The organism is Stenotrophomonas sp. BR163 (genome assembly GCF_047520985.2).
GTDB classification, from domain to species: domain Bacteria; phylum Pseudomonadota; class Gammaproteobacteria; order Xanthomonadales; family Xanthomonadaceae; genus Stenotrophomonas; species Stenotrophomonas sepilia.
The window spans coordinates 113371-169086 of record NZ_JAXBRE020000006.1; the positions used below are offsets into that span (position 1 = coordinate 113371).

Annotated in this window: 54 protein-coding genes, 2 tRNA genes and 1 pseudogene (2 of these 57 cut by a window edge); 40 read left to right on the forward strand and 17 right to left on the reverse strand. The window is 66.7% G+C overall.

The window, feature by feature from the left end; genetic code table 11:
- A protein-coding gene (locus ACM0PY_RS07255) for a glutamine synthetase family protein (RefSeq protein ID WP_005415923.1) crosses the window boundary here: on the forward strand, positions 1–110 show its final stretch. Its footprint begins 1288 nt before the window's first position; 110 of the gene's 1398 nt are visible here — the last part of the coding sequence; the start codon falls outside the window, past its left edge; it ends in the stop codon at positions 108–110.
- A gap of 91 nt (positions 111–201) precedes the next feature.
- Positions 202–1311 (forward strand): polyamine ABC transporter substrate-binding protein, encoded by a 1110-nt coding sequence (locus ACM0PY_RS07260; protein WP_005415924.1) that lies wholly within the window; start codon positions 202–204, stop codon positions 1309–1311.
- On the opposite strand, the gene ACM0PY_RS07265 is transcribed toward ACM0PY_RS07260, so the two are convergent.
- Entirely contained in the window at positions 1308–2735 is a 1428-nt protein-coding gene (locus tag ACM0PY_RS07265) for a flavin-containing monooxygenase (protein ID WP_180885221.1), read from the reverse strand. The genes ACM0PY_RS07260 and ACM0PY_RS07265 overlap by 4 nt on opposite strands.
- A 291-nt stretch (positions 2736–3026) precedes the next feature.
- On the opposite strand from ACM0PY_RS07265, the gene ACM0PY_RS07270 reads away from it, so the two are divergent.
- The 4 genes from ACM0PY_RS07270 to ACM0PY_RS07285 all read left to right on the forward strand — a co-directional run bounded on the left by ACM0PY_RS07270 (position 3027) and on the right by ACM0PY_RS07285 (position 7379).
- Complete coding sequence (locus ACM0PY_RS07270) at positions 3027–4163, forward strand: ABC transporter ATP-binding protein (RefSeq protein WP_005415926.1); 1137 nt, start codon at positions 3027–3029, stop codon at positions 4161–4163.
- Positions 4160–5092 (forward strand): ABC transporter permease subunit, encoded by a 933-nt coding sequence (locus ACM0PY_RS07275; protein ID WP_069137955.1) that lies wholly within the window; start codon positions 4160–4162, stop codon positions 5090–5092. The genes ACM0PY_RS07270 and ACM0PY_RS07275 overlap by 4 nt, the downstream gene beginning before the upstream one ends.
- Positions 5089–5931, forward strand: a complete 843-nt coding sequence (locus ACM0PY_RS07280) for an ABC transporter permease subunit (protein WP_111202172.1) — start codon at positions 5089–5091, stop codon at positions 5929–5931. Before ACM0PY_RS07275 ends, ACM0PY_RS07280 begins: the two co-directional genes overlap by 4 nt.
- 83 nt (positions 5932–6014) lie before the next feature.
- The gene (locus ACM0PY_RS07285) at positions 6015–7379 is read left to right on the forward strand and encodes an NAD-dependent succinate-semialdehyde dehydrogenase (RefSeq protein WP_111202171.1); all 1365 of its coding nucleotides are present in this window, start codon (positions 6015–6017) and stop codon (positions 7377–7379) included.
- A 75-nt stretch (positions 7380–7454) separates the two neighbouring features.
- On the opposite strand, the gene ACM0PY_RS07290 is transcribed toward ACM0PY_RS07285, so the two are convergent.
- The 6 genes from ACM0PY_RS07290 to ACM0PY_RS07315 all read right to left on the reverse strand — a co-directional run bounded on the left by ACM0PY_RS07290 (position 7455) and on the right by ACM0PY_RS07315 (position 12831).
- Positions 7455–8477 carry a magnesium and cobalt transport protein CorA gene (locus ACM0PY_RS07290; protein ID WP_180885223.1) on the reverse strand — a complete coding sequence of 341 codons (1023 nt, stop codon included), beginning with the start codon at positions 8475–8477 and terminating at the stop codon, positions 7455–7457.
- A gap of 6 nt (positions 8478–8483) precedes the next feature.
- Positions 8484–9746 (reverse strand): lipoprotein N-acyltransferase Lnb domain-containing protein, encoded by a 1263-nt coding sequence (locus tag ACM0PY_RS07295; RefSeq protein ID WP_180885225.1) that lies wholly within the window; start codon positions 9744–9746, stop codon positions 8484–8486.
- Positions 9743–10624: a CorC family transporter gene (locus tag ACM0PY_RS07300; RefSeq protein WP_100471821.1), complete on the reverse strand. Its 882-nt coding sequence runs from the start codon at positions 10622–10624 to the stop codon at positions 9743–9745. The genes ACM0PY_RS07295 and ACM0PY_RS07300 overlap by 4 nt, the downstream gene beginning before the upstream one ends.
- 64 nt (positions 10625–10688) lie before the next feature.
- Positions 10689–11255 (reverse strand): hypothetical protein, encoded by a 567-nt coding sequence (locus ACM0PY_RS07305; protein WP_219633332.1) that lies wholly within the window; start codon positions 11253–11255, stop codon positions 10689–10691.
- A 107-nt stretch (positions 11256–11362) separates the two neighbouring features.
- A complete protein-coding gene (ybeY, locus tag ACM0PY_RS07310; RefSeq protein WP_049412052.1) occupies positions 11363–11848 on the reverse strand; it encodes an rRNA maturation RNase YbeY in 486 nt (161 codons plus the stop codon).
- On the reverse strand, positions 11845–12831 hold the full coding sequence (locus tag ACM0PY_RS07315; protein WP_005415936.1) for a PhoH family protein: 987 nt from the start codon (positions 12829–12831) through the stop codon (positions 11845–11847). Before ACM0PY_RS07315 ends, ybeY begins: the two co-directional genes overlap by 4 nt.
- A gap of 441 nt (positions 12832–13272) precedes the next feature.
- Between ACM0PY_RS07315 and ACM0PY_RS07320 the strand changes: the two genes are divergently transcribed.
- Genes ACM0PY_RS07320 through ACM0PY_RS07330 form a run of 3 tightly spaced genes read left to right on the forward strand, consistent with a single transcriptional unit; the run spans position 13273 to position 16282 of the window.
- Positions 13273–14229 (forward strand): HlyD family secretion protein, encoded by a 957-nt coding sequence (locus ACM0PY_RS07320; RefSeq protein WP_180885227.1) that lies wholly within the window; start codon positions 13273–13275, stop codon positions 14227–14229.
- A 20-nt stretch (positions 14230–14249) separates the two neighbouring features.
- Positions 14250–15173, forward strand: coding sequence for an ABC transporter ATP-binding protein (locus ACM0PY_RS07325; RefSeq protein ID WP_134972726.1), 924 nt, complete (start codon positions 14250–14252; stop codon positions 15171–15173).
- Positions 15170–16282: an ABC transporter permease gene (locus ACM0PY_RS07330; protein ID WP_134972725.1), complete on the forward strand. Its 1113-nt coding sequence runs from the start codon at positions 15170–15172 to the stop codon at positions 16280–16282. The genes ACM0PY_RS07325 and ACM0PY_RS07330 overlap by 4 nt, the downstream gene beginning before the upstream one ends.
- 79 nt (positions 16283–16361) lie before the next feature.
- Here the strand turns inward: ACM0PY_RS07330 and miaB are convergent, their stop codons facing one another.
- Positions 16362–17780, reverse strand: coding sequence for a tRNA (N6-isopentenyl adenosine(37)-C2)-methylthiotransferase MiaB (gene miaB / locus ACM0PY_RS07335; protein WP_134972724.1), 1419 nt, complete (start codon positions 17778–17780; stop codon positions 16362–16364).
- Positions 17781–17990: 210 nt separating this feature from the next.
- Complete coding sequence (locus ACM0PY_RS07340; RefSeq protein ID WP_061478505.1) at positions 17991–18611, reverse strand: glutathione S-transferase family protein; 621 nt, start codon at positions 18609–18611, stop codon at positions 17991–17993.
- An 80-nt stretch (positions 18612–18691) separates the two neighbouring features.
- Between ACM0PY_RS07340 and ACM0PY_RS07345 the strand changes: the two genes are divergently transcribed.
- From ACM0PY_RS07345 to ACM0PY_RS07375, 7 genes are all read left to right on the forward strand, one after another.
- Positions 18692–19660 (forward strand): helix-turn-helix transcriptional regulator, encoded by a 969-nt coding sequence (locus ACM0PY_RS07345; protein WP_180885229.1) that lies wholly within the window; start codon positions 18692–18694, stop codon positions 19658–19660.
- A gap of 45 nt (positions 19661–19705) precedes the next feature.
- Complete coding sequence (locus ACM0PY_RS07350) at positions 19706–20626, forward strand: lytic transglycosylase domain-containing protein (RefSeq protein ID WP_180885231.1); 921 nt, start codon at positions 19706–19708, stop codon at positions 20624–20626.
- 200 nt (positions 20627–20826) lie between these two features.
- Positions 20827–21447 carry a ubiquinol-cytochrome c reductase iron-sulfur subunit gene (gene petA, locus ACM0PY_RS07355; protein ID WP_004151998.1) on the forward strand — a complete coding sequence of 207 codons (621 nt, stop codon included), beginning with the start codon at positions 20827–20829 and terminating at the stop codon, positions 21445–21447.
- Entirely contained in the window at positions 21447–22706 is a 1260-nt protein-coding gene (locus tag ACM0PY_RS07360; protein ID WP_005408840.1) for a cytochrome b, read from the forward strand. Before petA ends, ACM0PY_RS07360 begins: the two co-directional genes overlap by 1 nt.
- Positions 22699–23448: a cytochrome c1 gene (locus ACM0PY_RS07365; protein ID WP_134971312.1), complete on the forward strand. Its 750-nt coding sequence runs from the start codon at positions 22699–22701 to the stop codon at positions 23446–23448. The genes ACM0PY_RS07360 and ACM0PY_RS07365 overlap by 8 nt, the downstream gene beginning before the upstream one ends.
- Positions 23449–23582: 134 nt before the next feature.
- Positions 23583–24218, forward strand: a complete 636-nt coding sequence (locus tag ACM0PY_RS07370) for a glutathione S-transferase N-terminal domain-containing protein (protein WP_005415948.1) — start codon at positions 23583–23585, stop codon at positions 24216–24218.
- A gap of 84 nt (positions 24219–24302) precedes the next feature.
- On the forward strand, positions 24303–24755 hold the full coding sequence (locus tag ACM0PY_RS07375) for a ClpXP protease specificity-enhancing factor (RefSeq protein ID WP_019659028.1): 453 nt from the start codon (positions 24303–24305) through the stop codon (positions 24753–24755).
- A gap of 85 nt (positions 24756–24840) precedes the next feature.
- Here ACM0PY_RS07375 and ACM0PY_RS07380 read toward each other — a convergent pair whose 3' ends face one another.
- The 4 genes from ACM0PY_RS07380 to ACM0PY_RS07395 all read right to left on the reverse strand — a co-directional run bounded on the left by ACM0PY_RS07380 (position 24841) and on the right by ACM0PY_RS07395 (position 27558).
- Complete coding sequence (locus ACM0PY_RS07380) at positions 24841–25191, reverse strand: DUF3301 domain-containing protein (protein WP_072166752.1); 351 nt, start codon at positions 25189–25191, stop codon at positions 24841–24843.
- A 67-nt stretch (positions 25192–25258) separates the two neighbouring features.
- On the reverse strand, positions 25259–26260 hold the full coding sequence (locus ACM0PY_RS07385) for a DUF2272 domain-containing protein (protein WP_134971314.1): 1002 nt from the start codon (positions 26258–26260) through the stop codon (positions 25259–25261).
- Between the two features lie 180 nt (positions 26261–26440).
- Positions 26441–27292 carry a carboxylating nicotinate-nucleotide diphosphorylase gene (nadC, locus tag ACM0PY_RS07390; protein WP_005415952.1) on the reverse strand — a complete coding sequence of 284 codons (852 nt, stop codon included), beginning with the start codon at positions 27290–27292 and terminating at the stop codon, positions 26441–26443.
- Positions 27289–27558, reverse strand: coding sequence for a Trm112 family protein (locus tag ACM0PY_RS07395; RefSeq protein ID WP_134971316.1), 270 nt, complete (start codon positions 27556–27558; stop codon positions 27289–27291). Before ACM0PY_RS07395 ends, nadC begins: the two co-directional genes overlap by 4 nt.
- 58 nt (positions 27559–27616) lie before the next feature.
- Between ACM0PY_RS07395 and purE the strand changes: the two genes are divergently transcribed.
- The 3 genes from purE (at position 27617) to ACM0PY_RS07410 (ending at position 29732) form a co-directional block, all read left to right on the forward strand.
- Entirely contained in the window at positions 27617–28120 is a 504-nt protein-coding gene (purE, locus tag ACM0PY_RS07400; protein ID WP_005412808.1) for a 5-(carboxyamino)imidazole ribonucleotide mutase, read from the forward strand.
- The gene (locus tag ACM0PY_RS07405; RefSeq protein WP_180885235.1) at positions 28117–29265 is read left to right on the forward strand and encodes a 5-(carboxyamino)imidazole ribonucleotide synthase; all 1149 of its coding nucleotides are present in this window, start codon (positions 28117–28119) and stop codon (positions 29263–29265) included. The genes purE and ACM0PY_RS07405 overlap by 4 nt, the downstream gene beginning before the upstream one ends.
- Positions 29266–29390: 125 nt before the next feature.
- A complete protein-coding gene (locus ACM0PY_RS07410; protein ID WP_019659022.1) occupies positions 29391–29732 on the forward strand; it encodes a carboxymuconolactone decarboxylase family protein in 342 nt (113 codons plus the stop codon).
- Positions 29733–29807: 75 nt separating this feature from the next.
- Here ACM0PY_RS07410 and ACM0PY_RS07415 read toward each other — a convergent pair whose 3' ends face one another.
- Positions 29808–30386, reverse strand: coding sequence for a superoxide dismutase (locus ACM0PY_RS07415; protein WP_032954072.1), 579 nt, complete (start codon positions 30384–30386; stop codon positions 29808–29810).
- 120 nt (positions 30387–30506) lie between these two features.
- Here ACM0PY_RS07415 and grxD point away from each other — a divergent pair, with 120 nt between their 5' ends.
- The 11 genes from grxD to ACM0PY_RS07470 all read left to right on the forward strand — a co-directional run bounded on the left by grxD (position 30507) and on the right by ACM0PY_RS07470 (position 43864).
- The gene (gene grxD, locus ACM0PY_RS07420; protein ID WP_005415957.1) at positions 30507–30827 is read left to right on the forward strand and encodes a Grx4 family monothiol glutaredoxin; all 321 of its coding nucleotides are present in this window, start codon (positions 30507–30509) and stop codon (positions 30825–30827) included.
- Positions 30824–31600, forward strand: coding sequence for an SDR family NAD(P)-dependent oxidoreductase (locus tag ACM0PY_RS07425; protein WP_111202164.1), 777 nt, complete (start codon positions 30824–30826; stop codon positions 31598–31600). Before grxD ends, ACM0PY_RS07425 begins: the two co-directional genes overlap by 4 nt.
- Before the next feature lie 231 nt (positions 31601–31831).
- Positions 31832–35035 (forward strand): TonB-dependent receptor, encoded by a 3204-nt coding sequence (locus ACM0PY_RS07430; RefSeq protein WP_111202163.1) that lies wholly within the window; start codon positions 31832–31834, stop codon positions 35033–35035.
- A gap of 252 nt (positions 35036–35287) precedes the next feature.
- On the forward strand, positions 35288–36676 hold the full coding sequence (gene ppnN / locus ACM0PY_RS07435; RefSeq protein WP_180885237.1) for a nucleotide 5'-monophosphate nucleosidase PpnN: 1389 nt from the start codon (positions 35288–35290) through the stop codon (positions 36674–36676).
- Positions 36677–36837: 161 nt separating this feature from the next.
- Positions 36838–37353, forward strand: a complete 516-nt coding sequence (locus ACM0PY_RS07440; protein ID WP_005415961.1) for a pilus assembly FimT family protein — start codon at positions 36838–36840, stop codon at positions 37351–37353.
- Entirely contained in the window at positions 37350–37847 is a 498-nt protein-coding gene (pilV, locus tag ACM0PY_RS07445; RefSeq protein ID WP_005415962.1) for a type IV pilus modification protein PilV, read from the forward strand. Before ACM0PY_RS07440 ends, pilV begins: the two co-directional genes overlap by 4 nt.
- A gap of 8 nt (positions 37848–37855) precedes the next feature.
- The gene (locus tag ACM0PY_RS07450; protein WP_065177472.1) at positions 37856–39013 is read left to right on the forward strand and encodes a PilW family protein; all 1158 of its coding nucleotides are present in this window, start codon (positions 37856–37858) and stop codon (positions 39011–39013) included.
- 5 nt (positions 39014–39018) lie between these two features.
- Positions 39019–39540, forward strand: a complete 522-nt coding sequence (locus tag ACM0PY_RS07455) for a pilus assembly PilX family protein (protein ID WP_032954069.1) — start codon at positions 39019–39021, stop codon at positions 39538–39540.
- 13 nt (positions 39541–39553) lie between these two features.
- Positions 39554–43309: a pilus assembly protein gene (locus tag ACM0PY_RS07460; protein WP_180885239.1), complete on the forward strand. Its 3756-nt coding sequence runs from the start codon at positions 39554–39556 to the stop codon at positions 43307–43309.
- A 23-nt stretch (positions 43310–43332) separates the two neighbouring features.
- A complete protein-coding gene (locus ACM0PY_RS07465) occupies positions 43333–43740 on the forward strand; it encodes a type IV pilin protein (RefSeq protein ID WP_005415966.1) in 408 nt (135 codons plus the stop codon).
- A gap of 47 nt (positions 43741–43787) precedes the next feature.
- Positions 43788–43864: transfer RNA gene (locus ACM0PY_RS07470), tRNA-Asn, on the forward strand.
- Between the two features lie 59 nt (positions 43865–43923).
- Here ACM0PY_RS07470 and ACM0PY_RS07475 read toward each other — a convergent pair.
- Positions 43924–44463: pseudogene (locus ACM0PY_RS07475) on the reverse strand (GspH/FimT family protein); the annotation flags it as partial.
- A 128-nt stretch (positions 44464–44591) separates the two neighbouring features.
- Here ACM0PY_RS07475 and uvrB point away from each other — a divergent pair.
- Positions 44592–46616, forward strand: a complete 2025-nt coding sequence (gene uvrB, locus ACM0PY_RS07480; protein ID WP_134971322.1) for an excinuclease ABC subunit UvrB — start codon at positions 44592–44594, stop codon at positions 46614–46616.
- Positions 46617–46722: 106 nt separating this feature from the next.
- A tRNA-Val gene (locus tag ACM0PY_RS07485) sits at positions 46723–46797 on the forward strand.
- 126 nt (positions 46798–46923) lie between these two features.
- Here the strand turns inward: ACM0PY_RS07485 and ACM0PY_RS07490 are convergent.
- The gene (locus ACM0PY_RS07490) at positions 46924–47226 is read right to left on the reverse strand and encodes a nuclear transport factor 2 family protein (protein ID WP_134971325.1); all 303 of its coding nucleotides are present in this window, start codon (positions 47224–47226) and stop codon (positions 46924–46926) included.
- Between the two features lie 182 nt (positions 47227–47408).
- On the opposite strand from ACM0PY_RS07490, the gene ACM0PY_RS07495 reads away from it, so the two are divergent.
- Positions 47409–47549: a hypothetical protein gene (locus ACM0PY_RS07495; protein ID WP_180886216.1), complete on the forward strand. Its 141-nt coding sequence runs from the start codon at positions 47409–47411 to the stop codon at positions 47547–47549.
- 96 nt (positions 47550–47645) lie between these two features.
- On the opposite strand, the gene ACM0PY_RS07500 is transcribed toward ACM0PY_RS07495, so the two are convergent.
- Positions 47646–47930, reverse strand: coding sequence for a hypothetical protein (locus ACM0PY_RS07500; RefSeq protein ID WP_111007592.1), 285 nt, complete (start codon positions 47928–47930; stop codon positions 47646–47648).
- Between the two features lie 176 nt (positions 47931–48106).
- Between ACM0PY_RS07500 and ACM0PY_RS07505 the strand changes: the two genes are divergently transcribed.
- The 7 genes in view from ACM0PY_RS07505 to lpxK are tightly spaced (at most 59 nt apart) and all read left to right on the forward strand, a layout consistent with a single transcriptional unit that may run on beyond the window.
- On the forward strand, positions 48107–48778 hold the full coding sequence (locus ACM0PY_RS07505; protein WP_049415866.1) for a response regulator transcription factor: 672 nt from the start codon (positions 48107–48109) through the stop codon (positions 48776–48778).
- Position 48779: 1 nt separating this feature from the next.
- A complete protein-coding gene (locus ACM0PY_RS07510) occupies positions 48780–50123 on the forward strand; it encodes a sensor histidine kinase (RefSeq protein ID WP_134971327.1) in 1344 nt (447 codons plus the stop codon).
- A 59-nt stretch (positions 50124–50182) separates the two neighbouring features.
- Entirely contained in the window at positions 50183–52582 is a 2400-nt protein-coding gene (locus ACM0PY_RS07515; protein WP_180886220.1) for a DNA internalization-related competence protein ComEC/Rec2, read from the forward strand.
- Positions 52583–52585: 3 nt separating this feature from the next.
- Entirely contained in the window at positions 52586–53248 is a 663-nt protein-coding gene (locus ACM0PY_RS07520; protein WP_061478482.1) for a MotA/TolQ/ExbB proton channel family protein, read from the forward strand.
- Between the two features lie 3 nt (positions 53249–53251).
- The gene (locus tag ACM0PY_RS07525; RefSeq protein WP_005415977.1) at positions 53252–53674 is read left to right on the forward strand and encodes an ExbD/TolR family protein; all 423 of its coding nucleotides are present in this window, start codon (positions 53252–53254) and stop codon (positions 53672–53674) included.
- Positions 53671–55419, forward strand: a complete 1749-nt coding sequence (gene msbA / locus ACM0PY_RS07530) for a lipid A export permease/ATP-binding protein MsbA (protein ID WP_061478481.1) — start codon at positions 53671–53673, stop codon at positions 55417–55419. The genes ACM0PY_RS07525 and msbA overlap by 4 nt, the downstream gene beginning before the upstream one ends.
- Positions 55419–55716 carry the beginning of a tetraacyldisaccharide 4'-kinase gene (lpxK, locus tag ACM0PY_RS07535; RefSeq protein WP_134972638.1) on the forward strand. The gene runs 722 nt beyond the window's last position, so 298 of the gene's 1020 nt are visible here — the first part of the coding sequence; the start codon lies at positions 55419–55421; the stop codon falls past the right edge of the window. Before msbA ends, lpxK begins: the two co-directional genes overlap by 1 nt.

A 55716-nucleotide genomic window follows, 5' to 3' on the forward strand; every position in this document is an offset into this window, starting at 1 on the left:
TGGGCGAGCGTTTCTGCCGCGCCTACATCTCGGTCAAGCGCAAGGAATACGAGACCTTTTTCCGCGTCATCAGCTCGTGGGAGCGCGAGTTCCTGCTGCTGAACGTCTGAGCATCTGGAATAGAAAAATCCGCCGCCGGGGGGTAGGCTGGCACCCGTCGCCGGCCCCGCCGGCCCCCCTTCCCGCATTCTGGAGCACCCGATGAAGCTGCGTATCCTCACGCTCGGCCTGGCCTCCGCCATGCTTGCCGCCTGTGGCGGTGGCAACGGCGGCGCGCAGGACAGCCAGGTCCTGAACGTCTACAACTACAGCGATTACATCGCCGAGGACACCATTCCGACCTTCGAGAAGGAGAGCGGCATCAAGGTGACCTACGATGTGTTCGACAGCGATGAAATGGTCGAGACCAAGCTGCTGGCTGGCAACAGCGGCTACGACGTGGTGGTGCCGACCCTTAACTTCTTCGGCCGCCAGATCCAGGCCGGCGTGTTCCTGCCGCTGGACAAGAGCAAGATCCCGAACCTGGCCAACCTCGATCCGGCGGTGATGAAGCGCATCGCCACCCAGGATCCGGGCAACCAGTACGGCGTGCCGTACATGATCGGCACCACCGGCATCGGCTACAACGTGGACATGCTGAAGCAGCGCTTCGGCGGCAGCACCGATATCGCCAACAGCTGGGACCTGGTGTTCAAACCGGAAAACATCAGCAAGATGAAGGACTGCGGCGTGACCATCCTGGATACGCCGGCCGACATGATCCCGATCGCGCTGCATTACCTGGGCCTGGATCCGCACAGCGGCGACCCGGCCGAGCTGCAGAAGGCGGCCGACCTGCTGAAGTCGATCCGCCCGTACGTGCAGAACTTCCACTCCTCGCAGTACGTCGGTTCGCTGGCCAATGGCGGCACCTGCCTGGTGGTCGGCTGGTCCGGTGACATCATCCAGGCCCGCGACCGCGCCGAGGAAGCCAGCAATGGCGTGCACGTGGCTTATTCGATCCCGAAGGAAGGTGCGCCGCAGTGGTTCGACATGCTGGCGATCCCGAAGGACGCCAAGCACCCGGAAGCGGCTTACAGGTTCATCAACTATCTGCTGGAACCGAAGGTCGCCGCGGCCAACACCAACTTCATCCACTACGCCAACCCGATCCCGGCCGCGACACCGCTGGTGGACGAGGCGATCCGCACCGACCCGACGATCTATCCGCCGGCTGACGTGGCCGAGAAGATGTTCACCTACTCGATCAACACGCCGGAGACCGACAAGCTCTACACCCGGCTGTGGACCGAGGTGAAGACCGGCCGTTAAGCGGGTCTGGCGCCGCCGGGCGTTGCCCGGCGGCCGCCTTGCTTCACCGTGCCGGAATCGGTACCGCCGCCCTCGCCAAGGTGCCCCAGGATGGCCGGCAGCAGGTCGCGTGCATCGCGGCCGCCGTTGCACAGGAACGACGAACTCATCCGCTGCAGGTTGTGCATGCCGATGAAGAACAAGCCCGGTTGCGGGGAAACGCCAAACTCGCCCAGCGGATAGCCGTGGGCATCCAGCGCGCCCTGCACATCGAGCCAGGGCCACTCGGCGACGAAACCGGTGGCCAGCACCACCGAGCGGATGTCTGTGGACGGCAGATCCAGCTCGCACGGGGACGGTTCCGGCTCCCAGTGCAAGTAGACCTCTTCGGGAATGTAGCGGGCATCGTCGGTGCGCGGTTCGGGCCGCGTGGCGTAGTACGCGCTGGCCAGCGAATCGAGATAGGCATACTCGGCCCGCGTCGCTTCGATCGCGGCGCGAAGTTGCGGGCGGACATCGGCGAAGCGGGCGGTGTTCCCATTGAATTCCTGCAACCGGCCCAGCAACCTGATGCCTGCACGGTGCATCGCCAGCAGGCTGATCGAACTGCCCAGGCCGGCGCTTCCCTTGCCGGAAATCAGGGGGAACTCCGCGGTGCGGGCCTTGCGCAGCGCGTCCGGCTCGCCTGCCAGTACGGCCGCCGATTGGCTTACGTGTTGATGGATGCGCCCGGCCATGTCCCACCAGGTCATCGAGTCCTTGCCGCGCAGCCGACGGGTGTGCGAATGACGCTCGGCCAATGACCAGTACACGCTGCGACCACCGTCGCGCAGGTCCCGGGCGATCTGCGCGCCGGACTGGCCGCCGCCGATGACCAGCACCGCGCCCTCGGGTAGCTGGCCGGGACCGCGGTAGTCGCTGGAGTGCAGCATGGTGAGGCCTGGTGCGGGCGCGAACGGGGCCCGGGGCAACCGCGCCCGGCGGTATTCACCGGTGGCAACCACCACCGCCTGGGCATGGATCAGTCCCCGGCTGCTGTCGATGGCATAGCCACCGGACTCGGGCCCGACCCGATGGACCACGCACCCTTCGCTGATCGGCAACGAGCGCTCGTCGGCATAGTCGCGCAGCCGTCGGATCACTTCCGGGGCCCCCATGAACCCTTCCGGGTCATCCCCGGCATAGGCATGGCCATGCAGGGCCATGGTCGCGTTGGCGGTGTTGGTCTGGAACGAATCCCAGCGCCGCTGCCAGCTGGCGCCCACGGTTTCGGCCTCCAGCACGCGATGCTCGACGCCGGCCTCCTGCACGAGCGCGCTGAGCGACAACCCGGCCTGGCCGGCGCCGATGATGACCAGCGGCAGCCTTGCAGGCTGGGAGTCCGGCAGGCAGGACGGGAAAGGGGAGGGGCTGTCCGGGGAAATCACCAGTGTGGGTCCATGCAAGGCCTAGATCCGGGGCATTGCGCGGGGAATGTCCCGGGCTTTCAATGGATCCCGTTCTGAAAAATGTTGCAGATCGGGCTGCCGCCCGTGGTGTCTGGCCGGGACGGCTGCAGGGTCGTCCAGGGGAGCCCGGGCCTTGGGGCGGACAGGCCACCATCGCGGGGAAAACCGACACGCCCTCGGGGGCCCTGGGCGGGCCAGCGGCCGCTTTCACCCACTCCCGTCATATCCCCTTCGGCCCCCGGCCGTTAGAATGGCCGCCGCTGTCCACCGCCCGCTCCCGGAGCCCCCATGCCCGTTGAAGCCCAGCCGGTAGCCGCCGTCGTCGACACGACCGGTGCGCCCGGCTATCTCTCCATTCGTGATCTGCGTAAGGAATTCGACGGATTCGTCGCCGTCGACGACGTCAACCTGGACGTGCGCAAGGGCGAGATCTTTGCCCTGCTCGGTGGCTCCGGCAGTGGTAAATCGACCCTGCTGCGCTGCCTGGGCGGCTTCGAGACGCCCACCAAGGGCAGCATCACCGTCGATGGCCAGCGCCTGGACGCGCTGCCGCCGTACCAGCGGCCGGTCAACATGATGTTCCAGTCCTATGCCCTGTTCCCGCACATGACGGTCGAGCAGAACATCGCCTTCGGCCTGAAGCAGGATGGCCTGGGCAAGGACGCGATCAGCAAGCGCGTCGGCGAGATGCTCGACCTGGTGCAGATGGGCCACCTGGGCAAGCGCAAGCCGCACCAGCTGTCCGGTGGCCAGCAGCAGCGCGTGGCGCTGGCGCGGTCGCTGGCCAAGGGGCCGAAGCTGCTGCTGCTGGACGAACCGATGGGCGCGCTGGACAAGAAGCTGCGCTCGCAGATGCAGCTGGAACTGGTCAGCATCATCGAATCGTCGGGCGTGACCTGCGTGATGGTCACCCACGACCAGGAAGAAGCGATGACCATGGCCACCCGCATCGCGGTGATGGATGCCGGCTGGATCCAGCAGGTCGGCAAGCCGGACGAGGTCTACGAGCAGCCGGCCAACCGCTTCGTCGCCGAGTTCATCGGTTCGGTCAACCTGTTTGACGGGGTGATCGACGAGGACCTGCCCGAGTACGTGACCGTGCGCTCCCCGCTGTTCCCGGCGCCGATCTACATTGCCCATGGCATCACCTGCTATGAAGGGCAGCCGGTCGCGTTCGCGCTGCGCCCGGAGAAGGTGATGATCGGCAAGGACGAGCCGGAAGGGCACACCAACAAGGCGCAGGGCGTGATCGAGGACATCGCCTACTTCGGCAGCCACTCGGTGTATCACGTGCGCCTGCCCAGCGGCGCCAAGGTGCTGGCCAACTTCGCCAACTCGCAGCGCTGGGCCAGTGATGGCTTCACCTGGGGCGACGAGGTGTGGGTGCACTGGCGCGACAACGACGGCGTGGTGCTCACCTCATGAGCGTCGCCGGCCTGAAGCGCTGGCTGCCGGGGCTGCGTGCCACGGTGATCGGCATTCCGTACCTGTGGCTGCTGCTGTTCTTCGCAGTGCCGTTCCTGATCGTGCTGATGATCAGTTTCTCGCTCAGCCGGGTCGGCTCGCCGCCGTATACCTGGCTGCTGCAGTACGGTGACGGCGGGTTCTCGCTGAAGCTGAACCTGGAGAACTACCTGGCGCTGTTCCGCGATTCGATCTATGCGCAGGCCTTCCTGAGCTCGATCAGGATCGCGGCCATCTCCACCTTCCTGACCCTGCTGATCGGCTACCCGATGGCCTACGCCATCGCCCGCCTGTCGCCGGCCGCACGCAACGTGGCGATGATGCTGGTAGTGCTGCCGTCGTGGACCTCGTTCCTGATCCGCGTGTATGCGTGGAAGGCGATCCTGGACCGCAACGGCCTGCTTGACCAGTTCCTGCAGTTCACCGGCCTGCAGACGCTGATGACGTCGATGGGCCTGCCGAAACTGCAGTTGATCGATACGCCGACCGCCGCCTACATCGGCATCGTCTACTGCTACCTGCCGTTCATGGTGCTGCCGCTGTACGCCAACCTGGTCAAGCACGACCACCGCCTGCTGGAAGCGGCCTACGACCTGGGTGCCAGGCCATGGCAGGCCTTCCTCCGCATCACGCTGCCGCTGTCGAAGGCCGGCATCATCGCCGGCTGCATGCTGGTGATGATCCCGGCAGTGGGTGAATTCGTGATTCCGGAAATGCTGGGTGGGTCGGAGACGCTGATGGTCGGCCGCCAGCTATGGAACGAGTTCTTCAACAATCGCAACTGGCCGGGTGCCTCGGCGATGGCGGTGGCGATGATCCTGTTGCTGCTGGTGCCGATCCTGCTGTTCAACCGATCCCAGCAGCGCCTGCTGGAAGGGAAGCAGGCATGAGCCCGCGTACCGCCAAGGGCCTGGGGCTGGGCGTGCTGCTGCTCGGCTTCGCCTTCCTGTACCTGCCGATCCTGCTGTTGATGTTGTATTCGTTCAACAGCTCGCGGCTGGCGATGGTCTGGGCCGGGTTCTCCACCCGCGCCTACAGTGACCTGTTCGCCGACCGCGCGCTGATGGATGCGATGTGGACCAGCCTGGTGGTGGCGTTCTGGACCGCCTGTACCGCCACCGTGCTGGGCACGCTGGCGGCGATGGTGATGACCCGCTTCAAGCGCTTCCGTGGCAAGCCGCTGTTCGGTGCGCTGGTCACCGCGCCGCTGGTGATGCCGGATGTGATCCTGGGCTTCTCGCTGATGGCGCTGCTGGCCTCGATGGGCGCGATTCCCGGCTTCCCGGCGCGCGGCCTGGCCACCATCTGGATCGCGCACGTCACCTTCACCCTGTGCTTCGTCACCGTGGTGGTGTCTTCGCGCCTGCAGGAAATGGACCTGTCGCTGGAAGAAGCGGCGATGGACCTCGGGGCCAGCCGGCTGACCGTGTTCACCCGCATCACCCTGCCGATCATCGCGCCGGCGCTGGTGGCGGGCTGGCTGTTGGCGTTCACCCTGTCGCTGGATGACGTGGTGGTGGCCAGCTTCGTCGCCACGCCGGGCTCGACCACGCTGCCGATGAAGGTGTTCGCGTCGGTGCGCATGGGCATCAGCCCGAAGATCAATGCACTGGCCACGCTGCTGGTGTCGGCGGTATCGATCGCCGCGGTGATCGGCTGGTACATCAATGCCCGCGCCGAGAAGCGGCGCCAGCGCGACCTGCAGCTGGCGCGGCAGGACAACGGCTGAGTACACGATCCGTCCACTGTGCCGGCAACACCCGGCTCACGGCCGGCGGCGCACAATGGGGGTCTTCCAGATGGAGATCCCCCATGACCGTCGAGATCGTCGACCCGGCCACCGGCCAGGTGACCTACCGCCATGAACTGATGGGCGCTGCCGACATCGAGCAGCGCCTGCAGGCCGCCGCCGATGCGTTCCCTGGCTGGGCCGAGCGTTCGCTGCAGGAACGCGGCGCGATCCTGCGCCAGATCGCGGCGCAGCTGCGCACGCGCCGCGACGACCTGCAGCAGGCGATGACCCACGAGATGGGCAAGCTCAAGGCCGAAGCGCTGGCCGAGGTCGACAAGTGCGCGGCGGCCTGCGAGTACTACGCCGACCATGCGGCCGACTATCTCAAGCCGCAGCTGATCGACACCGAAGCGCAGCGCAGCTACGTGCGCTACGAGCCGATCGGCTGCGTGTTCGCGGTGATGCCGTGGAATTTTCCGATCTGGCAGGTGTTCCGCTTCCTCGCACCGGCGTTCATGGCCGGCAACGTGGCCCTGCTCAAGCACGCCAGCAACGTGCCGCAGTGTGCCGACCTGATCCTGGCGGTGTGCCGTGATGGCGGCCTGCCGGACGGCGTGTTCGACGTGCTGCACATCGACAACGACCAGGCCGCCGACGTGCTGCGCGACGCACGGGTGAAGGCGGTGACGCTGACCGGCAGCGAGCGGGCAGGGCGCTCGATCGCCTCCAACGCCGGCAGCCAGTTGAAGAAGTCGGTGATGGAGCTGGGGGGCAGCGATGCCTTCGTGGTGCTCGACGATGCCGACCTCGACAAGACGGTTGCGGCAGCAGTGAAGTCGCGCTTCGACAACAGCGGGCAGACCTGCATCGCGGCCAAGCGCTTCATCGTGGTCGAGGCGGTGGCCGATGAATTCACCCGTCGCTTCGTTGAAGCTGCGGCCGAGCGCCAGTACGGCGATCCCGATGAGCGGGGCACCACGCTGGCGCCGATGGCCCGTGCCGACCTGCGCGATGAACTGCACAAGCAGGTACAGGCCAGCGTGGCCAAGGGTGCGCGGGTGCTGATAGGCGGCGAGCCGATTGCCGGCACCCACGCCGGCTATCCGGCCACGGTGCTCGACCAGGTCGGCCCGGGCATGCCGGCCTACGACGAGGAACTGTTCGGTCCGGTGGCTGCGGTGATCCGGGTCGCTGATGAGAGCGAGGCACTGCGCGTGGCCAACGACACCCGCTTTGGCCTGGGCGGCAGCGTGTGGACGCGCGATCCGGTGCGCGGCGAAGCCTTCGCGCAACGCATGGAATGCGGCGCCGCGTTCGTCAACGCGATCGTCAAGAGCGATGCGCGGCTGCCGTTCGGCGGCAGCAAGCAGTCTGGGTTTGGCCGGGAACTGGCCGACCACGGCATCCATGAGTTCATGAACATCAAGACCGTTTACGTAGCTTGATGCCGAATGGCAATGCCGGCCGCTGGCCGGCATTGCCCTGGTTGCCGGCCAGCGGCCGGCACTACCACCAGCGGGTCACAACCACTTCGCGCGCTTGAACAACCGGTACAGGCCCACGCAGACGCCGCCCACACCAACGATCATCAGTGGGTAGGCCCACGGTTGGCTCAGCTCCGGCATGTGGCTGAAGTTCATCCCGTACCAGCTGGTGATCAGCGTCGGTGCCGCCAGCAGCGCGGCCCACGCACCGAGGCGCTTGACCGTCTCGCCCTGCGCCAGCGTCACCAGCGACAGGTTCACGCTGAGCGCGGTGCCCAGCATCTCGCGCAGGGTGTCGATCACATCACTGATGCGTACCGCGTGGTCGTGCACGTCACGGATGTACAGCTTCACTTCGTCCGGAACCAGCTCGCCCTGGTAGCGGCGCAGCTGGGCCAGCACATCCTGCAGCGGCGCCACCGCCATCCGCATCTTGTTCAGTTCGCGCTTGAGCTCGTACAGGCGCACCACGGTGCTGCGCTTGTAGTTCTCGGCGAAGATGTCCTTTTCCAGCAGGTCCAGGGTGTCGCGGAAGCGGTGCACGATCGGCAGGTAATTGTCGACCACGAAGTCGGTCACCGCGTACAGGCAGTACGACGGGCCCATCTTCAGCAGCTGCGGCTCACGCTCGACCCGAGCACGTACCGGCGCGTAGGACAGCGAGGCGCCGTGGCGCACCGTTACCAGGAAGCGCGGGCCGAGGAAGGCATGGGTTTCGCCATACTGGATGCGCTCGTCGACCATCTGCGCGGTGGTCACCACCACGAACATCGAATTGCCGTAGGTCTCGACCTTGGGCCGCTGGTGCGCGTTGCGCGCATCCTCGATGGCCAGGTCGTGCAGGTAGAATTCCTCCTGCAGTTTCAGCAGCACATCGTCGTTGGGGTCGTACAGGCCGACCCAGACGAAGCCATTGCCACTGGCAATGACATCGCTGATGGCGTCCAGGGTGATGTCGTGGCGTTTGCCCTCGTCATCGTAGTGGACGCAGTTGATGACGCAGGCGGGGTTGGCTGAAGCCGGGGCGGAAGCGGAGGCGGGCAATGACATGCCCGCCATCGTGCGTCAGCGCCGTGTTTCGGACAAGTGAGGATGGCGCCCCAGTACCCACGCCAGCGCGACGTGGACGGGCAGCAGCAGCACGATCCACTGCACGTTGTACTGCGCCTGCAGGCTCAGCCAGTGCAGCACCAGCGCCGCCACGGCCTGCACTGCCAGCAGCCACAGCACGACCCTGAACATGCGGCCCGGCACGCGCCGGCGCAGCAGGCGGATTGCTCCGGGCAGCAGCAGCACGGCCACCGGCGAAAGCAGCAGCAGGTTGCGGTTGGCCCAGGCGGCGTAGTGGATGCTGAAGCCCCACAGGAACACCAGCACGCCACCGAACAAGGCGCACAGCAGCCAGAACGGCAGGGCCAGCCCGGCCAGCAGGCGCGGGCGGTTGCGCAGCACCAGCACGCCGCCGGCCACGGCCAGACCAAGCAGCAGCCACGGCCACCAGCGACGCGCGAATTCCTTCGGCTCCGGATCAATGCGGTGCGGCAGCAGTTCCTGTTCGGACTGCACCAGCGGTCGGCCATCACTGTTGCGTGCCTGGCGCAGCGCATCGGCCAGGCGCATCGGCACGAACGCTTCCTGCCAGCGCGACAGCGGCTGGTCGGCGAACGGCCCCAGGCCGACATCGAAGCCCAGCCACATCCACGGGGCGGGCGAGGCCAAGCGCACCGACTCGCTGCGGTAGGTGTTGCCGCGCGAACGCCCCGACAACTGCGACTGCAGGCCACCGCCCAGTGCCTTGTCCACCGTGTCGCGTACCATCGTGGCGCAGTTGGCGGTGTAGTAGTCGTAGTGGTAGCGCGCGTTTTCCGGCTTGGCCCGCTCGGCCAGGTCAGCGGCCAGGGCACGCGCCTGGTCAGGGCGCAGGTCCAGCCACTGCACGCTGGCACCTCGGCCGGTCTCGTCGTAGTACGACAGGTCCTGCTGCAGCGGTAGCGCCACCAGGTAATACATCATGTCGCCGCGCACGAAGCGGCTGATGAAGTCGTCCTCGGACGGATCGAAGTACCCGAAGTTGTACGAGGTCGCTTCGCCACTGGCCGGATCGACCACGACGATGGCGTCATGCCCGAAGCGTTCGAAGAACACGGTGCCCGGCTGCATGGTCACCACGCCGATACGCGGGACCGGGGCCTCGGCGTTGGCGGTGGCGGTGGCGGTGGCAGGTGCGGGCACGGCTGCCGCCGGCTGCGCGAAGGCCGCCAGCGGCAGGGCCATGGCCAGCACCCACAGTGCCAGCCACACCATGAGGATCAGGCCGCGGCGCTTCAAGTGTCGTCCTGCGCGTCCGGCGGAAGCACGGTCACGTGGAAGGCCTGCACCCGGCGCGCATCGGCGCGGGCCACGCGGAACATGAAGCGGTCCAGCGCCAGCTCATCGCCGACTTCCGGAAGGTGGCCCACGGCCTCGGTGACCAGGCCACCGATGGTGTCGTAGTCCTCGTCGGAGAACGTCGCGCCGAAGCGCTCGTTGAAGTCGCCGATCGGGGTCAGCGCGTCGACCACGTACTGGCCGTCGGACTGGATGGCGATCTGCGCGGACGGATCCTCGGCCTCGTCGTGCTCGTCGTCGATCTCGCCGACGATCTGCTCCAGCACGTCCTCGATGGTGACCAGGCCGGCGACACCGCCGTACTCGTCGACCACGATGGCCATGTGGTTGCGCGAAAGGCGGAACTCCTTCAGCAGCACGTTGAGCTTCTTCGCCTCCGGAATCAGCACTGCCGGGCGCAGCAGTTCACGTACATTGGCCGGACCATTGTCGGCAACCACGCCGCGCAGCAGGTCCTTGGCCAGCAGGATGCCAAGGATGTCGTCCTTGTTCTCGCCGTGCACCGGGAAACGCGAATGGCCGGATTCGACCACCTGCTTCATCAGTTCCAGGAAGGGCGCTTCGACCGGCAGCGAGACCATCTGCGAGCGCGAGATCATCACGTCGCCCACGGTCAGCTCGGCCACCGAAATGGCGCCTTCCATCATCTTCAGGGTATCGGCGGCGATCAGACCCTCTTCCTGCGCGGTGTGCAGGACAGCGACCAGCTCGTCGCGGGTGTGGGGTTCGCCGGAGAAGGCCGAGGTCAGGCGTTCAAGCCAACCGCGCTTCTTTTCACTGTGCTCCGCAGGGGAGCTACTACTGTCGTCTTCTGACATCTCTGGAAAAAAGGCACCCGGCAGGCCGGGCGTTGGCCCAAGTCTAGCAGGATGTGGCGGCCTGTCAGTGACCGTCGCTGCCCGGTCCGGTGATCGGCGGCGGGGCCAGTTCAGGCCGGGCAGGGGCTTCTTCTTCAGGCAGGTCCAGGCTGTAGGTACAGCCGGCCAGGGTCTTGCCCGGGTGGGAGGCTACGGTGGAGACGCTGAGGATGATCGACTCGATCTGAGACTCGCCGGTCTTCGGGTCGGTCACGTCGCGGCTGACCAGCTCGCGACCGGCCATGAACTTGCCGTCCTGGTCGTAGCCGATCTCCAGCGCCAGGCGCTTGGCCAGCGGGCGTGGGTCGGCCTGGTCGAGGACGGCCATGATGCTGGCGCCGGCCACCGCCACCCGCTCGGTGGTCACGTCGAACACGCTGATCGGCTGGGCCAGGCGATACTCGCTCATGAACTGGTTGCCCTGGGGCAGCGGCTGCAGGCCGTGGGCGACGGCTTTCAGTGGATCAGCCAGCAGGGGCGCCAGCGCGGCCTGCTCGGCCACACCCTGGCGGCATTCGATCAGGGCCGGCAGATCCAAGGCAGCGGCCGGGGCGGACGCGACGAGCAGCAGGGGCAGGGCAATACGCAGCAGCACAAAGAAATTCCCGTTGTAGAGCCGAGCCCATGCTCGGCTGCATTTCGGTCAGGTTTGCGGGGGGCGATGCGTTGGAGCCGAGCGTAGGCGCGGCTGTATAGGCCTCAGCGCTCGCCGGCGTAGGGATCGGCGATGCCCAGCTCGGCCAGGATCTCGCGCTCCAGCTGTTCCATCGCCTCGGCCTCCTTGTCGTCCTCGTGGTCCCAGCCAAGCAGGTGCAGCACGCCGTGCACGGTCAGGTGCGCGTAGTGGGCGTTGAGCGCCTTGCCCTGTTCGTCGGCTTCGCGGGCCACCACCGGTGCGCAGATCACCAGGTCACCCAGCAGCGGGAACTTGACGCCCTTGGGCAGGCCTTCGGGCACTTCGGCCGGGAAGCTGAGCACGTTGGTGGCGTAGTCCTTGCCACGGTAATGGCGGTTCAGCGACTGGCCTTCCTTGGCATCGACCACGCGGATGGCCAGATCGGCCTCGCGGATGCGGCCCTTCAACGCAGCGGCCACCCACTTGCGGAAGCTCACTGCCGCAGGCAGCCCGGTACGCGGCAGGGCATAACTGACGGCGACGTCCAGTCGCACGGGACCACGGGTCATGGCGTTGCTCCAGGCTGGATCTGATGCAGGTCGCGGCGGTCGTAGGCGCTGACGATGCGCGCCACCAGCGGATGCCGGACCACGTCGCGGGATTCGAAGAAGGTGAAGCTGACGCCCTCGACCTCGCGCAGCACATCGATGGCGTCGCGCAGGCCGGACTTCACGTGCTTGGGCAGGTCGGTCTGGGTCAGGTCACCGGTGACCACCGCGGTGGAGCCGTAGCCCAGGCGGGTCAGGAACATCTTCATCTGCTCGATGGTGGTGTTCTGCGCCTCGTCCAGGATCACGAACGCATCGTTGAGCGTGCGGCCGCGCATGTAGGCCAGCGGCGCGATCTCGATGACGTTCTTCTCCAGCAGCTTGACCACCTTCTCCACGCCCATCATCTCGTACAGGGCGTCGTACAGCGGTCGCAGATAGGGGTCGACCTTCTGGCTCAGGTCGCCGGGCAGGAAGCCCAGCTTCTCGCCGGCTTCCACCGCCGGGCGCACCAGGATCAGGCGCTGCACCCGCGACTCGTTCAGTGCTTCGACCGCGCTGGCCACGGCCAGGAAGGTCTTGCCGGTTCCGGCCGGGCCGATGCCGAAGTTGATGTCATGCGTGGCGATCTGGTGCAGGTAGCGGCCCTGGTTGGCGCCGCGGCCGCGTACCGTGCCACGCTTGACCTTGATTGCCACGTCCTGCGCTTCGTAGGAGCGTTCGGCGATCTGCTCGACGTTGGCCTGCGCCAGGCGCAGGTGGATGGCGTGGTTGTCGAAGGTGGTTTCGCCGGCTTCGGCGTACAGCGCTTCAACCAGCTTCTGCGCCTCGACGATGGCTTCGTTGGGCCCGCTGATGCGGAACACGAAGCCACGATTGGCGATCTCCACGCCGAGCTTCAGCTCGATCTGGCGCAGGTGCCCGTCGAAGGGGCCGCACAGGTTGGCCAGTCGCTCGTTGTCTTCCGGCGACAGGGTGAAGTCTCGATGATCGATGCTTTTCATTGCTTGGGGTGAGGCGGGGTCGCCGTCCACCGCGATGGACTCGGGGTGACAAGGTTACGCGCGTACCGGGCATGCGGCCAGCGGCGGGCCGATACGCGTTTTTCCACACCCGGTGTGGACGGGGGGCGCGAAAAGCTGTGGATAGACCTTCGCAGTGCTTGTGCCACAAGGCGTATGAGGTGGTGGTGAAAAAACCGTCACGGTCGGCCGGCGCCCGTGACGGCAGCGCATCTTCCGCTGCCAGGCAGCCAGTACGGCTGCCCCCGTCCGGTTCTCCACACCGGCTGTGGAATGATGCTGAATCAAGCTGTGGATAGGTGGCGAGGAACCTTGCAGCAAAAGGCTTGTCCGCGCGTGGCGAAAAAACCGTCAGGGCTGATCGGAATCATTGAGGGTGCACGGGGCAGGTGGCACCGTGTCGCCGTCGCAGGAGGGAATGGCATGGGCATCGGCAACGGGACGCGTGGACTCGGGCTGGCGGGCATCGGCCTGCTGGCGGGCTGTGGGCAGTCAACGCCAACGGCGCTGGGCACGCTGGAGTGGGACCGGATCACGGTGCCGGCGCCGGCGGCCGAGGTGATCGCCACGGTGGAGGTGCGTGAGGGCCAGCGGGTCAAGGCCGGGGCCGTGCTGATGCAGCTCGACCCCGCCCGCGGCGACGCGCAGTTCGCGGCGGCGCAGGCCGACACGGCGCGCGCGCAGGCCCAGCTGGAAGAGCTGAAGCTCGGCCCGCGCCAGGAACAGATCGCACAGGCCCAGGCACAACTGGCCGCGTTGCGCGCGCAGTCTGCTGAAGCCACTGCCTACTATCGTCGGGTGCAACCATTGGCACGCCAGCGCCTGATCGCCGCCGCCGAGCTGGACCGTGCACGGGCGGCCGCCGGCCATGCCGCGGCCAGCGTGCGTGCCGCCGAGCAGGCCTGGCTGGAACGGGTGCACGGCAGTCGCGCGCAGGACATCGCCCAGGGCCAGGCGGCCGCCGACGCCGCACAGGCGCAGCAGGTGGTGCAGGGCGTCAACCTGCGCAAGCTGCAGCTGCGCGCACCGCGCGATGGCGTGATCGATGCCTTGCCCTACCGGCAGGGTGACCAGGCACCGATCGGGGCGCCGCTGGCGGTGATGCTGGTCGGCGAGCGCCCCTATGCGCGCGTCTACCTGCCGCAGCCGCTGCGCCTGCAGGTCAAGGTCGGTCAGCCAGCGCAGATACAGCTGGAGGGAGGGGGCACCGTACTGAAGGGCCATGTGCGCGCGATCCGCAGCGAGCCTTCTTTCACCCCGTACTACGCACTCACCGGCGATGACGTCGAGCGCCTGAGCTACCTCGCCGAGGTCGACGTGGATGCAGCCAGCGACATGCAGAAGCTTCCGGCCGGACTGCCGGTGCAGGTGCGCTTCTGAACACCGGTGCGGACATCGCGGTGCATGCGCAGGGCCTGACCCGCCGCTTCGGCGATCTTCTGGCCGTGGACAAGGTCGACCTGACCGTCCCGCGCGGGCAGGTGTACGGCTTCCTGGGCCCGAACGGGTCAGGCAAGTCGACCACCATCCGCATGCTGTGCGGCCTGCTGGAACCCAGTGCGGGGCAGATCGAGGTGCTGGGCCTGGCGGTTCCCGAGCAGGCCGAAGCACTGCGCCGGCGCATCGGCTACATGACCCAGCGCTTCTCGCTGTACGAAGACCTGTCGGTACGCGAGAACCTGGAATTCCTCGCCGCCATCCAGGACCTGCCGCGCAACCAGGCCCGGCAACGGGTCGATGCGCTGCTGCAGCAGTACCGGTTGCAGGACCGGCAGCCGCAGCTGGCCGGTACGCTCAGCGGCGGGCAGAAGCAGCGCCTGGCCCTGGCCGGCGCCGTGGTGCATTCGCCCGAACTGCTGTTCCTGGACGAGCCGACCAGCGCGGTCGATCCCGAGTCGCGCCGCGATTTCTGGGAGGCCCTGTTCGAACTGGCCGACGCGGGAACCACGGTGCTGGTGTCGACCCATTACATGGACGAAGCCGAGCGCTGCCATCGCCTGGCGATCCTTGATCGCGGCGCACTGGTGGCCGACGGCACGCCGGCCGAGCTCTGTTCACGGCTGCAAGGACGAACGCTGCAGGTCACGTCATCGCAGCCACGCCAGGCCAGCCGCGTGCTGGCCGAACTGCCCGGCGTGCTGAGCGTGGCGCAGATCGGCACCCATCTGCGCGTGCTGTGCAACGAAGGCGCAGCAGATGTCGCGGCGCTGCGGCGCGCGCTGGCCAGCGCCGACCCGCAAGCGCATATCGAAAGCGTGGCGCCGAACCTGGAGGACGTGTTCGTGGCCGCCACCCGTGGCCGTGGCAGGGAGCCAGCGGCATGAACCTGCGCAGGCTGTGGGCGATCATGCTCAAGGAGCTGCGGCAGCTGCGCCGCGACCGCATCACGCTGGCGATGATCGTCGGCATTCCGGTGATGCAGCTGCTGCTGTTCGGCTATGCGATCAACCTCAACCTGCGCCACCTCGATGCGGGTATCGCCGACCAGGCCAACAGCGCCGCCTCACGCGCGTTGGTGCAGGACATGGTCGCCACCGGGGTGATCACGCCGCGTACTGAAGCGTACAGCCCGGGCCAGCTGATGCAGGCGCTGCGCCGCGGCGAGATCAGCGTAGGCATCGTGGTGCCGGCCGACTTCGAGCGTCGCCGCTTCGATGGACGCGAAGCGGTACAGGTGCTGGTCGATGGCAGCGATACCGTGGTGCAGAGTGCGGCGATCCAGCTGGCGCAGGTGCCACTGGATACGCGCCCGACCAGCAATACGCGGCCGTTGCGCGAAGGCAGCATTGCCAGTGGCCAGGTCAGCGTGACCAGTTTCTACAACCCGCAACGGCGCTCGGCGGTGAACATCGTGCCCGGCCTGATCGGGGTGATCCTGACCATGACCCTGGTGATGTTCACGGCGGTGGCGGTGGTGCGCGAGCGCGAGCGCGGCAACATGGAACTGCTGATCGCCACGCCGGTATCGCGCAGCGAACTGATGGTCGGCAAGGTGCTGCCCTATGCAGCCATCGGCCTGCTGCAGACCACGCTGGTGCTCGTGCTGGGCACCTGGCTGTTCCAGGTGCCGATCCGCGGCAGCCTGCTCGACATCTACCTGGCCGCAGTGCTGCTGGTGCTGGCCAACCTGGCGCTGGGCCTGCTGATCTCCACGCGCGCGCGTTCGCAGTTCCAGGCGATGCAGATGACCCTGTTCCTGTTCCTGCCGTCGATCCTGTTGTCGGGTTTCATGTTCCCGTTCGCCGGCATGCCGAGACCGGTGCAGTGGCTGGCCGAAGTGCTGCCGCTGACCCACTTCCTGCGCCTCGTGCGCGGCATCATGCTGCGCGGCGCCTCGCTATGGGAGCTGTGGCACGACGCGCTGGCGCTGCTGGCCTTCATCGTGGTGATGATGACGCTGGCGATCCTGCGTTTCCGCAAGCGCCTGGATTGAGGCCTGTCATTCGGTAGTGCCGGCCGCTGGCCGGCATCATTTCCGGTGGGTGCCGACCGTTGGTCGGCACACCCTAGCCTTATTCCGCCACCACGCGCGCGCGCAGCGAATTGGTCAGCGCTTCGGTGATCACCACATCCACGAACTGCCCGATCAGGCGCGCAGGCGCCGGGAAGTTCACCGAACGCATGTTCTCGGTCTTGCCGGTCAGTTCGTTCGGGTTCTTGCGCGACGGCCCTTCCACCAGCACGGTCTGCACGGTACCGACCATCTTCTGCGAGATGCTGGCGGCGTGCGCATTGATGCGCTCCTGCAGGCGCGACAGGCGCGCATGCTTCTCGGCATCGCTGATCGTGTCCTCCAGATCGGCCGCCGGCGTACCCGGTCGACGCGAATAGATGAAGGAGAAACTGTGGTCGAAGCCGATGTCCTCGATCAGCTTCATGGTCTTCTCGAAGTCGGCATCGGTCTCGCCGGGGAAGCCGACGATGAAGTCCGAGCTGATTGAAATGTCCGGGCGCACCGCGCGCAGCTTGCGGATCTTCGACTTGAATTCCAGCGCGGTGTAGCCGCGCTTCATCGCCGACAGCACGCGGTCGCTGCCGGCCTGCACCGGCAGGTGCAGGAAGTTGGCCAGCTGCGGAACGTCGCGGAACGCATCGATCAGCGAATCGCTGAACTCGAGCGGGTGCGAGGTGGTGAAGCGGATGCGGCCGACCCCATCGATCTCGGCGATGGTGCGGATCAGCAGGCCGAGGTCGGCAAACTCACCGTCTCCATACGGGCCGCGATAGGCGTTGACGTTCTGGCCGAGCAGGTTGATCTCGCGCACGCCCTGCGCGGCGAGCTGCGCCACTTCCACCACCACGTCCTCGAACGGGCGGCTGACTTCGGTGCCGCGGGTGTAAGGCACCACGCAGAACGAGCAGTACTTGGAACAGCCTTCCATGATCGACACGAACGCCGAGGCACCTTCGGCGCGTGGCTCGGGCAGGCGGTCGAACTTCTCGATCTCGGGGAAGCTGATGTCCACCTGCGGGCGCTTCTGCTCGCGGCGTGCGCGGATCAGTTCCGGCAGGCGATGCAGGGTCTGCGGGCCGAACACAAGGTCCACGAACGGGGCGCGCTTGATGATCGCTTCGCCTTCCTGCGAGGCAACGCAGCCGCCCACGCCGATGATGACCTCGCGGCCCTTGTTCTTCAGGCCCTTCCACACGCCGAGTTGGCTGAACACCTTCTCCTGCGCCTTCTCGCGGATGGAGCAGGTGTTGACCAGGATGACGTCGGCATCGTCCGGGCTGTCGGTCAGTTCCAGGCCATCGCTGGCGGCAAGCACGTCGGCCATCTTGGCCGAGTCGTACTCGTTCATCTGGCAACCGTGGGTCTTGATGTACAGCTTGCCCTTGACCTGGTCGGGCTTGCGCGGACCAGCGGGCAGGGCAACGAGCGGGGTACCGCCCGGGGTGGCGGGCGGAAAGACGTCTGGCGTCCCGGTCATGGCGCTTAATCCATTCGGGTGGCGGGAAAGCGGGCAATTCTACCCGCATCCCGCGCCAGCCGCCGCGCACTTGTAGAGCCGAGCCCACGCTCGGCTGCTCTTCCTGCTTCCCATGGGGCAGCCTGGCATGGCCTGGCTCTACTGAAGCCAGCCGAGCGTGGGCTCGGCTCTACAAGGAAAGCCAGCCGGCGCTGCTCCGGCCGGCGCTGCTTATGCCGCCGCCAGCTCCGCATCGATCTGCCGCGAACGGTCGAAGGCGGTCATCGCGCTCATCCGTGCGATGTAATCAGCCGTGGCCGGCGCAGGCTGCACCAGACCGAAGGCCGTGGTCCAGGCCAGCGCATTGCCCCACAGCACATCGGCGGCACTCATCGTCTCGCCGAGCAGGTAGCGACCCTGTGCCAGCTGGGCCTCGACCACCTGCAGCACGGTTTCGGCGTCGTTGTACGGCGACATCAGGCGCGGCGGCGGCTCGCGGTGCATCGCCTTGTCGATCATCGCCGGCTCGAAACAGGCACCGTAGAAGGCCATCCAGCGCAGGTAGGGCCCGCGCAGGGCATCGCCGATCGGCGGCGCCAGCCCGGCTTCCGGATACAGGTCGGCCAGGTACAGATAAATGGCCACCTGTTCGGTCACCAGCGCGCCGTTGTGGACGATGGCCGGCACCTTGCCCATCGGGTTGATGGCCAGATAGGCCGGGGCCAGGTTGGCGCCGGCCTTCAGGTCCAGCACCTGCATGCGGTAGTCGGCACCCAGCGCTTCGAGCAGGGCCACGGCGCCGCTCGAGCGGGATCGGGCGGCGTGGTACAGGGTGATCTGGCGTGAGGTCATGGCATTGCTCCTTGCGGTGGGTGGTGAACTGGAAGCCATCCTCGGGCACCATTGCGGACGACTTCTGTCCTCGATTCTTCATGCGCCATACCGCCCATCGACTGCTGCGCCTGATCGCCCTGCTGCAGGCCCGCCGCCAGTGGTCCGGGGCTGAGCTGGCCGAGCGCATGGGCGTGGACCGGCGCAGCATCCGGCGTGACATCGAGCGGCTGCGCGAACTGGGCTATCCGGTCCGGGCCTCGTCGGGGGTCGGTGGCGGCTATCAGCTGGGGGCCGGGGCACCGGTACTGCCGATGCTGCTGGACGAGGAAGAGGCGACCACCCTGGCGATCGCGCTGCGGGCCGCGTCCGCGACCGTCGCTGGCATCGACGACACCGCCCGGGGCCTGTTGTCCAAGCTCGACCCGCTGGTGCCGACCCGTCGCCGCCAGCAGGCCGGCGAGGTGCATGCGGCGACGGCCACCCTGTCCGACCTTCCCTCCACCGACGCACGCCTGCTGGGACGGCTGGCCCAGCATTGCCGGCAGGCGTCACGGCTGGCCTTCGAGTACCGCAGTGCGCAGGAGGCGGTGACCCAGCGCGAGGTCGAGGCGCAGCACCTGGTCAACTATGGGCGGCGCTGGTACCTGCTGGCCTGGGATCTGGGCCGGCAGGACTGGCGTACTCTGCGCGTGGACCGGATGGGCACCGTGCGCGAATGCGCCGGGCCGGGCATGCATCGGCGCACGCCCGCGCCCCCGGACGTGATGGTGCGGCAGGCGGTCAGCCAGGCGCCCTTCGCGCTGCAGGCCATCGTCCGCCTGGCCGGCAGCCGCACCGAGCTGGAAGGGCGCATCCCGCCGTGGTGTGGTGTGCTGGAGGCTGATGGCGCCGACCATTGCCTGTTGCGCATGGGCGCCGAGAGCGGCGGCATGATGCTGGCGCAGATCCTCAGCCTGGACCGGGTGCCGGTGGCGTTGTGGACCACACCGCCGGGCCTGCGCGATGAGCTGGCACAGCGTTTGGCCGGATTGGGCCAGGTGCTGGCTGTGCCGCCGGTCACAGGCTGAGCCGCGTCGCTTGGCAAGCCCCGGCGAAGCTGGGACACTCGCGGCATGAAGGGGATACTGGGGACAACGGCGATCATCATCGCTGCGCTGACCGCTGCGCCGGCCAGCGCCGGCACCCTGTACAAGTGCCAGGGCGCCGACGGGGTCACCAGCTACGTGAGCAAGCGAGTGGCCGGCGCGCGCTGCAGCAGCATCAGCTACAGCCGCGATACCCGCCCGGCACCGCGCCCCGTGGTGGCCGCACCGAAGCCTGCGCCGACCTCGGTGGCCAGCATCGAACGCAATCCGGTCGCTGTGGCGGCCAGCGCTGCTGCGCCCGCTGCGGTCGCGCCGACGCCTGCTGCACCCGCGCCTGCCGCGGCACCGACGGCCTCGCGGGCCGGGCGGATGGTCAGCGGCCAGGTCTATTCCTTCATGAAGGATGGGGTGCGCCACTACACCAGTGCGCGGCCGACCCAGGTGGCCAACCTCGGTCCGGTGCGCACCATCCGCTACAGTTTCATGGAGCGCTGCTACGCGTGCGGCGTCAACCCGCGCGTGGACTTCGGTTCGGTGCGCCTGAACACCACCGCGTTCCAGACCGAGATCACCTCGGCGGCACGCGAGTTCGGCGTCGAGGAGGCCGTGGTGCGTGCCATCATCCACGCCGAATCGGCCTACAACCCGACCGCGCTCAGCCGCGCCGGCGCGCAGGGGCTGATGCAGCTGATGCCGCCGACAGCCGCGCGCTTCGGGGTCAGCGACTCCTATGATGCGGGGCAGAACATCCGTGGTGGCGTGCAGTATCTTGCGTGGTTGCTGAAGCGCTTCAATGGCGACCTGACCCTGGCCGCGGCCGGCTACAACGCCGGCGAAGGCGCGGTCGACCGCCACGGTGGCGTGCCGCCCTACAGCGAGACCCAGTACTACGTGCGCCGGGTTGGGCAGCTGGCCGAGCGTTACCGCACCGCATTGTCACACCAGTAGTGCCGGCCGCTGGCCGGCAACCCCTGGGCAATGGCCGGTACCGACCGGCCGCTGGCCGGCAACCCCGTAATCAATGTTGTTGCAATGCGTTGTGTGGCGCGCGACGGTTCCGCTACACTCGCCCATGATTCAATGCGGCTCTGGCCCCCACCGGATCCGCTGGCAGCCTTAAAGCTACCTAATCAATATCGGAGTGCCGGATGGCCAACGATGGGGTACACGATCCAGTCAACACCGGACGTCGGCGTTTTCTTTCTGCCACCACTGCTGTGGTTGGCGCCGTCGGCGTCGGATTCACCGCCGTTCCTTTCATCAAATCCTGGAACCCCAGTGCCCGCGCCAAGCTTGCCGGTGCACCGGTGGTGGCCGACATCAGCGCCCTGCAGGAAGGCCAGCGCCTGATCGTGGAGTGGCGTGGCCAGCCGATCTGGATCGTCAAGCGGTCCAAGGCGATCCTGGATGCACTGCACGGGCTGGATGGCCGCCTCAAGGACCCCGAGTCCGGCGAGAAGGACCAGCAGCCGGACTACGTGCTGAAGCAGAACCCCGAGCTGCGCTCGATCAAGCCGGACATCTCCGTGCTGGTCGGCCTGTGCACGCACCTGGGCTGCTCGCCGGAAATGGTCGCCGAGATCCGGCCCGAGCCCTACGACCCGCAGTGGAAGGGCGGTTACTTCTGCCCCTGCCACAAGTCGCGCTTCGACATGTCCGGCCGCGTCTTCAAGGATGTGCCGGCGCCGATCAACCTGAAGGTGCCCGCGCACCACTACCAGGACGACAACACCATCATCATCGGTGTCGATCCGCAGGGGGCTGCCTGATGGCCAATATCCTCAGCCGTACCGCCAGCGGCGTCGCCGACTGGGTCAATGCCCGCGCGCCGGGCCTGATGCCGGTCTATCGCAAGCACGTCAGCGAGTACTACGCGCCGAAGAACTTCAACATCTGGTACTACTTCGGTTCGCTGGCACTGCTGGTGCTGGTCAACCAGATCGTCACCGGCATCTTCCTGACGATGCACTACAAGACCAGCGCCGCGGAGGCGTTCGGCTCCATCGAATACATCATGCGTGATGTGGAGTGGGGCTGGCTGATCCGCTACATGCACTCCACCGGCGCCTCGCTGTTCTTCATCGTGGTCTACCTGCACATGTTCCGTGGCCTGCTGTACGGCAGCTACCAGAAGCCGCGCGAGCTGGTGTGGATCCTGGGCATGCTGATCTACCTGGTGCTGATGGCCGAAGCCTTCATGGGCTATGTGCTGCCGTGGGGCCAGATGTCGTTCTGGGGCGCCAAGGTGATCATCTCGCTGTTCGGCGCGATACCGGTGATCGGCAACGGCCTGACCGAATGGATCATGGGCGATTACCTGCCCAGTGACGCCACGCTCAACCGCTTCTTCGCATTGCACGTCATCGCACTGCCGCTGGTGCTGCTGTTGCTGGTGGTGCTGCATCTGGGCGCGCTGCACGAAGTGGGGTCGAACAACCCCGATGGCGTGGAGATCAAGAAAGGACCGAAGGGCAACCGCTGGTCGCCGAATGCGCCGGCCGACGGTATTCCGTTCCACCCGTACTACACGCTCAAGGATGGTGTCGGCGCCGGCTTCCTGCTGATCATCGCCGCCTTCATCATCTTCTTCGCACCGGGCTTCGGCGGCCTGTTCCTGGAACACGACAACTTCACCGAGGCCAACCGCCTGGTGACCCCCGAACACATCAAGCCGGTCTGGTACTACACGCCTTACTACGCGATGTTGCGCGTGGTACCGAACAAGCTCGGTGGCGTGCTGGTCATGTTCTCGGCCATTGCGATCCTGTTCCTGGTGCCGTGGCTGGACAAGGCCAGGGTAAAGTCGGTGCGCTACCGCGGCTGGATCTCGAAGGTGATGCTGGGCGTGCTGGCGGTGTGCTTCGTGTGGCTGGGCGTGATCGGCTCCGGCCCGGGCACCGACGTGCATGAAACCTACATCGGGCGGGTGCTGACCTTCCTGTACTTCGCGTTCTTCATCACCATGCCGCTATGGACAAGGTTGGACAAGACCAAGCCGGTACCGGAGAGGGTGACCACGCATGACTGAGCGCTGGATGGTCCGGCTGGCCCTGACGGCCACCCTGATGCTGGGCAGTTTCCTGGCCTCCGCCGCCGAGGGCGGCACCAAGCTGCTGCAGGCCGGCAACGACCTCGGTGACCGCGCCTCGCTGCAGCGGGGTGCGCAGCTGTACATGAACTACTGCTCCGGCTGCCATGCGCTGAAGTACCTGCGCTACTCGCGGATGGCGCAGGACCTGGGCCTGACCGAAGAAGAGGTGATGAACAACCTCAACTTCACCGGCTCGGCGATCGGCGACCCGATCCCGGTGGCGATGCCCAAGGAGAACGCGGAGAAATGGTTCGGCAAGATGCCGCCCGATCTCAGCCTGATCTCGCGCGTGCGGGGCAGTGACTGGGTTTACACCTATCTCAAGTCGTTCTATCTGGACAGCAGTCGCCCGCTGGGCTGGAACAACGCGCTGTTCGCCAACGCCTCCATGCCCAACCCGCTGTGGGAGATGCAGGGGCTTCAGCATGCGGTGCACGGCAAGGCGGAAGCGCCCGGCATGGACCCGCCGGTGACCGGCCTGAAGATTGAAACGCCGGGAACGGTCGATGCCGGGCAGTACGACCAGGCCGTGCGGGACATCACCAACTTCCTCGAATACGCCGGCGAACCGGCCGCACTCAAGCGCCAGCAGCTGGGCGTGTGGGTGATCCTGTTCCTGGCCCTGCTGACCTTCCTGCTGTATCTGCTGAAGAAGGAATACTGGAAGGACGTTCACTGATTCTGCCGCCGGCCATCGCATGGGCCTATTGGCTTTTGTGATGGTCGGTTGCACACTCGGGGAGGAGTCGACCGCTGGCACGGTGCCGGCGGCGCCGATGCGGCAGGCGGTCTCCTGTCGTGGGAGAGCCTTTGATGGCGGCGAGCGTACGCATGCGCAATACACTGACGCTGTTTTCCTCGAACGACGACGTACTGTGCCACCGTGTACGCCTGGTCCTGGCGGCCAAGGGCGTCACCTTCGACTTCGTTCCGGTCGATCCGCAGAACCCGCCTGAAGACCTGATCGACCTCAATCCGTACCACTCGGTGCCGACCCTGGTCGAACGCGAGCTGGTGCTGTACGCCGCATCGGTGGTCAGCGAGTACCTGGATGAGCGCTACCCGCATCCGCCACTGATGCCGGTCGACCCGCTGTCGCGTGCGCGCATCCGACTGGCCATGCTGCGCATCGAGCACGACTGGGTGCCGCAGGTGCAGGCCATCCAGCTGGGCAACAAGACCCAGGCCGAGGCCGGGCGCAAGCGCCTGAAGGAACTGCTGACCGCCTCGCTGCCGCTGTTCAAGGCCAGCAAGTTCTTCCTCAATCCGGAAATGAGCCTGGCCGACTGCGCGATGGCGCCGATCATCTGGCGCCTGCAGTCGCTGGATGTGCCGCTGCCGAAGGATGGCAAGGCGATCGAGGACTACGGCAACCGCATCTTCCGCCATCCGGGATTTGTCCGCAGCCTGACTGAGCAGGAAAAGAAACTGCGCGATCTGCCGGTCTGATCCGTCCCCGCGTTACCCGTCTGCAGGCCGACCGACGTGCAGACGATCCGCCCCGGCGGGGCGCCGGACGCGTACACTTCACGCATGACCGAAGACTTCTTCCACATGACCAGCCACCGCCCGTACCTGCTGCGGGCGCTGGTGGAATGGATCAACGACAACCAGCTGACCCCGCACATCCTGGTCGACGCCGGCGTCCCCGGCGTGCAGGTCCCGCCTTCGGCGGTCAAGGATGGCCGGGTCGTGCTCAACATCGCCGAACGTGCTGTCGTGCGGCTGATGATCGACAACGAAATGGTGAGCTTCTCGGCCCGCTTCTCCGGAACCAGCTACCCGGTGCAGGTGCCGATCAGCGCCGTGCTGGCGGTCTACGCCCGCGAGACCGGGCAGGGCATGGCATTGCCGGATGACATTCCGGGCAGCGAAACCGCACCGACCAGCGATGAGCTGCTGCACGAGGAAGGCACGCCGCCGGACGATACGCCGCCGGCCAGCCCGCCGCCGAAGGGCCGCCCGAACCTGCGCGTGGTCAAGTAACCATTCCGACGCCGCCCGATGGGCGGCGTTTTCCTTTGCCCGTCTGGCGGTGGGTGCCGACCGTTGGCCGGCACATCTTCAAACCCTAGGCATCCTCGGCATCCTCCGCATCCGGCCGGATCTGGCTGATCCGCGCGGCACCGGGGCCGGTGAACGAAATCAGCTGGTCGCCACGCAGCACCATGCGGCCCACGTGGCGATCGATGCCATCGTAGGAATACTCGAACTTGAAGGTGCGCTCGAAACCGAGCCGGCCATCCTCACCACGCGACAGTCGCAGGCCGGTGGCGTGCACCGCCTGGTCCAGCCACTGCACGTCGGCGGCGCGGCAGGCGTTGCGTCCCAGCTCGACCGCGCGCTCGGCGGCCGAGCGTGCGGCGTTCCAGAAGAAGTAGATGATTCCGCCGGCAATCAGCAACAGCAGCAGGGTAGGCATGGCGTCAGCCGTCAGAGGTGGATCCGGCAAAGATGGCGGCGAATGCGCGCTGGATCAAGCGCTGCATTCACCGCCGCGGCTGTGGTTCGTCGGGCACTGGCTGCGCGGGCACGATCACCGGTTGCGGCGCCGGAGCGGTCTGTATTGGTGTGGCAGTTGGCGAGGGCATCACCACGGGTGATGTCGCGGTCAGCTGCAGCAGGGCCGCCCAGTCCTGGCGGTTGAAGCTGCATTCGTCCTCGCGGCCCGGCGTGCAGCTGGGGTCGATGCCGGTGCTGTTGCGTTCGCGTGCCGGGGGCAGCTTGATCAGCCCGGTGCGGTCCAGCGGCAGCAACCGCATCGCCACGGTGTTCATCACGTTGCCACCGACCAGGTACAGGGTCTGGTCGCCCCCCAGGTTGGCAGCCACCACCACTTCGCAATGCGATTTCCAGTGGCCCACCGAACCGTTGCCCAGCGCCTGCACCAGCCCGCTGTAGCTGAGCGTGCTGCTGCGGTCGCGCAGGAAGCACAGCAGATCGCCTGGCGCGGGCTTGGCCGTGGCCGGGTCGACCAGCCGGTACGGCACGCCCGAGGGGCCGCCCTGGTACGCGGCACGGATGTAGTCGATGTGGCGCGGCGACGTGTTGAAGCCGGGAACGCCGGCCTGCACCATCACCCAGGAAATGAAAGCGGCCGACCACGGATTGTCGATCAGGAAGGCGCGGCAGTCGCTGTCGGTGTAGCGCGTACCCAGCGGTGCCACGCAGCTGCTGGCACCGGCGATGCTGCCCATCGCGTTGAGCGTGCCGCTGTTGCGCCAGTAGCCGGCCACGCGCTGCCAGGCAATCAGCCCGTTGTCGGCCAGGTGTTCGTTCTCGGCCTCGGTGACACTCAGACTCGCCGCGCGGCCATCGCGATCGATGAAGGGCCGGAACCACAGCCGGTGCTCGTTGCAGGCGGTATTGCGGATGGCCACCGCCAAGGGGCTCAGGCCGAAGCGGGGAGGGACATCGCAGGCTTCAGCGGCTGCGGCGGACAAGGGGGCTGCCGCGAGCAGCAGACAGGCAGGCAAGAGCATCCGGCGCATGCGCGGCTCCTGTGGGGGATGCCCGCAGCGTCGCAGAGGCTGGCGTAGCCGAGCCGTGAAGGCGCCCGGGTCGTGTAGAGCCGAGCCTACGCTCGGCTCATCGCGCAAAGCGGGTGCCGGGTGCGCCGCAGATCGAGAAGCCGCCGAGCGTGGGCTCGGCCCCACAAGGTCGCGTAGGCCTCAAGCCGGCGGCGGGCCCAGCTTCAACGACAGATCGATGGCCTGCACATGCTTGGTCAGTCCGCCGATGGAGATGCAATCGACGCCATCCTCGGCGATCGAGCGCAGGCCGCCCAGGCCGACGCTGCCGGAGACTTCCAGCGGAATGCGTCCGGCCGTGATGCGCACCGCCTCGCGGCGCAGGTCGGGACTGAAGTCATCCAGCAGGATGCGTTCGCAGCCGGCTTCGAGCGCCTGGCGCAGCTGTGCCAGGTCTTCGACCTCGACCACCAGTGGCAGCGCAGGCCACTGCCGGCGTGCGGCGGCCACCGCCGCGGCCAGCGAACCGGCAGCACGGATGTGGTTCTCCTTCAGCATCACCGTGTCGTACAGGCCGAAGCGGTGGTTCTCGCCGCCGCCGCAGCGCACCGCGTACTTCTGTGCCAGGCGCAGGCCGGGCAGGGTCTTGCGGGTGTCGAGGATGCGGGTACCGGTACCGGCCACCGCAGCCACGTAGCGGGCAGTGGTGGTAGCGGTGCCGGACAGCGTCTGCAGGAAGTTCAGCGATGTGCGCTCGGCACTGACCAGGCTGCGGCTGCGCCCGTGCAGCAGGGCCAGCACGGTGCCGGCGGTGACGGCATCGCCTTCGGCGATGTGCCATTCAATGCGCACGTCAGGGTCGAGCGCGCGATGGGTGGCGTCGAACCAGGGCCGCCCGGCGATCACCGCATCCTGCTTGCACAGCAGGTAGGCGCTGTCGGCCTGGTCGGGGAGCAGGGCGGCGGTGACGTCACCGCTGCCCAGGTCCTCGGCCAGTGCGCGCGCGACATCGGCGGCGACAACGGCCGCATCCGGCGTCGGCAGCGTGCTCATGCGGTCGGGAAGTCGGCGATCTGGGCGGTCGGAATGGCTTCCTCGACCAGCAGCACCGGGATGCCGTCGTCGACGCGGAACACCTGCTTGCGGTCACGGCTGACCAGCGCCTCGCGCAGCGGCTGCGCCAGCGGGTTGCCATCGGCCTTGGTCACCGTGCCGGCGGAAATGGCCTTGTTGAGGGCTTCCAGGCCCTTGCCATCCAGCAGGGACAGGGGCTGGCGGGTGTCCGGGGACACCAGCAGGTCGAGCAGCTTGCGATCCATGGTTCTTCGTCTTGCGTGGAAGACGGCTAGAATACGTCTTTAAGGCAGGTGACGGCCAATGACCCCCAACCCGATCGCGCCGCTTGTCGGCATCGTCATGGGTTCCCGTTCCGACTGGGAAACCATGCAGCACGCCGCCCAGAAGCTTGAAGCCCTGGGTGTTCCGTTCGAAGTGAAGGTGGTGTCCGCGCATCGGACGCCGGATGTGTTGTTCAGTTACGCCGAGCAGGCGGGCCCGCGTGGCCTGCGCGCGATCATCGCCGGTGCCGGCGGGGCCGCGCACCTGCCAGGCATGATCGCGGCCAAGACCGCCGTGCCGGTTCTGGGTGTGCCGGTGCAGTCCAAGGCCCTCAACGGCATGGATTCCCTGCTGTCGATCGTGCAGATGCCGGCCGGCATCCCGGTCGCCACCTTCGCCATCGGCAACGCCGGCGCCTCCAACGCCGCGCTGTTCGCGGCGGCGATGCTGGCCAGCGACCAGCCGGCGATCGGCCAGGCGCTCGATGCCTTCCGTGCACGCCAGACCGAAGACGTGATGGCCCACGACGATCCGCGCCAATGAGCCTGACCGTCGGCATCCTGGGCGGCGGCCAGCTCGCCCGCATGATGGTCCTGGCCGGTGCGCCGCTGGGGCTTCGCTTCGAACTGTACGACCCGGCCGCCGACGCCTGCAGCGGCCCGCTGGCGCCGCTCACCGTGGGCGCCTTCGATGACCGCCAGGCCCTGGCGGACTTCGCCGCCAAGGTCGATGTGGTCACCTTCGATTTCGAGAACGTACCTGCCGACAGTGCACAGTTCCTGGCCGACCGCGTGCCGGTCTATCCGCCGCCGGCCGCGCTGGCGGTGGCCCAGGACCGGTTGAGCGAGAAGACCCTGTTCCAGCAGCTGGGTATTCCGCTGCCGGCCTTCGCCGACATCCGTAACCGCGACGAGCTGGCGGCGAAGGCGGCTGAGTTCGGCCTGCCGTGCATCCTCAAGACCCGCCGCCTCGGCTACGACGGCAAGGGTCAGTTCCGCCTGCGCAGCGAAGCCGACATCGACGCCGCATGGGATGCGCTCGGTGCCCAGGTGGAGCGCACCGGACTGATCCTGGAGGGCTTCGTGGCCTTCCAACGCGAGGTCAGCGTGGTGGCCGTGCGTGGCCGCGATGGCAGCTTCGAAGCCTGGCCGGTCACCGGCAACTGGCATGTCGACGGCGTGCTGTCGGCCAGCGTGGCACCAGCGGTGCTGTCCGACGCCGAGCAGCAGGCAGCGATCGGCTATGCCCGCCGCGTCGCCGAGCACCTGCAGTATGTGGGCGTGTTCGCACTGGAGCTGTTCTGTCGCGACGGCGAACTGCTGGCCAACGAGATGGCACCGCGCGTGCACAACTCCGGCCACTGGACCATCGAAGGCAGCGAGACCTCGCAGTTCGAGAATCACCTGCGTGCCGTGCTGGGCCTGCCACTGGGCAGCACCCGCATGCTCGGCCATGCCTGCATGCTGAACTGGCTGGGCGAGATGCCCGATCCGGCGCCGGTGCTGGGTCAGCCCAGTGGCCATTGGCACGATTACGGCAAGGAGCCGCGCGAAGGTCGCAAGGTCGGCCACGCCACGTTGCGCGACGATGATGCCGCTGCATTGGCCGATGCGCTGGACCAGGTCGGCCTGGAGCTGGACCGCCAGGCCCAGGTAGCGCCGGCAGTGCACGCGCTGCGCAACCGCTGAGCCCGGGCGTGCCGGCCAATGGCCGGCACAACCTTGTATGCCTGCAACGGTGTGGCGCGCCGGTGCAGGCATCGGCGCACCATTGCCGGTGGTAGCGTGGAGCTCCTTTCACAGGAGTCACGACCATGCTCGACTGGAATGCCTACCGCAAGGAACTGAAGGGCCGCATCGGCGAGATCGGCAAGCTCTCGCCGGACACGGTCAAGGGCTACGCCACCCTGGCCAATGCCGGTGCCCAGACCAACCACCTGGATGCCAAGACCCGTGAGCTGATCGCATTGGCGGTGGCGGTGACCACCCGCTGCGACGGCTGCATCACCGTGCACGTGGACGCTGCGCTGAAGCATGGCGCCAGCCGCGAGGAAATCGCCGAAGCACTGGGCGTGGCGGTGTCGCTCAATGCCGGCGCCGCGCTGGTGTATTCGGCGCGGGTGATGGACGCGGTGGCCGCGCACGAGAACGCGTGAAGCTTCATCTGTAGAGCCGAGCCCATGCTCGGCTGCTGTCCGGCCAGCCGAGCATGGGCTCGGCTCTACAGGCAGTCAGCGCAGCTGGCTTTCGGCGAACTCCCAGTTGACCATCTGCCAGAAGGCATCCAGGTAACGCGCGCGATCATTCTGGTAATCGGTGTAGTAGGCGTGCTCCCAGACATCGCAGCACAGCAGCGGGGTGCTTTCGCCGGTCAGTGGCGTACCGGCGTTGCGGGTGGCCTGGATGCCGAGCTGGCCACCGGGGTGCTGCACCAGCCACACCCAGCCCGAGCCGAACAGGCCCAGCGCGGTGCGGTTGAATTCCTCGCGCAGGCGCTGCGCATCACCGAACTGGCGCTTGACCAGCTCGCCCAGCCGGCCCTGCGGCTCGCCGCCGCCGCGCGGGCGCAGGCACTGCCAATAGAAGCCGTGGTTCCAGGCCTGGGCGGCCGCATCGAACAGCGTGCCCTGGGCATGGCGCACGATCTCTTCCAGTGACGCCTCCTCCCACTCGGTGCCGAGAGTGCCGGCGTTGACCGCGTCAACGTAGGCGCGGTGGTGGCGGCCGTGATGCAACTCAACGGTCTGCGCGGACAGGTGGGGCTGCAGGGAGCCGGGGAGGTAGGGCAGGGCAGGCAATTCGACGGGCATGGACAGGTTCGTGGCCAGGGGACGGCGGTAGCCTGTTCCATCCGCTTACAATGGCGGCTACCGTGGGCAGTCTAGCCGACCATCACGGTCGGTTTGTCCGGCGAAGCAAGGAGTGTGGTTGTGGCGGTAATGCAGCAAATCCAGGCCGAGGTCGATCGTTACCCGCTCGTGCTGTTCATGAAGGGCACCCCGCAATACCCGATGTGCGGCTTTTCCAGCCGCGCCGTGCAGGCATTGATGGCAGCCGGCGCCGTCACCCTGCGCACTGTCAACGTGCTCGAAGAGCCGGAGATCCGCGCCAACCTGCCGCGCTTTTCCAATCTGCCGACCTTCCCGCAGCTGTTCATCAACGGTGAGTTGATCGGCGGCTGCGACATCGTCATGGAACTGTTTGAATCCGGCGAGCTCAAGCGCATCGTCGAAGAGGCGACCCAGGGATGAGTGCCTGGCCGTCGACGTCACCGACTGACGGGGCGATCGATGGCCGCCCGTTGCAGGATCGCGTCGTACTGGTCGCCGGCGCCGGGGGAGGGCTGGGCAGTGCCGCGGCGGTCGCCGCAGCCGCAGCCGGTGCCACCGTGGTCCTGCTGGGACGCAAGCCGCGCCGGCTGGACCGGGTCTATGCCCAGGTCCAGGCGGTCGGTCCGGAACCGCTTCTGTACCCGTTGGACCTGGAAGGCGCCAGCCCCGATGACTATGCCGAACTGGCCCAGGCCCTGCAGCGCGAGCTGGGGCGGCTGGATGGACTGCTGGTCTGCGCCGCGCATTTCCCCGGGCTGACTCCGTTTGAACTGGCTGACCCGGCCAGTTTCGCCCGTGCGGTCCATGTCACCCTGACCGCGCCGGCCTGGCTGGCCCAGGCCTGCCTGCCGCTGCTGCGGCAACGCGAGGATGCCGCTCTGGTGTTCGCGGTCGATGCCCCCGACCGGGTGGGGCAGGCCTATTGGGGGGGGTATGGCGTGGCCCAGCACGGCCTGCGTGGCCTGATCGCCAGCCTGCACGATGAACTGGGCCGCAGTCCCATCCGGGTCAGCGGCCTGTACCCCGGCCCCCTGCGCACGGCGCTTCGGGCCCGCGCCTATTCCGTGGACCAGGACCCGGCTGCGCAAGGCCCGGAAGCCGCGGCGGCCGCTGCGGTGACCCTGCTGTCCGCCGCTGGTAGCGCCTGGCGCGGGCAGATTCTCGATGCCGGTGAGACGCCTCGGGAAAGGTGAGTCCTGTGGGAAGATGGAGTGAAGAACCCGTCACGATTGCGTTGCGAACCGGTGCCGTTTGTCGCACAACCGTCACATTGATGGCGTAGCGTGTTAATCTAGTGTTAACCGTTAGGGCTGCCTTCAGCCGAGCGGTAGGGAACCCCAGATAACTCTCCGATCAGCCACCCGCAGGGCTGCTTGGATGCGCTTTTTTCCGCCATCGCCAACTCGCATCGAGGCTACCGAAAAATGACCCACCCACTCCGGATGTCCAAGCTTACCCTTGGTCTCGTGGCTGCACTTGCCGCCGCTCCCGCCTTCGCCCAGAGCACCTCTGCCGGTGTCGGCGGCCAGGTGATGTCCGCCGCAGGCCAGCCTGTCGCCGGCGCTGAAGTCACCATCACCCACACCGAGTCGGGCACTGTTTCGCGTGCCACCACCGATGCGTCGGGCCGCTACAACGCGCGCGGTCTGCGCGTGGGTGGTCCGTACACCATCACCATCACCAAGTCCGGTGAAGGCACCAAGACCGAAGAAGGTGTCTACCTGAACCTGAACCAGGTCAACACCGTCAACGCCAACCTGGGCGGTGACCTGGCTGCGACCAACCTGGACGCGGTGAACGTTGTCGCCACCGCCGGCGGCCTGGACCTGTTCAGCGCCAACAAGATGGGCACCGGTACCAACGTCACCCGCGAAACGATGGATGCGCTGCCGTCGGCCAACCGCAACATCCAGGACTACGTCCGTCTCGACCCGCGCATCTCGCAGGTCAGCAAGGCAGACGGCGCGATCTCGGCGGGTGGCCAGAACACCCGTTACAACGCCATCCGCATCGACGGCATCAGCGCCTCCGATCCGTTCGGCCTGGGCTCCAACAACCTGCCGACCGAGCGTCAGCCGGTGTCGATGGATGCCATCCAGGAAATCAACATCGACCTGGCCAACTACGACACCACCATCGCCGGTGGCACTGGTGCGGTGATCAATGCCGTGACCAAGTCGGGTACCAATGAATTCCACGGCACTGTGTACGGCTCCTACCGCGACAAGGACATGGTCCGTTCGCGCCTGGAAGGTGACCGCCAGGACTTCAACGGCTTCGAGGACGAGAAGACCTATGGCATGACCTTCGGCGGCCCGATCGTCAAGGACAAGCTGTTCTTCTTCACCAACTATGAAAAGTACGAGCGTTCGGCCGCCGGCATCAGCCTGAGCGATACGCCGATCGGCAAGGGCACGATCACCCAGAAGGACATCACTGATGTCCAGAACTACCTGGGTAATCTGGGCTATGACCCGGGCAGCCTGTCGGCGCCGAACAGCAAGACCGAGATCGAAGAGTACGCAGTCAAGCTGGACTGGAACATCAACGAGAACCACCGTGCGGCCCTGCGCTACAACAAGATGGAGCAGAACGTCGTTCGCTTCCCGCAGGTCAGCAGCAGCGCCATCTCGCTGAGCAACTTCTGGTACCAGCAGCCGACCGAATACGAAACCTGGATGGGTGAACTGTTCAGCGACTGGTCCGAGAACTTCTCGACCGAATTCAAGGTTTCGCACAAGGATTACTCGGCCAACCGCGTTCCGCTGGTCGACATGCCGCAGATCCGCATCCGTTCGGGTAATGATTCGCTGTACGTCGGTACCGAGCAGAACACCCATGTCAACATCGTCGAGTCGAAGGAGCTGAGCGCCTTTGGTGCCGGTACCTGGTACATCGGTGACCACACCGTCAAGTTCGGCTTCGATTACTCGAAGAACGAGCTGATGAACTTCTATGGCCGCAACCTCAACGGCGTCTACGAATTCAACAGCGTCAACGACTTCCTGGCAGGCAGGGCTGCGCGCTACCAGCTGCGTGCGCCGCGTGCCGATGGCAGCCGCAGCGACATCCCGGCCGACTTCACCCTGAAGAACACCGGCGTGTTCGTGCAGGACACCTGGGCGATCAACTACAACCTGAGCCTGATGTTCGGCGTCCGCGTGGACATGCCTGACTTCAGCAGCCAGCGCCTGTACAACCCGCGCATCGAGCAGCTGTACGGCTTCAACAACACCAAGCTGGTCGACAAGAACCTGGTGCAGCCGCGTGTTGGCTTCAACTACACCTTCGACAGCGAGCGTCCGACCCAGCTGCGCGGTGGCGTGGGCCTGTTCGGTGGCGCCGCCCCGAATGTGTGGCTTGCGGGTGCCTACCAGAACACCGGCCTGAACTACATCGAGTATGACCAGCGCAATCCGCCGGTCGGCTCCTTCACTCCGGACGGCAACAATCCGTATATCCCGGCAGGTGGCCCGGCGACTGCGCGCCAGAACGTGGACATCATCGCGCCGGGCACCCGCCTGCCGTCGGTGTGGAAGGCCAACCTGGCGTTCGACCATGAACTGCCGTGGTACGGCATCGTGGCGTCGGCCGAACTGCTGGTGACCAAGGTCAAGGACGGCATCTACTTCGACCGCCTGGACATTGGCGCGCCGACCGTTACCGGTCCGGATGGCCGCGCGATCTATTGGAACCCGCAGGGCCGTAACCCGGCCAACACCCGCGGGGACCTGGGCATGACCACTGGCACCAACGGTGCGGTCGACCGTGCCAATCGCCCGAGTGACATGGGTGACGTGCTGGTCATGCGCAACACCGACAAGGGCCGTGGCGCCCAGGCCACCTTCTCGCTGGCCAAGCCGCTGACCGAGAACTGGGGCTGGTCGCTGGGTTACACCTATACCCAGTCGAAGGAAGTCAGCCCGCTGTCCAGCTCGCAGAACACCTCGAACTGGAACAACACGCTGATCTTCAACTCCAACGAAGACGTGGCCTACAACTCGCGCTACGCGCTCAAGGACCGCATCACCGGCACCCTGGAGTGGAAGCACAACTTCTTCGGTGACAACGCCACCCGCGTCGGCCTGTTCTACGAAGGTCGCTCGGGCCGTCCGTACAGCTACATCTTCTACAACGATGCCAACGGCGACGGTGCTACCACCAATGATCTGTTCTACGTGCCGAAGGGCCCGGGCGACGTGCTGTTCACTGGCGGCGCGACCATGGAAAAGGCGTTCTTCGACTGGCTGGCGCAGAACCCGGAGCTGGATGCCTACCGCGGCAGCGTGGTTCCGGCCAACCGGCATCGCGCCAAGTGGATCAACTCCTTCGATGTCCGCATCAGCCAGGAGTTCCCGGGCTTCGTGAAGAGCCACAAGGGCGAGATCGCGCTGGACATCATGAATGTCGGCAACCTGCTGAACAAGAAGTGGGGCCTGATCGACGATTACGGCTTCTACTCGACCCGCCGCGTTGCCAACTACGCGGGTATCGATCCGGCCACCGGCAAGTACGTGTACTCGTTCACCGGTGCCGACAGCTCTGCGATCCAGGAAAACAACAACGACAAGGGCAACACCGCCGTGTCGCGTTGGTCGATGCAGCTGACCCTGAAGTACAAGTTCTGATCCATCAGCGCTTGAAGTGGTAAGTGGAAACGGCCGGGGAAACCCGGCCGTTTTCCGTTCAGGCGAAAGTTCTTGCAGGGCGTGGGGCAACGGCGTAGCATCCAGAAATATGCGCGGTGCCAACGCCGCCGATGCGGTCCCGAAATGGCGGACGCGGGCGGTACACATCCAACGGTCGGGCTTCCCGGCCGTTTTGCTTTTTAAGGGGGCGGCAGTACAGTCGGAAACCTTGAAGGAAGCGAAAAATTGGATATGACCACGAACGAAAAATCGGCCCGTGCACTGCCGGTGCAGGATGCCCGGATCTACCCGCGCGGTGGGCTGGATGTGTTGTCGCGGGCCGAGGTGGCACGCCTGCGCGATGCCTCCGCCGGCGGCATGCATGAGCTGCTGCGCCGCTGCGCGCTGGCCGTGCTGACCAGCGGCAGCGCCTCGGACGATCCGCGCGCCGCGCGCGATCTCTACCCTGATTTCGACATCCAGGTAGCGCAGCAGGATCGCGGCGTGCGCATCGATCTGGTCAACGCACCGGCGATGGCCTTCGTCGACGGCGAGATCATCCGCGGTGTCGCCGAACTGCTGTTCGCCGTCGTGCGCGACCTGGCCTACATGGCCATCGAAATGGGCCCGGCCTACGCGGCCGAGCTGGAGTCATCCGAGGGCATCACCAACGCGGTGTTCGGCCTGCTGCGCAACGCGCGCATCCTCAATCCGGGTGATCCGAACCTGGTGGTGTGCTGGGGCGGACACTCGATCTCGCGCGACGAATACCTGTACACCAAGCAGGTGGGCTATGAACTGGGCCTGCGCGGCCTGGACATCTGCACCGGCTGTGGCCCGGGTGCGATGAAGGGCCCGATGAAGGGTGCCACCATCGCCCACGCCAAGCAGCGCCGTACCGTGACGCGTTACATCGGCCTGACCGAGCCGGGCATCATCGCCGCCGAGTCGCCGAACCCGATCGTCAACCACCTGGTGATCATGCCGGACATCGAGAAGCGCCTTGAGGCCTTCGTCCGCATCGGGCACGGCATCATCGTGTTCGCCGGTGGCGTCGGTACCGCCGAAGAGATCCTGTACCTGCTCGGCATCCTGCTGCGCGAGGAGAACAGGGACCTGCCGTTCCCGCTGATCCTGACCGGCCCGACGGTAGCGGCACCGTACTTCGAGCAGATTGATCGCTTCATTCGCCTGACCCTGGGCGATGCGGCTGCCGAGCGCTACGAGATCATCATCGGCGACCCGGTGGCGGTTGCGAAGAAGATGGCCACCGGCATCAAGCGCGTGCGCGAGCACCGCCTGGCGCAGAAGGACTCGTTCTTCTTCAACTGGTCGATCGAGATTCCGTGGGAGTACCAGCAGCCGTTCGTACCCACCCACGAAGCGATGGCGGCGCTGGACCTGCACCACGGGCGTGCCCCGCACGCGCTGGCGGCCGACCTGCGCCGCGCGTTCTCGGGCATCGTCGCCGGCAACGTGAAGGAAGACGGCATGCGCCGCATCGAGCAGTTCGGGCCGTTCCAGATCCACGGTGACCCGGACATGATGCAGGCGCTGGATGCGCTGCTGCGCGCCTTCGTCGAGCAGCGCCGGATGAAGATCTCCGGCGAGTACCAGCCCTGCTACCAGGTGCTGGCCTGAACCCGGGCCGGCGTGATGGGGATCGCGCCGGCACTGGCAGGGGAGGACGGGTCGTCAAGCCTTTGACGCCCGTCGCCCCGGATTGACCGTTCATCCTGCCGCCGCTTGCCGGTGGCGGGGCGATGGCCCATCGTGGCCACCAACACGCTGGGGAGCGTCCAATGTCTTTGCGCCGGCAAAACGGCTTCACGCTGGTTGAACTGATGGTCACGCTGGCCGTCTTCGTGGTCCTGGCGTCGATCGCCTACCCGAGCTTCCGCGGCATGATCCGCTCGAACCGGCTGGCGACCGCCAACAACGAGCTGATCGCGCTGGCCAACCTGGCCCGCAGCGAAGGCATCCGCAACAGCAACGGTGGCGGCGTCTGTGGCAGCGCCGATGGCAAAGCCTGTGACGGCGACTGGTCCAAAGGGGTACTGGCCTGGTCGGACCTGGATGGCGACGGCCAGATGGGCAGCAATGACGTCGCGCTGCGCTTTTCACAGGGCAATCCGCAGCTGAGCGTAGTTGGCCCGCCGGGCGCGGTCATCGCCTTCGACGGGCGCGGCCGGCGCAGGGCGGTCGCCGATCAGACGCTGGTGCTGTCGCCGGATGCGTGCAAGGCCGGCGAATCGAAAAGCACGTTGACGATCAACCAATCCGGCCAGGTCCGGGTGACCAAGGGAACCTGCTCATGAGCCGCCGCAACCTGGCCCGCCCGCGTTCGTCGCAGGGGGGCTTCAGCCTGATCGAAGTGATGGTGGCGGTGCTGATCCTGGCATTCGGGCTGCTGGGCTTCGCCCTGCTGCAGACCACCAACGTCCGCTTCGTGCAGAGCGCGAACTACCGTACCCAGGCGACCAACCTGGCCAACGACCTGATCGAACTGATGCGCGCGCAGCGCACCGACACCCTGGCCGGTGGCGCCTATTCCTCGGCCTCGTTCTCGGCCGGCTCGGTGAAGCCCAGCGGGGCCTGTGCCTGGCCCACTGGCGCTGCCGTGACGCCGCAGGCGAACGTGGCACGCTGGCAGTGCGAGGTCGCGCGTACGCTGGGCGAGAAGGCCAGCGCGCAGGTGACCTTCGTGCAGAGCACCGGCGAGGTCACCGTGGCCATCAGCTGGGGTGACCAGCGCTGGGATCCGAAGGACCCCGACAGCCTTACCACCTTCGGCCTGACGACCTTCCTGTGAACATGCCCATGAGTCCAATTTCGCGCGTCCGAGGCCTGTCGCTGATCGAACTGATGATTGCCATGGTCATCGGCCTGGTCCTGATGCTGGGCGTCACCCAGATCTTCATCGCCTCGCGTGCGGCATCGCGCCTGTCCGAAGGTGCGGCCCGTACTCAGGAGAACGCGCGCTTCGCGCTGGATTTCCTGCAGCGTGACCTGCGCATGGCCGGCCACTTCGGCTGCGTCAACGACCAGGCCCATGTCGTCAAGAACACCGGCGATGTCGGTTATCACCTGGGCATCAGCTCGGGCAGTGGCGACCCGCAGGATTTCTCGGTTCCGGTGCAGGGGTATGAGGCAGCAGGTACGGCGCCGGGCGCCACCCTGACCCTGGGCCGCGCGTGGAGCGCGGCGCAGTCGGTGCCGAAGAGCATCGCCAACCTCAAGCCGGCGCCACTGCCGGGCAGCGACATCCTGGTGCTGCGCCTGATGAGTCCGGAAGGGGCCGTGGTGACCGGCATCTCCGTGGCCGCGGGCGCGACCACGCTGACCGTCTCCAGTGATGGCATGGCCCGGCTGAAGGCCAACGCCGCAGGTGCGCCGACGGTCTTCGGCATAGCCGACTGCACCCGTGCCGACGTGTTCCCGGCCACCATCAGCGGTTCGACGGTGAAGGTGGACAAGGTCGACCTGAGCAACTATTCGATCAACAACGCGATGACCATGCTGTATCGCGCCGATGGCATGGCGTACTACATCGCGACCAATCCCAATGGCGAGCCGGCGCTTTACCGGGCACGCGCGAATGGCGCCGGCGGCTACGCCGATGGCGAGGAGCTGGTGGAAGGCATCGAGAACATGCAGTTCCTGTACGGACTGGATGCCACCCCGGATATCGCCCTGCCCACGCCGCCGACCGGTCGCATCGTCGACCAGCGCGTGGCCAGTGCGGTCAGCACCGGTACCGATGCCACCGCCGCAGGGCAGTGGCGCCGCGTCGGCATGGTGCAGGTCGGCCTGCTGGCGCGCAGCCCGCAGCGTGCGTCGGCCGAGGCGCCGGGCAGCGCGGCCACCTATCCGGCCATCCTCGGGGTGGGCTTTGCCCCGGCCGATCCTTACGACCAGCGCCATCGGGGCGCCTATGAAGCGTCCGTTGCGCTGCGCAACCGCTTGTTCGGGAACTGACGACCATGCGCACTCATCCTTCCTCCCGACGCCGTCCCTTCGTTGCCCAGGCACGACAGCAGGGTGCCGTTCTCTACGTCGCGCTGATCATGCTGGTGCTGCTGGCCCTGCTGGGCGTCATCGGCATGCAGGTGGCCGGCATGCAGGAGCGCATGGCGGCCGGCTACCGGGCGACCAACATGGCGTTCCAGAACGCCGAAGGCGCGGCACGCAGCGCCGAGAACGCGGTGGAGAACATCGCCAATCGCAAGGATGCCGGTGCCAATCCGGCCGTAGCGTCCGCCGACATCAGCCAGCAGTGCGATGACGGCTTCGATCCGTCGGCCTGGGTCGCGAAAACCAAGCTAGGCAGCAAGCCGGCCATCTATGTCCGTGAGATCCAGGGTTGCATCCAGGGGGAGGGTGCGCTGGACATGGGCAAGTCGGTGGAGAAGCCAACACCGGTCTACCAGATCACGACCTATGCCGGTGACACCACCAGTGATGCGACGTCGCGTGCGGCGATCGATACCGTATTCAAGCTGTGAGGGTGGGGAGCCCATGAACACTCGCAACCGCAGGATCCTGGCAGGCGTTGGCCTTGCCGTGTTGGCCGCTGGCGGCTATCTGGCGCATACCTTGTTTGCCGCACAGGCGCAGGGCGTGCTGGCACAGGAGCCGATGAACGTGCAGACCCGCGCGACACCGGCGTTCATCATGGCGGTGGACGATTCGGGTTCGATGAACTTCGAGCGCATGTTCCCCGGTGGTGACGGCCGCATGCGCTGGAACAGCAACACCAACAGCTTCTTCAACAACGACGGAAGCTTCTTCAGCGTGGGCTCGGCGTGTGCCAACAACTCGGTGGACTGTTACCTCTACCTTTACCCGCACGCGGAATTCAACAAGGAATATTCACCTGGCCGGGCCATTCCGCCGTTGGACATCTACGGTTTCGCGCGTTCGCATGTCTACAACGCCAGTTACTTCAATCCGGCAGTGACCTACCGGCCGTGGACCAATGCCGACGGCACGCTGTGGCCGAATGCCTCGATCACCCAGACCCGCGCCGATCCGCGTTCGGCCCAGCGCGGTTACAATGCTGTCTACAACATGACGACCGACCGTTCCACGACGGCGGAACAGTTCCAGTTTGTCAGCGGTATGCGGATTCCCGACCTGTCCGGCACCGGCAACTCCTACTACACCGGTCGTGGCTGGAGCACTGCGGCGACCAGCATCACCAGCAGCACCACCTATGCGGTGACCTATTTCCCGGCCACGTTCTACCTGCCTGCGGCGGCACCGGCTCCGGCGGGCTACAAGACGGACAATACCAGCCGGCCGCTGATCGCAGGCGCCTGTGGTCCCAGCTGCGACATGCGCCGCTACCAGATCAAGCCGGGCAACTACTCGAGCCCGGCCGCCTACAACGCCGCGATCCAGAATTTTGCCAACTGGTTCCAGTACCACCGCAACCGCGTGCTGGCGATCGTCGGTTCGTCGACTGCGGCGCTGGTGAGCGTCGATACGATGCGCGTGGGCTACTTCACCATCAACAAGCTCAGCAACGCGACCATGTATGACATGGTCACCAATCGTGCCGATCTCTACAAGCAGATCTACACGCTCACCGGCAATGGCGGCACGCCCAACCGCCGCGCGGTTGAATATCTGGTCGACCAGTTCCGTCGTACCGATGCCGACGCCCCCGTGCAGCTGGCCTGCCAGCGCAATGGCGGCATGCTGTTCACCGACGGCTACACCAACTCCGGCAATGCACCCAACGGATCGTTCGGTGATGCGGACTCGGTGAATTCCACGCACCTGCCGTCCATTCCGTTCGCCGATGGCTACAGCAATACCATCGCCGACATCGCGGCGGCGGCCTATGCCGGCGCCCGCACACCCCTGCGCACCGGCACCAGCTTCCCGGCCGGCCAGGTGCCGGTCAGTGACAAGTGCAGTTCGCTGGACAAGAGCAGCCCGGACTGGAAGCGCCTGGACTGCCAGACCGACCTGCACATGAACTTCTACGGCGTGACCCTGGGCGCGCAGGGCAAGATATATGGCGTCAACCAGGCAGCGACCGACGATCCCTACAAGAACCCGCCGAACTGGGCTGGCAACGGCAACCCGCTGAATGTCGACGACGGTACGGTCATCGATGAACTGTGGCACGCGGCCGTCAACAGCCGTGGTGAGTTCATCAATGCGCAGACGCCGGCCGACGTCACCGAGGCCATGCGCCGGGTACTGTCCTCGATCACCGGTGGTGCGTCGCCTTCAGGCACGATCGGTATCAGTGGTGCACGCATCGGTACCGGCTCGTTGGCGGTCACCCCGCGTTATGACATCACCAACAGCGGCACTGATTGGTCGAGCAAGCTGACCGCGTCCAGCGTCAAGGTCAACGCCGACCAGGTGGCCGAGCTCACCGAGGTGTGGGAAGCCTCCAGCCGCCTGACATCGTCCGGCCGCCGGATCGTCGCCAACAAGCTGGGTTCGCCCGTGGATTTCAACAGCGCCCGCATCAGCCTGCAGGACCTGTGCAGCAAGCCTGACGGCAAGTACGCGACGATGCTGGTGTGCTCCACCGACAAGCTGACGGCGATAAAGGCTGATCTGGCCAGTGCCATCAACTATCTCAGTGCCGACAGCTCGACCGAAGTCCGCAACGGCGGCAAGTATCGCGACCGCACCACGCCGCTGGGTGACATCGTCAATTCGGCGCCGGTGGTGAGCTCGCCGCTGGACGACTACGGTTACCGCCAGCTCGGGGGCACCTACGCAAAGAGCTATACGGACTACCTGGCCACCAAGGCCAAGTCGCAGCGGTACATGGTCTATGTCGGCGCCAATGACGGCATGCTGCACGCCTTCGACGGCGGCATGAAGGCCGACGCCAAGCAGGACGGCACCGGTGGCACGGAGAGCTTTGCCTACATCCCGGCCACGGCGCTGGGCCACATGGCCAACCTGCTGTTCCCCTACAAGTCCGACACGGCCGACCAGACCTTCCGTCATCGTTACTACGTCGATGGTCCGGTGACGGTGTCCGATACGTTCAACGGCACCGCCTGGCAGACCAGCCTGGTAGGCACCACGGGTGCGGGTGGCCGTTCGGTGTTCGCACTGGACGTCACCACGCCGGGCAGCTTCGGCACCGGCAACGTGCTGTGGGAAATCAGTGACATCAATTCGTCGCTGCGGGATGAGGTGCGCAACAACATCGGTTTCGTGCTGGGCAAGCCGGTGATCGTGCCGGTGAAGAGTGGCACCGGCGTGGCCTGGAAGGCGATCTTTGGTAATGGCTACGGCAGCGCCAACGGCAAGGCGGTGTTGTTCGTGGTCGATATGGCCAGTGGCGACATCCGGATGATCGAAGCCGTCGAGGGTACCTCGGGCGCTGGCATCTCCGGTGACAACGGATTGGGCAATGTGGTCGTTGTCGATCGTTGGACCGGTACCAACCAGGATGCGCGCGGTCGTGATGGCCTGGCCGACACCGTCTATGCTGCCGATCAGCGTGGCGCCGTGTGGAAGTTCGACCTGACCAGCAGTGCGAATACCACGTTGACCGTGCCGATGTTCACCAGCCAGGTTGCCCAGGACTCCTCCAACAGGACCTACCGTCAGCCGATCACCGGTGGCATGACCGCCGCGACCGGTCCTTCGGGCGGCGTGATGCTTTACTTCGGCACCGGCAGCTTCTCCTTCACCAGCGACAAGGATGACAAGTCGCAGCAGGCGCTGTACGCCGTGAACGATCTGTCGGGCAAGACGGTGACCTCGACGGTGACCGCTGCCAACCTGGTTCCGTACACGGCCGCGGCCGCCGCTGCAGGCGTTGATGAGCGCAAGATCACCGCGGGTGCGGCGCCGGCCAACGCCCGCGGCTGGATGATCCAGCTGCCTGCCGGCAACGGTGAACGCGCAGTAGGTAACCCGATCCTGGTCAGTGGCATTGTCTTCATGCCGACCTATGTACCCAACATGGAAACGGTCGGCTGTTCGACCAGTGGTTCGAACTGGCTGTTCGGGTTGTCGTCGATCAGCGGCCTGCCGATGCTGGAGAACGTCCGTTATGGCTCGCCGACCGGCAGCCGACCCGCCTCCGGCACCGCGGCCATTGCATTGAAGACAGGAGGAACCGCGCCAGTGCGTGACGTCTCGCTGTCGGTGTTGCCACGTCCGACGGACAACAAGGCACCGCCCGGTGGCAGCTCCTGCTGGATGGCGGTGGGTGCTGCGGGCAGCCAGTCGCTGTATCTGCCTTACCCGTGCGGTCGCCAGTCCTGGCGCCAGCTCCAGTAACCCAAGTGCGAGGATCCACGCCCATGTTGCACACTCCCATGCCTCGCCGCGCGGCCGGCTTCACGCTGATTGAATTGATGATCGTGGTGATCGTCATCGGCATCCTGGCGGCGATCGCCATTCCGTCTTACCAGGAGTACGTGCGCCGATCGCATCGCGCCGTGGTGAAGGCGGACCTGGCCGAGTATGCGCAGCGTGCGGAGCGCTACCACACCAGCAACAACTCCTACACCGGCTACGCACTGCCGACCAAGGTGTCGCCGCGTGATGGAGGGACTGCGCGCTACAACCTGGATTACAAGGGCGACGGCACCAGCTTCACCATCACTGCCACCCCGCAGGGCACGCAGGCCAAGGACAGCTGTGGCAAGTTGAGCGTGGACCAGGCCAACCGCAAGACGGCCGACGGCGGCGTTGCCAGCTGCTGGTGAAACAGGTGTTGATCTTCCTGTAATCGATCAGTACAATGCGCCTCCCCGCCCGAATAGCTCAGCCGGTTAGAGCACTTGACTGTTAATCAGGGGGTCGTTGGTTCGAGTCCAACTTCGGGCGCCAGATATTGCAAAAGCCGCGAGAAGTCGCGGCTTTTGTTTTTCTGCGCAAGCGTTCAGCAGGGGGGTGCCGCGATCTACGCGCTCGCTTCGGACGCGGCCGCCGTTGTTGACGATCAATGCGCCATGCAGCTTGTTGCCCGCGCAGATGCGCAGGGTCAGATTGGCCCCCGGGCTGCGTCCATCTGCCTGGAAGAACAGCTGCGGGCGCCCGCTGCTGGCCTGGGCAAGGATCGATATGTCCGAACGCCCGGTTTGGTGGCTCAGGATCGCCTCCGGCGAGGCAGGCTCCCCGCGCTGGTCGCCGCTGCGGTAGATGATCCAGCCGGCGCTCCAGTCGTCACTGCAGTGCTGGCCGTCGACACTGGCGCAGAGGCCGATCAGCTCCCGTCTGCGCACTGCCTCGCTGCGTGCGCCGGACAGGCTGGCATGCAGGGTCAGTTGCAGTGCATCGGCGCGTTGCCGCAGCAACAGGGGCTGCAGCGCCGGCCAGGACGCGGCCAGCAGCACCGCCAGCACAGTGACGACCACCAGCAGTTCGGTCAGGTGCACGCCCCGCGCAGAGCGGGGGCCGAGCGGGCAGGGGGCTTGGGCAGTGCGCATGCATCCAGCCTCCGCGCCCGGCTGTGCGGCCGCCATCGGGAATCCCCGTAGGGGTCTGCCCGGCAACCCCTCAGCCGGCCGTCACTCCTCGCCCCGTATACTCACCCTTCCCGGGAACTGGCAACACCATGAGCGACAGTTTTGAACTTGTCTCGCCGTATTCGCCGGCGGGCGACCAGCCCAACGCCATCGCGAAGCTGACCAGCAACTTCGAGGCCGGCATCGCCAAGCAGACCCTGCTGGGCGTGACCGGCTCGGGCAAGACTTACACCATCGCCAACGTCATCCAGAACGTTCAGAAGCCGACGCTGATCATGGCACCGAACAAGACGCTGGCGGCGCAGCTGTATGGCGAGTTCAAGGCGTTCTTCCCGCACAACGCGGTGGAGTACTTCGTCAGCTATTACGACTACTACCAGCCCGAAGCCTACGTGCCGTCGTCGGACACCTTCATCGAGAAGGACAGTTCGATCAACGAACACATCGAGCAGATGCGGCTGGCCGCGACCAAGACCCTGCTGTCGCGCCCGGACGCGATCGTGGTGGCCACGGTGTCCGCGATCTATGGCCTGGGGGCGCCGGAAGACTACCTTTCACTGCGCCTGATCCTGTCCAAGGGCGAGCGCATCGACCAGCGCGACCTGATCAACCACCTGACCCAGCTGCAGTACACGCGGAATGAGTACGAGCTGCAGCGCGGTACCTTCCGCGTGCGCGGCGAAGTGATCGACGTGTTCCCGGCCGAGTCGGACAGCGAAGCACTGCGCCTCGAACTGTTCGATGGCGAGGTCGAGAAGATCACCCTGTTCGACCCGCTGACCGGCGAGACGCTGCGCAACATGCAGCGCTTCACGGTCTACCCGAAGACGCACTATGCGACCACGCGCGAGCGCGTGCTGGCGGCGATCGAGACGATCAAGGTAGAGCTGAAGGAGCGGCTGGAGCAGCTCTACGCGCAGAACAAGCTGGTGGAAGCGCAGCGCCTGGCCCAGCGCACGCAGTTCGACCTGGAAATGATGGCCGAGGTCGGTTACTGCAACGGCATCGAGAACTACTCCCGGCACCTGACCGGCAAGAATGCCGGCGAGCCGCCACCGACCTTGTTCGACTACCTGCCGCCGGATGCGCTGCTGGTGATCGACGAATCGCATGTGACCATCCCGCAGATCGGCGCCATGTTCAAGGGTGACCGCTCGCGCAAGGAAACCCTGGTTGAGTTCGGTTTCCGCCTGCCGTCGGCGCTGGACAACCGCCCGCTGCGCTTCGAGGAATGGGAGGAGCGCTGCCCGCGCAGCATCTACGTGTCGGCCACGCCCGGGCCCTATGAACTGCGTGAAGCCGGTGACGAGATCACCGAACTGGTGGTGCGCCCAACCGGCCTGATCGACCCAGTGGTGGAGATCCGGCCGGTCGGTACCCAGGTCGACGACCTGATGAGCGAGGCCAACGCGCGCATCAAGGCGGGCGACCGCGTGCTGGTCACCACGCTGACCAAGCGCATGGCTGAAAACCTCACCGAGTACCTCACCGAACACGGTATCCGCGTGCGCTACCTGCACTCGGACGTGGATACGGTCGAGCGCGTGGAGATCATCCGCGACCTGCGCCTGGGCAAGTTCGACGTGCTGGTCGGCATCAACCTGCTGCGCGAAGGCCTGGACATGCCCGAGGTATCGCTGGTGGCGATCCTCGATGCCGACAAGGAAGGCTTCCTGCGCTCCACTGGCTCGCTGATCCAGACCATCGGCCGCGCCGCACGCAACGTGCGTGGCAAGGCGATCCTGTACGCCGACAAGATCACCCGCTCGATGCAGGCGGCGATCGATGAGACCGACCGGCGCCGTGCCAAGCAGGTCGAGTACAACGAAGAACATGGCATCGTGCCGCGCTCGGTGGCGCGCCCGATCGTCGATGTCCTTGAAGGCGCGCGTTCGGATGCCGCCGAGAGGGAAGCCAAGAAGGGTAAGGGCAAGGGCCGGGCGGGTGTGGCCGAAGAAGCGGCCGACTATCGTTCGCTGTCTCCGGCGCAGCTGGCGACCCGTCTCAAGGCGCTGGAGCAGCAGATGTACCAGCACGCCAAGGACCTGGAATTCGAGGATGCCGCACGGGTGCGTGACCAGATCCGGCAGCTGAAGGAAGCCAGCCTGGGCTGAACGTGGCAGTGCAGCATCATCTTCACAAAAGTGTTGCGCTTCACGGCCCGCATCCGTAATATACGCGGCCTGCACCGACGCAATCGCGGAAATGCAGAAGCAAAACGGGCGGTTAGCTCAGCGGTAGAGCACTACCTTGACATGGTAGGGGTCACAGGTTCGAACCCTGTACCGCCCACCACCTGCTCCCGGCGTTGCCGGTGAAGCCGTGGAAACGATGAAAGCCGGCCCCGGGGCCGGCTTTTTTCGTTCCGGCGAGCCTGGCGTTCCCGCGAAGCTGCATCCGTGCCGGTTCATTGGCATGAAATCAGTGGGTAATGCTGATCGAACGCTGGATGCGCCACTGGCCGTCGACGCGTTCCCACAGCTGCGCCACACGTACCGGGGCCGGTGCCGGATGAGGGCTGGCGCCAGTGTCGTCTGGCGATTGCTGGCTGCCCAGCCGCAGCACGCGGTCCTGGCGCAGGTGATAGAGCTGAAGGGGCTGCGCTTCATGCATGGCCTGCCGATCCTCGGTGCGCAGGATCTGGCTGCGCAGGGCATCCTCGGTGGGCCCGCAGCCGTCGCCGAACAGGCTGGAGAACAGCAGGATCAGGGCAAGCATCGGCATGGCACGGTGCTCCAGCGGGAAAGTGCGTGCAGGCTGGCAGGGTCGGCCGGGCATCGCAGCCGGCCTGCGACGAAGGCGGGAATTGGGCCGCCAAAGGCAGGCAGATGGCGATGAATCCGGGCCGCGCAGGCGTAGACTCGGCGCTGCTGCGCAAACGCGCCATTACTGCAAGGAGCTGCCGCATGAGTGATCACGTCCCGGTGTCGAGGCCCAATCCGCTCCTGGAACGCCTGTTCGGCGGCAACATGCTGGAAGGCACGTTCAAGGCCGTGATCTGGGTCGCAATCCTGTGCGCGCTGCTGGCGTGGACCACGCTGCGCTGAATGACGCCGCCGCGCCAGGCCTGCCGGGTGGCGGGTCCTGCTGACCCGATCACTCCCGCTGCCGCCGGTGCGGCGGCAGTGCCTGTGCGGGTGCTGTCAGGCGCTGAAGGCCTGGCGCAGGCTGCGCAGGGTGGCCTGGCGATGTTCCCTGGCCGTTGGCTCGCCCATCTCCAGCTCCTGCAGGCGCAGTCCGACCAGAGTCATCGACAACGCATAGCCGCGTGCCGCGTCGGCAACGCGTGACAGGCTCACTGCACGGCGGGCCAGTGCATTCACATGTTCAAGGTCGGGCATCAGTCCCAGATAGGCGCGTTCTGCGCTGTCCAGGTCCGGTGCACGCAGGATCGCGTGGGCTTCTGCGGTGGGGGAGACGGAGGCCATGGGGGTCCTTGTCAGGGGCAGCGACAGCATCGTTCGGCCACGTTGCGGGTGATGGCTGCGCATGCTGAAGGGGCAACATTGTCAGAACATTGCGCCTGCAACCGCTGGCATGCATGGGCGCAAAACCATGGCCCCAGGCACTATGATCGGCAGCGTTTCCGGTTGACGAGTCCCTGATGCGCATACTCCTGGTCGAAGACGATCCTGATCTGTCCCGCGCCCTGCAATCGGGCCTGGAGCGGCAGGGCGTGGTCGCCGATGTGGTCGGCAGCCTGGCCGAGGCCGCGCTCGCGTTGCGCGAACCGGTGCACCAGCTGCTGCTGCTCGATCGACAGTTGCCCGATGGCGATGGTGCTGGATTCGTCGCGTCGGCGCGTGCGCTGCGGCCGAACCTGGCGGTGATCATGCTGACCGCCAAGGGCACGCTGTCGGACAAGGTCGAAGGCCTGGACGTCGGTGCCGATGACTATCTGGTCAAGCCGGTGGCGATCGAGGAACTGATGGCGCGCATCCGCGCCGTATCGCGCAGGCCTTCGGCGATGGTGACGCCGAGCCTGCGGCTGGGGCGGCTCGAGTTCGATTTCGAATCGCTGCAGGCACAGGTGGAGGGCCAGCCCCTGGCATTGCCACGTCGGCAGGTGCTGGTGCTGCAGGCGTTGGCGATGCGGCAGGGCCGCACGGTGACCCGCAGTGCCCTGGAGGCTGCAGTGTACGGGTTCGATGATGAGATCCAGTCCAATGCGCTCGATGCGCATATCTCCAAGCTGCGCAAAGCGCTGCAGCAGGCCGGGGCGGGGGTGGAGATCCACGTGATCCGGGGCGTCGGCTACCTGCTGGCGGAGGCCTGAGATGGCCCGTCCGATCCGTTCGATCACCCTTGGCCTGGCTTGGCGCCTGTTCCTGGCACAGGCCTTCACCGTACTGTTCGCGGTGGTCGCGTTGATCCTGACCTGGGGTGACAAGGACTCCTGGGGCATGGACATGTTCGTTGCCGAGGCGGTGGCCAAGGCGGTGCACAGCGAAGGTGGCCGCCTGGTGCTGGACCAGGCGCGCTGGGACAAGCTCGATGCCAACGCCGGGGGAAATCTCTGGTTCGCCGCGGTGGATGACAAGGGCATGTGGCTGGAGCGCGGCACCATCCCAGCGATCCACGCGCCGATGCTGGCGCGGCTGCCGACCGTGGGCGCCACGGAACTGGGCTCGCTGGTGCCCCCTTACCTGGACGTGGCGCGGGTGATGATCCGCAACGAGGACGGGCGCCGCATCACCGTGATGGTCGGTGGCGCGCCCAAGGGCGGGCTGCTGGATGGCGCGCTGATGGTGCTGCGCCTGATCGGCCTGTGGTTCTTCCTGCCACTGATCGTGGTCACCCTGCTGGTGATGCCGACCGTGATCCACCGTGCCATGCGCGGTGTGCGCCGTTCTGCGCAGCAGGCCAAGGAACTCGACATCGGCCAACCCGGTGCTCGGCTGGATGCGCGGCTGGTCTCCACGGAAGTGGCGCCGCTGGTGGAAGCGTTCAACGATGCCATCGACAAGGTGCAGCAGGGCTACGCCGCGCGCGACAAGTTCCTCGCCGACGCGGCGCACGAGCTGCGCGTGCCGATCGCCGTGGTGCAGGCGCGCCTGGCGCAGCTGCCACAGGGTGAGCTGAAATCGCAGTTGCTGACCGACGTGGCGCGGCTGGGCAATGTTGCCGAGCACCTGCTCGATCTGCAGCGCCTTGACCGCAATGTCGGCGCATTGCAGCAGCTGGACCTGGCGCTGCTGGTGCGTGAGGCCGCCGCAGACCTGGCGCCGCTGGTGGTGGGCGCCGGCTATGGATTCGAAGTGGACGCGCCGGAATCGCCGGTGTGGATCCACGGCGACAGTCTGGCGCTGGGGCGGGTGATTGCCAACCTGGTGCACAACGCGATCGTGCACGGTGGTGGCCGTGGCACCATCTGCGTGCGGTTGGATGCGCGCGGCTTGCTGGAGGTCAGCGATCAGGGCGCGGGCATTCCAGTGAGCGACCGCGAGGCGATCTTCGAGCCGTTCCATCGCCTGCGCGCGGCGGGCAGCGGCAGTGGCCTGGGCCTGCACCTGGTGAAAGAGATCGTGCAGCACCACGGTGGCTCGGTCAGTGTCGGTGAGGCTGCGGGAGGCGGCGCAAGCTTCCGGGTCAATTTCCATCGCGGCAGCGTCCGGCGCTGACGCGTTTGCGGGGCAAGTCCCGATAGGCAAGCTGCCGCCGGTAGCGGCAGGCTGGACCCATGGCCGTCCAGCTTTCCCCGTCTCCCTTGCTGGGCAGTGGCGCCGCTGCGGCGCTGACACTGGGGGCGCTGGCCTGCGTGCAGCTGCCGCGGCTGCCGCCGCTGTGGGTCTGCACGGTGATGATCGTGCTTGGCATGGCGGGGTGGGGCCTGCGTTGGCGGGGGCGCCTGCCCGCGGTCGTGCTGCTGGGCGCCGGATGGACGGCGATGCACGGGCACTGGGCAATGCAGGAACAGCTGCCGCCAGGCCAGCCAGCACGGGATGTGGTGGTCAGTGGACGGGTCATCGACCTGCCGGACCATGGAGCCGCGCACACCCGCTTCCTGCTGCAGGTCAGCGAGAACAGCGAACTGCCATCGCTGCGCGGCAAGCGCCTGCAGGTCACCTGGAACGATGCCTGGCGTGCCGCTGATGGCACCGACGCCGGGCGTGGGCGCCATCAGGTCCTGGCCGGCGCGCAGTGGCATCTGGCCCTGCGCGTGCGGGCGCCGCGTTCGCGGATCAATCCCGGTGGTTTCGACGGTGAACGCCATGCGCTGCTGCGCGGCGTGGCCGGCAACGGCACGGTGCGGGCGCCGGCCAGTGCGCGTGAGCTTCAGGCTGCACATGGCCTGCCGGCATGGCGTGAACGCACCAGCGCCGCCATCGCCGTGCAGGTGGCCCATCCGGCTGCGCGCTTCGTGCAGGCGCTTGCCCTGGGCGATACGCGTGGCCTGTCCGACGCCGATTGGGATCAGTTGCGGGCGCTGGGCCTGACCCATCTGGTGGCCATTTCCGGGTTCCATGTCGGGGTGGTGGCGGGACTGGGGGCGTTGCTGTGCCGAGGGCTGTGGTGGCTGTGCCCGCTGCTGGGCCGGCATTGGCCACGCCCCCAGGCGACGGCCTGCGCCGCGGCCCTGTCCGCAGCGGGCTATGCGGTGCTGGCCGGCGGTGAATTGCCGACCGTGCGCACCGCACTGATGATCGGGCTGGTGGCGCTGGCGCGCAGCGGGCGGCGCCCACTGGGTCTCGTGCAGGGGCTTGCCCTGGCGGCGCTGGCGCTGCTGCTGCCGGCGCCCCTGTCAGTGCTGTCCGCGGGTTTCTGGCTCAGCTTCGGCGGCGTCCTGTGGCTGGTCTGGTGCCTGCCGCAGGGACGTCCGCGTGGGGTGGTCGCCAACCTGCGCGGGTTCCTGGCCGCACAAGGGGTGGCCAGCGTCGGCCTGTTGCCGCTGGGCATCGCCTTGTTCGGTGGCACCGCCTGGCTGGGGCCGCTGGTGAACCTGCCGGTCATCCCGTGGTGGACATTGCTGGTGGTGCCCTTGTCACTGCTGGGCACCGCCCTGCAGGTGCTGCATGACGGCGCCGGGTGCTGGGCGTGGCGTGCAGCGGCGTGGTTGTTCGAAATCAGCTGGCAGGCCCTGCAGCCACTGGCGGCGCATCCACAGGCGATGTGGTGGTTGGCCGAGGCACCGGCCTGGGCAGTGCCGGCGGCGCTGCTGGGCGTGTTCTGGTGGCTGCTGCCACGCGGTGCCGGGGGCGGGCTGGCTGGCCTCCTGCTGTGCCTGCCGCTGCTGTGGCCATTTCGCGAGCGGCCGGCCGAGGGGGAGCTGGAGCTGCTGGTACACGACGTCGGGCAGGGCACGGCGGTGTTGTTGCGTACCGCGCGGCATGCGCTCTGGTACGACGTGGGACCGCCGATCGGGGGTGAGGGCAGTGAGCGGGTCCTGGTTCCGTCATTGCGGGCGCTGGGGCAGGCACGGCCCGACCGCGTGCTGATCAGTCACGACGATCTCGATCATGCCGGCAACCTGCCGAGCCTGCGCCTTCAGTTGCCGGAGCTGCCCCTGTTGGCGCCGCCGGGCAGCGCGATTGCCGGGGCCGGGCGCTGCCAGCGCGGCCTGCGCTGGCGCTGGGACGGCGTCGACTTCCAGGTGCTGCACCCGGATGCCGGCAGCCAGCGGGCCGGAAACGAGGACAGCTGCGTGCTGCGCGTGGCCAGCGCGCATGGTGGGGTCCTGTTGCCCGGGGACATCGGCCGCCCGGCCGAACAGGCGCTGCTGCGGGCGTCTCCGGCGGCGCTGAAGGCGGATGTGGTGCTGGTGCCGCACCATGGCAGCGGCGGCAGCTCCAGCGCGCCCTGGGTGGCGGCGGTGTCAGCCCGGCTGGCGCTGGTTTCGGCCGGGCACCAGAACCGCTTCGGCCACCCGCGCCGGGACGTGGTCCGGCGCTGGCAGGCGCAGGGAGCCGAGGTGGTGTCCACTGCGGAGTCCGGGGCGATCCGCGTATGGCTTGGCGCACAAGGGCTGCAGCTGCGTGAACAGCGTATCCATGCATCCCGGTGGTGGGATGCCGCTGGGCGGGCGCGGTCGGCTGTTATCCTATCGCCGATCAAACAAGCGGCCGTTGGGCCGGAGGGTTGAAACGTGTGGGAACTGGTCAAGGCCGGTGGCTGGCCGATGGTGCCGCTGCTGCTGTTGGGCGTACTGGCTTTGGCGATCATCCTGGAGCGTTTCTGGTCCCTGCGGCGGACTGAAGTGCTGCCGCCCGGCCTCGGCCAGGAAGTGCGCAACTGGGCCGCACGCGGCAAGCTTGACCCGGCGCACCTGCAGACCCTGCGTGCCAACTCGCCGCTGGGGGCATTGCTGGCGGCCGCGCTGGAAGCCCGCAATCGTCCGCGCGACCAGATCCGCGAGCGCATCGAGGACACCGGCCGCCACCTGGTGCACCGCATGGAACGTTTCCTCAACGCGCTGGGCACCATTGCCTCGGCCGGCCCGCTGCTGGGCCTGCTGGGCACCGTGATCGGCATGATCCAGATGTTCCTGGGTATCCTCGACCATGGGGTGGGCGACGTGAACCAGCTGGCCGGCGGTATCGGCAAGGCGCTGGTGTGCACCGCCACGGGCATGATCGTGGCCATTCCGGCACTGATGTTCCATCGCTACTTCAAGGGCCGCATCCACGGCTACGTGGTGGAAATGGAGCAGGAAGCCAGTGCCCTGCTGGACACACTCGACGGTCGCCCCGGGGTGATGAACCCGGTCGCGCCGGCGCGACCGGCCAACGCCGCTGCGGCGAAGGCCTGATCGATGCGTATTGGCAATGACCGCTCCCAGGATGAACCGCATATCGATCTGGTCCCGCTGATCGACGTCATCCTGGTGCTGATCATCTTCTTCGTGGTCACCACCACCTTCGATGCGCGCTCGACGCTGCAGGTGCAGCTGCCCACCGCCAGCCAGCAGCCCAACAACGAGCCGCCGCGTTCGCTCAGCGTGCTGATCAACGCCGAAGGCCGTTATTTCATCAATGACCAGGAAGTGCTGCGCAGCGACGTCGAGTCGGTCAAGCAGACCATCGCGTCCGTGGCCGGCAGTGACCGCAGCCAGCCCGTGCTGCTGCGCGCCGACGCACGCACTCCCTACCAGGCCGTGGTGACCGCGCAGGACGCGCTCGGTCAACTCGGTTTCCGTCGTATCGCCATTGCAACTGCGCCAGAGGTGCGTCCATGAGTTCCCATCACGCGCCGGTGTGGCCGATCTACAAACGTCTGCTGGGCTACACCCGCACCTACTGGGTGTTCATGGTGGGCGCGGTCATCGCCATGGTGGTCGAGGCCCTGGCCGGCTACCACTTCACCAAGCTGATGGAGCCGCTGGTCAACGAAGGTTTCGTCGACCCGCAGCCGCGCGCGGCCGTGGTGCTGCCGCTGACCATCCTCGGCCTGTTCCTGATGCGCAGCGTGGCCACCTGGGTCAGTGATTACACGCTGGCCAAGACCGGTCGCAGCGTGGTCCGCGACCTGCGTGAGCAGGTGCTGCAGAAGTACCTGCACCTGCCGTCGTCGCACTTCGATACCGAAGCGACGCCGGTGATGGTCAGCCGCCTGAACTTCGATACCGAGCAGGTCACCCAGGCCAGCGCCGACGCGCTGAAGACCGTGGTGGCCGACACCCTCACCATCATCGCGATGCTGGCGGTGATGCTGCAGATGAGTGTCAAGGTCACCCTGGCGATGCTGCTGGTGGTGCCGCTGATCGGTGGCATCGTGTCCTACGTGGGCAAGCGCTACCGGCGCATCAGCCGTGGCATCCAGGACGGCATGGGCACCATGGCGCAGACTGCCGAGCAGTCGCTGGCCGCGCAGCAGGAAGTGAAGGTGCACGGCACCCAGCAGCATGAGATCTCGCGCTACTCGCGCCTGGCCAACCGCATGCTGGCGCTGAACATGAAGGTCGAGGTCACCCGCGCCGCCGCCTCCAGCGTGGTGCAGTTCCTGGCTGCACTGGCGCTGGCGGTGATCGTCTGGGTGTCGACCCGCGAAGCCCTGGCGGGCCGGCTCAATGCCGGCCAGTTCATGGGCCTGATGACATCGATGATGGCCATCATTCCATCGCTGCGCCGCCTGACCAGCGTACAGACGTCGATTTCGCGCGGTGTGTCCGCTGCCGAGCGCCTGTTCGGCATCCTCGACATGCCAGTGGAGCGCGACCAGGGGCAGCGACGCGTGCAGCGCGTGCGGGGCGAACTGGCGTTCGACCACGTCATGCTGCGTTACCGCGAGGACAGCGGCATCGCCCTGGACGACATCAGCTTCGTTGCCAGGCCAGGCACGGTGACGGCCATTGTCGGCCGTTCCGGCAGTGGCAAGACCAGCCTGATCCGGCTGGTGCCACGCTTCTACGAGCCCAGCGGCGGTGTCATCACCCTCGACGGCGTGGCACTGGACGACTACCCGCTGGCCGACCTGCGCCGGCAGGTGGCAATGGTCGGGCAGAAGGTCATGCTGTTCGATGACACCATCGCCGCCAACATCGCCTATGGCATGGAAGCGACCGACGAGCAGATCCGCGCGGCGGCCGAGGCCGCCAACGCGTGGGAGTTCATCGCACGCATGCCGCAGCAGCTGCAGACCCCGGTGGGCGAGAACGGCGCGCTGCTGTCCGGTGGCCAGCGCCAGCGCCTGGCCATTGCCCGCGCGATCCTGCGCGACGCCCCGATCCTGATCCTCGACGAAGCCACTGCGGCGCTGGACAACGAATCCGAGCGCCTGGTGCAGGACGCGCTGCAGCGCCTGATGCCCGAACGCACCACGCTGGTCATCGCGCACCGGCTGTCGACCATCGAGCATGCCGACCAGGTACTGGTCATGGATCACGGCCGCATCGTTGAACGCGGCACGCACAAGGAGCTGCTCGAACTGGGCGGCCTGTACCAGCATCTGCACAGCATGCAGTTCCGCGAAAGGCAGGACTGATGGCCGGCAAGGGCACCCAGACCCCGCCGTACTGGTATGACGGCACCCCGGTTCCGTGGGCGATGCGCCTGCTGGCGCCGCTGTACGCAGGTGTCACCGGACTGCGCCGGCGCGCCTATCGGCGTGGCTGGCGCAAGCGCCACTCGCTGCCGGTGCCGGTCATCGTGGTCGGCAACATCACCGCCGGTGGTACCGGCAAGACGCCGCTGACGATTGCCCTGGTCGAACGCCTGCGTGCGGCCGGCTGGAAGCCGGGCGTGGCCAGCCGCGGCTATGGTCGCGAAGACGCCGACAAGC

What these genes read in the sequence shown, in the direction of transcription:
- ACM0PY_RS07275 (WP_069137955.1), top strand. Translation starts at nt 4,160, where the DNA reads ATGAGCGTCGCCGGCCTGAAGCGCTGGCTGCCGGGGCTGCGTGCCACG.
- ACM0PY_RS07285 (WP_111202171.1), top strand. Translation starts at nt 6,015, where the DNA reads ATGACCGTCGAGATCGTCGACCCGGCCACCGGCCAGGTGACCTACCGC.
- miaB (WP_134972724.1), bottom strand. Translation starts at nt 17,780, where the DNA reads ATGACCGGGACGCCAGACGTCTTTCCGCCCGCCACCCCGGGCGGTACC.
- ACM0PY_RS07375 (WP_019659028.1), top strand. Translation starts at nt 24,303, where the DNA reads ATGACCGAAGACTTCTTCCACATGACCAGCCACCGCCCGTACCTGCTG.
- ACM0PY_RS07510 (WP_134971327.1), top strand. Translation starts at nt 48,780, where the DNA reads ATGGCCCGTCCGATCCGTTCGATCACCCTTGGCCTGGCTTGGCGCCTG.
- ACM0PY_RS07410 (WP_019659022.1), top strand. Translation starts at nt 29,391, where the DNA reads ATGCTCGACTGGAATGCCTACCGCAAGGAACTGAAGGGCCGCATCGGC.
- ACM0PY_RS07525 (WP_005415977.1), top strand. Translation starts at nt 53,252, where the DNA reads ATGCGTATTGGCAATGACCGCTCCCAGGATGAACCGCATATCGATCTG.
- ACM0PY_RS07380 (WP_072166752.1), bottom strand. Translation starts at nt 25,191, where the DNA reads ATGCCTACCCTGCTGCTGTTGCTGATTGCCGGCGGAATCATCTACTTC.
- ACM0PY_RS07320 (WP_180885227.1), top strand. Translation starts at nt 13,273, where the DNA reads ATGGGCATCGGCAACGGGACGCGTGGACTCGGGCTGGCGGGCATCGGC.
- ACM0PY_RS07365 (WP_134971312.1), top strand. Translation starts at nt 22,699, where the DNA reads ATGACTGAGCGCTGGATGGTCCGGCTGGCCCTGACGGCCACCCTGATG.
- ACM0PY_RS07300 (WP_100471821.1), bottom strand. Translation starts at nt 10,624, where the DNA reads ATGTCAGAAGACGACAGTAGTAGCTCCCCTGCGGAGCACAGTGAAAAG.
- ACM0PY_RS07340 (WP_061478505.1), bottom strand. Translation starts at nt 18,611, where the DNA reads ATGACCTCACGCCAGATCACCCTGTACCACGCCGCCCGATCCCGCTCG.
- ACM0PY_RS07385 (WP_134971314.1), bottom strand. Translation starts at nt 26,260, where the DNA reads ATGCGCCGGATGCTCTTGCCTGCCTGTCTGCTGCTCGCGGCAGCCCCC.
- ACM0PY_RS07425 (WP_111202164.1), top strand. Translation starts at nt 30,824, where the DNA reads ATGAGTGCCTGGCCGTCGACGTCACCGACTGACGGGGCGATCGATGGC.
- ACM0PY_RS07270 (WP_005415926.1), top strand. Translation starts at nt 3,027, where the DNA reads ATGCCCGTTGAAGCCCAGCCGGTAGCCGCCGTCGTCGACACGACCGGT.
- ACM0PY_RS07405 (WP_180885235.1), top strand. Translation starts at nt 28,117, where the DNA reads ATGAGCCTGACCGTCGGCATCCTGGGCGGCGGCCAGCTCGCCCGCATG.
- ACM0PY_RS07370 (WP_005415948.1), top strand. Translation starts at nt 23,583, where the DNA reads ATGGCGGCGAGCGTACGCATGCGCAATACACTGACGCTGTTTTCCTCG.
- purE (WP_005412808.1), top strand. Translation starts at nt 27,617, where the DNA reads ATGACCCCCAACCCGATCGCGCCGCTTGTCGGCATCGTCATGGGTTCC.
- ACM0PY_RS07290 (WP_180885223.1), bottom strand. Translation starts at nt 8,477, where the DNA reads ATGGCGGGCATGTCATTGCCCGCCTCCGCTTCCGCCCCGGCTTCAGCC.
- msbA (WP_061478481.1), top strand. Translation starts at nt 53,671, where the DNA reads ATGAGTTCCCATCACGCGCCGGTGTGGCCGATCTACAAACGTCTGCTG.
- ACM0PY_RS07315 (WP_005415936.1), bottom strand. Translation starts at nt 12,831, where the DNA reads ATGAAAAGCATCGATCATCGAGACTTCACCCTGTCGCCGGAAGACAAC.
- ACM0PY_RS07330 (WP_134972725.1), top strand. Translation starts at nt 15,170, where the DNA reads ATGAACCTGCGCAGGCTGTGGGCGATCATGCTCAAGGAGCTGCGGCAG.
- ACM0PY_RS07455 (WP_032954069.1), top strand. Translation starts at nt 39,019, where the DNA reads ATGCGCACTCATCCTTCCTCCCGACGCCGTCCCTTCGTTGCCCAGGCA.
- ACM0PY_RS07350 (WP_180885231.1), top strand. Translation starts at nt 19,706, where the DNA reads ATGAAGGGGATACTGGGGACAACGGCGATCATCATCGCTGCGCTGACC.
- ybeY (WP_049412052.1), bottom strand. Translation starts at nt 11,848, where the DNA reads ATGACCCGTGGTCCCGTGCGACTGGACGTCGCCGTCAGTTATGCCCTG.
- ACM0PY_RS07500 (WP_111007592.1), bottom strand. Translation starts at nt 47,930, where the DNA reads ATGGCCTCCGTCTCCCCCACCGCAGAAGCCCACGCGATCCTGCGTGCA.
- nadC (WP_005415952.1), bottom strand. Translation starts at nt 27,292, where the DNA reads ATGAGCACGCTGCCGACGCCGGATGCGGCCGTTGTCGCCGCCGATGTC.
- ACM0PY_RS07495 (WP_180886216.1), top strand. Translation starts at nt 47,409, where the DNA reads ATGAGTGATCACGTCCCGGTGTCGAGGCCCAATCCGCTCCTGGAACGC.
- petA (WP_004151998.1), top strand. Translation starts at nt 20,827, where the DNA reads ATGGCCAACGATGGGGTACACGATCCAGTCAACACCGGACGTCGGCGT.
- ACM0PY_RS07460 (WP_180885239.1), top strand. Translation starts at nt 39,554, where the DNA reads ATGAACACTCGCAACCGCAGGATCCTGGCAGGCGTTGGCCTTGCCGTG.
- uvrB (WP_134971322.1), top strand. Translation starts at nt 44,592, where the DNA reads ATGAGCGACAGTTTTGAACTTGTCTCGCCGTATTCGCCGGCGGGCGAC.
- ACM0PY_RS07515 (WP_180886220.1), top strand. Translation starts at nt 50,183, where the DNA reads ATGGCCGTCCAGCTTTCCCCGTCTCCCTTGCTGGGCAGTGGCGCCGCT.
- ACM0PY_RS07440 (WP_005415961.1), top strand. Translation starts at nt 36,838, where the DNA reads ATGTCTTTGCGCCGGCAAAACGGCTTCACGCTGGTTGAACTGATGGTC.
- ACM0PY_RS07450 (WP_065177472.1), top strand. Translation starts at nt 37,856, where the DNA reads ATGAGTCCAATTTCGCGCGTCCGAGGCCTGTCGCTGATCGAACTGATG.
- ACM0PY_RS07280 (WP_111202172.1), top strand. Translation starts at nt 5,089, where the DNA reads ATGAGCCCGCGTACCGCCAAGGGCCTGGGGCTGGGCGTGCTGCTGCTC.
- ACM0PY_RS07360 (WP_005408840.1), top strand. Translation starts at nt 21,447, where the DNA reads ATGGCCAATATCCTCAGCCGTACCGCCAGCGGCGTCGCCGACTGGGTC.
- ACM0PY_RS07505 (WP_049415866.1), top strand. Translation starts at nt 48,107, where the DNA reads ATGCGCATACTCCTGGTCGAAGACGATCCTGATCTGTCCCGCGCCCTG.
- ACM0PY_RS07415 (WP_032954072.1), bottom strand. Translation starts at nt 30,386, where the DNA reads ATGCCCGTCGAATTGCCTGCCCTGCCCTACCTCCCCGGCTCCCTGCAG.
- ACM0PY_RS07260 (WP_005415924.1), top strand. Translation starts at nt 202, where the DNA reads ATGAAGCTGCGTATCCTCACGCTCGGCCTGGCCTCCGCCATGCTTGCC.
- pilV (WP_005415962.1), top strand. Translation starts at nt 37,350, where the DNA reads ATGAGCCGCCGCAACCTGGCCCGCCCGCGTTCGTCGCAGGGGGGCTTC.
- ACM0PY_RS07395 (WP_134971316.1), bottom strand. Translation starts at nt 27,558, where the DNA reads ATGGATCGCAAGCTGCTCGACCTGCTGGTGTCCCCGGACACCCGCCAG.
- ACM0PY_RS07345 (WP_180885229.1), top strand. Translation starts at nt 18,692, where the DNA reads ATGCGCCATACCGCCCATCGACTGCTGCGCCTGATCGCCCTGCTGCAG.
- ACM0PY_RS07430 (WP_111202163.1), top strand. Translation starts at nt 31,832, where the DNA reads ATGACCCACCCACTCCGGATGTCCAAGCTTACCCTTGGTCTCGTGGCT.
- ACM0PY_RS07465 (WP_005415966.1), top strand. Translation starts at nt 43,333, where the DNA reads ATGTTGCACACTCCCATGCCTCGCCGCGCGGCCGGCTTCACGCTGATT.
- ACM0PY_RS07490 (WP_134971325.1), bottom strand. Translation starts at nt 47,226, where the DNA reads ATGCCGATGCTTGCCCTGATCCTGCTGTTCTCCAGCCTGTTCGGCGAC.
- ppnN (WP_180885237.1), top strand. Translation starts at nt 35,288, where the DNA reads ATGACCACGAACGAAAAATCGGCCCGTGCACTGCCGGTGCAGGATGCC.